At 72.4% G+C, this 56,103-nt stretch carries 50 protein-coding genes and 1 tRNA gene (1 of these 51 only partly in view); 19 read left to right on the forward strand and 32 right to left on the reverse strand.

What is annotated here, in order from left to right; all coding sequences use genetic code 11:
* On the reverse strand, positions 1–797 hold a 797-nt coding region (locus ACWCSV_RS21815), incomplete at its 3' end, for a phosphoenolpyruvate carboxylase (RefSeq protein ID WP_451144625.1).
* Positions 798–1,152: 355 nt separating this feature from the next.
* On the opposite strand from ACWCSV_RS21815, the gene ACWCSV_RS21820 reads away from it, so the two are divergent.
* Both ACWCSV_RS21820 and ACWCSV_RS21825 read left to right on the forward strand, forming a co-directional pair.
* Complete coding sequence (locus ACWCSV_RS21820; protein ID WP_451144627.1) at positions 1,153–2,157, forward strand: acyl-CoA desaturase; 1,005 nt, start codon at positions 1,153–1,155, stop codon at positions 2,155–2,157.
* On the forward strand, positions 2,154–2,840 hold the full coding sequence (locus ACWCSV_RS21825) for a TetR/AcrR family transcriptional regulator (RefSeq protein ID WP_266707947.1): 687 nt from the start codon (positions 2,154–2,156) through the stop codon (positions 2,838–2,840). Before ACWCSV_RS21820 ends, ACWCSV_RS21825 begins: the two co-directional genes overlap by 4 nt.
* A gap of 227 nt (positions 2,841–3,067) precedes the next feature.
* Here ACWCSV_RS21825 and ACWCSV_RS21830 read toward each other — a convergent pair whose 3' ends face one another.
* The 3 genes from ACWCSV_RS21830 to ACWCSV_RS21840 form a co-directional block, all read right to left on the reverse strand.
* Positions 3,068–3,835 carry a hypothetical protein gene (locus ACWCSV_RS21830; protein WP_451144630.1) on the reverse strand — a complete coding sequence of 256 codons (768 nt, stop codon included), beginning with the start codon at positions 3,833–3,835 and terminating at the stop codon, positions 3,068–3,070.
* A gap of 63 nt (positions 3,836–3,898) precedes the next feature.
* Positions 3,899–4,276 carry a VOC family protein gene (locus ACWCSV_RS21835; protein WP_451144632.1) on the reverse strand — a complete coding sequence of 126 codons (378 nt, stop codon included), beginning with the start codon at positions 4,274–4,276 and terminating at the stop codon, positions 3,899–3,901.
* A complete protein-coding gene (locus tag ACWCSV_RS21840) occupies positions 4,273–5,103 on the reverse strand; it encodes a trans-aconitate 2-methyltransferase (protein WP_451144634.1) in 831 nt (276 codons plus the stop codon). Before ACWCSV_RS21840 ends, ACWCSV_RS21835 begins: the two co-directional genes overlap by 4 nt.
* 87 nt (positions 5,104–5,190) lie before the next feature.
* On the opposite strand from ACWCSV_RS21840, the gene ACWCSV_RS21845 reads away from it, so the two are divergent.
* Positions 5,191–5,688, forward strand: a complete 498-nt coding sequence (locus ACWCSV_RS21845) for a MarR family winged helix-turn-helix transcriptional regulator (RefSeq protein ID WP_451144638.1) — start codon at positions 5,191–5,193, stop codon at positions 5,686–5,688.
* Here the strand turns inward: ACWCSV_RS21845 and ACWCSV_RS21850 are convergent.
* The 4 genes from ACWCSV_RS21850 to galT all read right to left on the reverse strand — a co-directional run bounded on the left by ACWCSV_RS21850 (position 5,647) and on the right by galT (position 10,141).
* Positions 5,647–6,417: a LuxR C-terminal-related transcriptional regulator gene (locus ACWCSV_RS21850; RefSeq protein ID WP_451144640.1), complete on the reverse strand. Its 771-nt coding sequence runs from the start codon at positions 6,415–6,417 to the stop codon at positions 5,647–5,649. The two genes, ACWCSV_RS21845 and ACWCSV_RS21850, sit on opposite strands and share 42 nt — an antisense overlap.
* Positions 6,418–6,909: 492 nt before the next feature.
* On the reverse strand, positions 6,910–8,121 hold the full coding sequence (gene galK, locus ACWCSV_RS21855; protein WP_451144642.1) for a galactokinase: 1,212 nt from the start codon (positions 8,119–8,121) through the stop codon (positions 6,910–6,912).
* Positions 8,118–9,101: a UDP-glucose 4-epimerase GalE gene (galE, locus tag ACWCSV_RS21860; protein ID WP_451144644.1), complete on the reverse strand. Its 984-nt coding sequence runs from the start codon at positions 9,099–9,101 to the stop codon at positions 8,118–8,120. The genes galK and galE overlap by 4 nt, the downstream gene beginning before the upstream one ends.
* Entirely contained in the window at positions 9,098–10,141 is a 1,044-nt protein-coding gene (gene galT, locus ACWCSV_RS21865; protein WP_451144646.1) for a galactose-1-phosphate uridylyltransferase, read from the reverse strand. Before galT ends, galE begins: the two co-directional genes overlap by 4 nt.
* A 245-nt stretch (positions 10,142–10,386) precedes the next feature.
* Between galT and ACWCSV_RS21870 the strand changes: the two genes are divergently transcribed.
* A complete protein-coding gene (locus tag ACWCSV_RS21870) occupies positions 10,387–12,057 on the forward strand; it encodes a sodium:solute symporter family protein (RefSeq protein WP_451144648.1) in 1,671 nt (556 codons plus the stop codon).
* 14 nt (positions 12,058–12,071) lie between these two features.
* Positions 12,072–12,368 carry a hypothetical protein gene (locus ACWCSV_RS21875; protein ID WP_390960190.1) on the forward strand — a complete coding sequence of 99 codons (297 nt, stop codon included), beginning with the start codon at positions 12,072–12,074 and terminating at the stop codon, positions 12,366–12,368.
* Positions 12,369–12,424: 56 nt separating this feature from the next.
* On the opposite strand, the gene ACWCSV_RS21880 is transcribed toward ACWCSV_RS21875, so the two are convergent.
* The 4 genes from ACWCSV_RS21880 to ACWCSV_RS21895 form a co-directional block, all read right to left on the reverse strand.
* On the reverse strand, positions 12,425–13,153 hold the full coding sequence (locus ACWCSV_RS21880; RefSeq protein ID WP_451144650.1) for a response regulator transcription factor: 729 nt from the start codon (positions 13,151–13,153) through the stop codon (positions 12,425–12,427).
* 300 nt (positions 13,154–13,453) lie between these two features.
* The gene (locus ACWCSV_RS21885; RefSeq protein WP_451144652.1) at positions 13,454–15,382 is read right to left on the reverse strand and encodes an outer membrane protein assembly factor BamB family protein; all 1,929 of its coding nucleotides are present in this window, start codon (positions 15,380–15,382) and stop codon (positions 13,454–13,456) included.
* A gap of 82 nt (positions 15,383–15,464) precedes the next feature.
* Positions 15,465–17,495 (reverse strand): outer membrane protein assembly factor BamB family protein, encoded by a 2,031-nt coding sequence (locus ACWCSV_RS21890; RefSeq protein WP_451144654.1) that lies wholly within the window; start codon positions 17,493–17,495, stop codon positions 15,465–15,467.
* A gap of 470 nt (positions 17,496–17,965) precedes the next feature.
* Complete coding sequence (locus tag ACWCSV_RS21895; protein WP_451144656.1) at positions 17,966–19,786, reverse strand: ABC-F family ATP-binding cassette domain-containing protein; 1,821 nt, start codon at positions 19,784–19,786, stop codon at positions 17,966–17,968.
* A 119-nt stretch (positions 19,787–19,905) separates the two neighbouring features.
* Here ACWCSV_RS21895 and ACWCSV_RS21900 point away from each other — a divergent pair, with 119 nt between their 5' ends.
* Positions 19,906–20,577 carry a lipoprotein gene (locus ACWCSV_RS21900; protein WP_451144658.1) on the forward strand — a complete coding sequence of 224 codons (672 nt, stop codon included), beginning with the start codon at positions 19,906–19,908 and terminating at the stop codon, positions 20,575–20,577.
* Between the two features lie 306 nt (positions 20,578–20,883).
* Here the strand turns inward: ACWCSV_RS21900 and ACWCSV_RS21905 are convergent, their stop codons facing one another.
* From ACWCSV_RS21905 to ACWCSV_RS21920, 4 genes are all read right to left on the reverse strand, one after another.
* Positions 20,884–21,807: a 4-(cytidine 5'-diphospho)-2-C-methyl-D-erythritol kinase gene (locus tag ACWCSV_RS21905; protein ID WP_451144660.1), complete on the reverse strand. Its 924-nt coding sequence runs from the start codon at positions 21,805–21,807 to the stop codon at positions 20,884–20,886.
* Positions 21,804–22,676, reverse strand: a complete 873-nt coding sequence (gene rsmA, locus ACWCSV_RS21910) for a 16S rRNA (adenine(1518)-N(6)/adenine(1519)-N(6))-dimethyltransferase RsmA (protein ID WP_451144662.1) — start codon at positions 22,674–22,676, stop codon at positions 21,804–21,806. The genes ACWCSV_RS21905 and rsmA overlap by 4 nt, the downstream gene beginning before the upstream one ends.
* A 56-nt stretch (positions 22,677–22,732) precedes the next feature.
* Entirely contained in the window at positions 22,733–23,599 is an 867-nt protein-coding gene (locus tag ACWCSV_RS21915; protein WP_451144664.1) for a TatD family hydrolase, read from the reverse strand.
* 87 nt (positions 23,600–23,686) lie between these two features.
* Positions 23,687–24,085, reverse strand: coding sequence for a hypothetical protein (locus ACWCSV_RS21920; RefSeq protein WP_451144666.1), 399 nt, complete (start codon positions 24,083–24,085; stop codon positions 23,687–23,689).
* 479 nt (positions 24,086–24,564) lie between these two features.
* Here ACWCSV_RS21920 and ACWCSV_RS21925 point away from each other — a divergent pair, with 479 nt between their 5' ends.
* From ACWCSV_RS21925 to ACWCSV_RS21945, 5 genes are read left to right on the forward strand one after another with little or no spacing between them, the layout of a single operon-like run.
* Positions 24,565–24,747 (forward strand): hypothetical protein, encoded by a 183-nt coding sequence (locus ACWCSV_RS21925; RefSeq protein ID WP_451144668.1) that lies wholly within the window; start codon positions 24,565–24,567, stop codon positions 24,745–24,747.
* Positions 24,748–24,757: 10 nt separating this feature from the next.
* A complete protein-coding gene (locus tag ACWCSV_RS21930) occupies positions 24,758–25,474 on the forward strand; it encodes a hypothetical protein (RefSeq protein ID WP_451144670.1) in 717 nt (238 codons plus the stop codon).
* Positions 25,471–26,553, forward strand: a complete 1,083-nt coding sequence (locus ACWCSV_RS21935; protein ID WP_451144672.1) for a DUF6895 family protein — start codon at positions 25,471–25,473, stop codon at positions 26,551–26,553. Before ACWCSV_RS21930 ends, ACWCSV_RS21935 begins: the two co-directional genes overlap by 4 nt.
* Positions 26,550–27,473: a DUF6895 family protein gene (locus ACWCSV_RS21940; RefSeq protein ID WP_451144674.1), complete on the forward strand. Its 924-nt coding sequence runs from the start codon at positions 26,550–26,552 to the stop codon at positions 27,471–27,473. The genes ACWCSV_RS21935 and ACWCSV_RS21940 overlap by 4 nt, the downstream gene beginning before the upstream one ends.
* Positions 27,470–28,588 (forward strand): serine hydrolase domain-containing protein, encoded by a 1,119-nt coding sequence (locus tag ACWCSV_RS21945; protein ID WP_451144676.1) that lies wholly within the window; start codon positions 27,470–27,472, stop codon positions 28,586–28,588. Before ACWCSV_RS21940 ends, ACWCSV_RS21945 begins: the two co-directional genes overlap by 4 nt.
* Positions 28,589–28,653: 65 nt before the next feature.
* On the opposite strand, the gene rsmI is transcribed toward ACWCSV_RS21945, so the two are convergent.
* On the reverse strand, positions 28,654–29,556 hold the full coding sequence (gene rsmI / locus ACWCSV_RS21950; RefSeq protein WP_451144678.1) for a 16S rRNA (cytidine(1402)-2'-O)-methyltransferase: 903 nt from the start codon (positions 29,554–29,556) through the stop codon (positions 28,654–28,656).
* Between the two features lie 62 nt (positions 29,557–29,618).
* On the opposite strand from rsmI, the gene ACWCSV_RS21955 reads away from it, so the two are divergent.
* The 4 genes from ACWCSV_RS21955 to ACWCSV_RS21970 all read left to right on the forward strand — a co-directional run bounded on the left by ACWCSV_RS21955 (position 29,619) and on the right by ACWCSV_RS21970 (position 34,785).
* A complete protein-coding gene (locus ACWCSV_RS21955) occupies positions 29,619–31,388 on the forward strand; it encodes a dolichyl-phosphate-mannose--protein mannosyltransferase (RefSeq protein WP_451144680.1) in 1,770 nt (589 codons plus the stop codon).
* Positions 31,389–31,594: 206 nt separating this feature from the next.
* The gene (locus ACWCSV_RS21960; RefSeq protein WP_451144682.1) at positions 31,595–33,232 is read left to right on the forward strand and encodes a penicillin-binding transpeptidase domain-containing protein; all 1,638 of its coding nucleotides are present in this window, start codon (positions 31,595–31,597) and stop codon (positions 33,230–33,232) included.
* Positions 33,233–33,373: 141 nt separating this feature from the next.
* A complete protein-coding gene (locus ACWCSV_RS21965; protein WP_451144684.1) occupies positions 33,374–33,937 on the forward strand; it encodes a YbaK/EbsC family protein in 564 nt (187 codons plus the stop codon).
* On the forward strand, positions 33,934–34,785 hold the full coding sequence (locus tag ACWCSV_RS21970; protein WP_451144686.1) for an EamA family transporter: 852 nt from the start codon (positions 33,934–33,936) through the stop codon (positions 34,783–34,785). The genes ACWCSV_RS21965 and ACWCSV_RS21970 overlap by 4 nt, the downstream gene beginning before the upstream one ends.
* 15 nt (positions 34,786–34,800) lie before the next feature.
* Here the strand turns inward: ACWCSV_RS21970 and ACWCSV_RS21975 are convergent, their stop codons facing one another.
* The 5 genes from ACWCSV_RS21975 to ACWCSV_RS21995 all read right to left on the reverse strand — a co-directional run bounded on the left by ACWCSV_RS21975 (position 34,801) and on the right by ACWCSV_RS21995 (position 39,688).
* Positions 34,801–35,595 carry an SDR family NAD(P)-dependent oxidoreductase gene (locus ACWCSV_RS21975; protein ID WP_451144688.1) on the reverse strand — a complete coding sequence of 265 codons (795 nt, stop codon included), beginning with the start codon at positions 35,593–35,595 and terminating at the stop codon, positions 34,801–34,803.
* 116 nt (positions 35,596–35,711) lie between these two features.
* The gene (locus ACWCSV_RS21980; protein WP_451144809.1) at positions 35,712–36,872 is read right to left on the reverse strand and encodes a serine hydrolase domain-containing protein; all 1,161 of its coding nucleotides are present in this window, start codon (positions 36,870–36,872) and stop codon (positions 35,712–35,714) included.
* A 66-nt stretch (positions 36,873–36,938) separates the two neighbouring features.
* Positions 36,939–37,733 (reverse strand): energy-coupling factor ABC transporter ATP-binding protein, encoded by a 795-nt coding sequence (locus ACWCSV_RS21985; RefSeq protein ID WP_451144690.1) that lies wholly within the window; start codon positions 37,731–37,733, stop codon positions 36,939–36,941.
* 93 nt (positions 37,734–37,826) lie between these two features.
* Positions 37,827–38,588: a cobalt ECF transporter T component CbiQ gene (gene cbiQ, locus ACWCSV_RS21990; RefSeq protein WP_451144692.1), complete on the reverse strand. Its 762-nt coding sequence runs from the start codon at positions 38,586–38,588 to the stop codon at positions 37,827–37,829.
* Between the two features lie 8 nt (positions 38,589–38,596).
* The gene (locus ACWCSV_RS21995; RefSeq protein ID WP_451144694.1) at positions 38,597–39,688 is read right to left on the reverse strand and encodes an energy-coupling factor ABC transporter permease; all 1,092 of its coding nucleotides are present in this window, start codon (positions 39,686–39,688) and stop codon (positions 38,597–38,599) included.
* Positions 39,689–39,898: 210 nt separating this feature from the next.
* Between ACWCSV_RS21995 and ACWCSV_RS22000 the strand changes: the two genes are divergently transcribed.
* Positions 39,899–40,252 carry an SsgA family sporulation/cell division regulator gene (locus ACWCSV_RS22000; protein WP_451144696.1) on the forward strand — a complete coding sequence of 118 codons (354 nt, stop codon included), beginning with the start codon at positions 39,899–39,901 and terminating at the stop codon, positions 40,250–40,252.
* 217 nt (positions 40,253–40,469) lie between these two features.
* Here the strand turns inward: ACWCSV_RS22000 and ACWCSV_RS22005 are convergent, their stop codons facing one another.
* Both ACWCSV_RS22005 and ACWCSV_RS22010 read right to left on the reverse strand, forming a co-directional pair.
* Positions 40,470–42,692 (reverse strand): MMPL family transporter, encoded by a 2,223-nt coding sequence (locus tag ACWCSV_RS22005; RefSeq protein ID WP_451144698.1) that lies wholly within the window; start codon positions 42,690–42,692, stop codon positions 40,470–40,472.
* Between the two features lie 189 nt (positions 42,693–42,881).
* A complete protein-coding gene (locus tag ACWCSV_RS22010) occupies positions 42,882–43,463 on the reverse strand; it encodes a TetR/AcrR family transcriptional regulator (RefSeq protein ID WP_451144700.1) in 582 nt (193 codons plus the stop codon).
* A gap of 233 nt (positions 43,464–43,696) precedes the next feature.
* On the opposite strand from ACWCSV_RS22010, the gene ACWCSV_RS22015 reads away from it, so the two are divergent.
* The gene (locus tag ACWCSV_RS22015) at positions 43,697–47,293 is read left to right on the forward strand and encodes a S41 family peptidase (RefSeq protein WP_451144702.1); all 3,597 of its coding nucleotides are present in this window, start codon (positions 43,697–43,699) and stop codon (positions 47,291–47,293) included.
* Between the two features lie 123 nt (positions 47,294–47,416).
* On the opposite strand, the gene ACWCSV_RS22020 is transcribed toward ACWCSV_RS22015, so the two are convergent.
* The 4 genes from ACWCSV_RS22020 to ACWCSV_RS22035 form a co-directional block, all read right to left on the reverse strand.
* Positions 47,417–47,605: a hypothetical protein gene (locus ACWCSV_RS22020; protein WP_451144704.1), complete on the reverse strand. Its 189-nt coding sequence runs from the start codon at positions 47,603–47,605 to the stop codon at positions 47,417–47,419.
* A gap of 146 nt (positions 47,606–47,751) precedes the next feature.
* Positions 47,752–48,636 (reverse strand): SDR family oxidoreductase, encoded by an 885-nt coding sequence (locus ACWCSV_RS22025; RefSeq protein WP_451144706.1) that lies wholly within the window; start codon positions 48,634–48,636, stop codon positions 47,752–47,754.
* On the reverse strand, positions 48,633–49,571 hold the full coding sequence (locus ACWCSV_RS22030; protein WP_451144708.1) for an alpha/beta fold hydrolase: 939 nt from the start codon (positions 49,569–49,571) through the stop codon (positions 48,633–48,635). Before ACWCSV_RS22030 ends, ACWCSV_RS22025 begins: the two co-directional genes overlap by 4 nt.
* Positions 49,568–51,211 carry a flavin-containing monooxygenase gene (locus ACWCSV_RS22035; RefSeq protein ID WP_451144710.1) on the reverse strand — a complete coding sequence of 548 codons (1,644 nt, stop codon included), beginning with the start codon at positions 51,209–51,211 and terminating at the stop codon, positions 49,568–49,570. Before ACWCSV_RS22035 ends, ACWCSV_RS22030 begins: the two co-directional genes overlap by 4 nt.
* 247 nt (positions 51,212–51,458) lie before the next feature.
* Between ACWCSV_RS22035 and ACWCSV_RS22040 the strand changes: the two genes are divergently transcribed.
* Positions 51,459–52,112 (forward strand): MerR family transcriptional regulator, encoded by a 654-nt coding sequence (locus ACWCSV_RS22040; protein ID WP_451144811.1) that lies wholly within the window; start codon positions 51,459–51,461, stop codon positions 52,110–52,112.
* Positions 52,113–52,204: 92 nt separating this feature from the next.
* On the opposite strand, the gene ACWCSV_RS22045 is transcribed toward ACWCSV_RS22040, so the two are convergent.
* Positions 52,205–53,020: an exodeoxyribonuclease III gene (locus ACWCSV_RS22045; RefSeq protein WP_451144712.1), complete on the reverse strand. Its 816-nt coding sequence runs from the start codon at positions 53,018–53,020 to the stop codon at positions 52,205–52,207.
* A 49-nt stretch (positions 53,021–53,069) separates the two neighbouring features.
* On the opposite strand from ACWCSV_RS22045, the gene ACWCSV_RS22050 reads away from it, so the two are divergent.
* A complete protein-coding gene (locus ACWCSV_RS22050) occupies positions 53,070–53,555 on the forward strand; it encodes a GNAT family N-acetyltransferase (protein WP_451144714.1) in 486 nt (161 codons plus the stop codon).
* A 21-nt stretch (positions 53,556–53,576) separates the two neighbouring features.
* Here the strand turns inward: ACWCSV_RS22050 and ACWCSV_RS22055 are convergent, their stop codons facing one another.
* The 3 genes from ACWCSV_RS22055 to sepX all read right to left on the reverse strand — a co-directional run.
* Positions 53,577–54,479, reverse strand: a complete 903-nt coding sequence (locus tag ACWCSV_RS22055) for an RNA polymerase sigma-70 factor (protein WP_451144813.1) — start codon at positions 54,477–54,479, stop codon at positions 53,577–53,579.
* A gap of 480 nt (positions 54,480–54,959) precedes the next feature.
* Positions 54,960–55,033, reverse strand: a tRNA-Ala gene (locus tag ACWCSV_RS22060).
* A 129-nt stretch (positions 55,034–55,162) separates the two neighbouring features.
* Positions 55,163–56,103, reverse strand: the 3' portion of a protein-coding gene (gene sepX, locus ACWCSV_RS22065; protein ID WP_451144716.1) for a divisome protein SepX/GlpR. Its footprint extends 295 nt past the window's final position; 941 of the gene's 1,236 nt are visible here — the last part of the coding sequence; the start codon falls outside the window, past its right edge; its stop codon occupies positions 55,163–55,165.

Genomic DNA, 56,103 nt, shown 5'->3' on the forward strand with positions numbered 1-56,103 from the left:
TCGTGCTGGAGGATCAGCACCTCCCAGGTGACGGCGGGCGTCACGTTGGGGTTGCCGTCGCGGTCGCCGCCGATCCAGGTACCGAAGGTCAGCGGGCGGGTGCCCTCGGGCAGCGGTACGCCGACGCGCTCCAGCTCGGCGGAGAGGTCCTCCAGGACGTCGCCGACCGCGCCGGCGTGCAGCTCGTCCAGGTAGTAGATGGCGTTGCGGGCCTCGTCGGCCGGCTCCGGGCGGACGACGCGCAGCTCGTCCGTCTGCCAGATGAGGTCGATGTTCTCCGCGAGCCGCAGGTCGACGCGGCGGCGGTCGGCCTCGATGACCGGGGTCTCCAGCAGAGCCGCGATGCGGCGGAGCTTGTTCAGCACCGAGCGGCGGGCGGCCTCGGTGGGGTGGGCCGTGAACACGGGCCGCACGTTGAGGTTCTTGACCGTCTCGCGCAGGTGCTCGGGGTCGGCGTCCTTGAGACGGTCGGCGGTGCGGGCGAGGAGCCCGCCCTCCGCGGCGCGCCGGTCGCGCATCTCGTGGGCACGGTGCACCTGCTCGGTGACGTTGGCCAGGTGGAAGTAGGTGGAGAAGGCGCGGACGAGCTGCGCCGCGGTCTCCAGGTCCGTGTCGCCGAGGAGTTCGGCCGCAGCTTCGCCGTCCGTACGGGTGAGGGCGCGAACGCGTTCGACGAGTTCGAGGAGTTCCGGGCCCTCCTGGCGTACCAGGGTCTCGCCCAGCAGGTCGCCGAGGCGGCGGATATCGGCCCGCAGTTCGGGGCTGCTGGCGGCAGGGGTCTGGTCGGCACTGCTCACAGTGTGCGGCTCCTTGCAGTGGTAGAGCACGAATCCGGGGCCAACGGCCGCAGCGTGCTGTTGCCGCCCCCGGGACGAGCGGGGTGCGGACCGCGCTGTCCGACCCCTCCAGGATATGTGGCACCGGCGTCGGCGCGTCCGGTGGCCTCACAGGGTGGGACGGGGCGGGGCATTCGACGGCGGGAGCCGTACAGGCTTTACCCGTACGGGGGCACGAGATACCACGAACGGCGTCCGGAACGTGGTCTGGTGGTGTGGGCCGCGTCACTAAGTTACTTACGATCCCGTAGGTTACGGTCCCGTAGCCAAGGCCGATTCCGATTTGTTCTGTTCTCCTCACCCCCCGGGGGATCACATGACCATCAGCCCCGACCTGACCGACCAGCCGGACCCACCGGCGGGGTCGGTTCCCGCTCCTCTCCCCTCCGCCACGCTGGGCGGCGACAGCAAGCGTTCGATCGAGCAGATCGCGCTGCTCCTCTTCATCGTGGTGCCGTTCGCGGCCCTGGTGGCGGCGGTGCCGCTGACCTGGGGCCACGGCGTCAGCTGGCTCGATCTGGGGCTGATGGTGGCGATGTACTACATCGGCTGCCACGGCGTCACGATCGGCTTCCACCGCTACTTCACGCACGGCTCCTTCAAGGCGAAGCGTCCACTGCGCATCGCGCTCGCCGTCGCCGGCTCCCTCGCGGTGGAGGGCCCGCTGGTGCGGTGGGTCGCCGACCACCGCAAGCACCACCGGTTCTCCGACGCGGAGGGCGACCCCCACTCGCCGTGGCGCTTCGGCGAGACGCTGCCGGCCCTGATGAAGGGGCTGTGGTGGGCGCACATCGGGTGGATGTTCAACGAGGAGCAGACCCCGCAGCAGAAGTACGCCCCCGACCTGGTCAAGGACCCGGCCATGAGGGCGGTCTCGCGCCACTTCCTGACCTTCACGATCATCTCGCTGGGCATTCCGCCGCTGGTCGGCGGGCTGGTGACGATGTCGTGGTGGGGTGCGGCGACGGCGTTCTTCTGGGGCTCGCTGGTACGGGTGGCGCTGCTGCACCACGTCACCTGGGCGATCAACTCGATCTGCCACGCGGTCGGCAAGCGCCCCTTCAAGTCCCGCGACAGGTCGGGGAACGTGTGGTGGCTGGCGGTGCTGTCCTGCGGTGAGTCCTGGCACAACCTGCACCACGCCGACCCGACGAGTGCCCGGCACGGGGTCATGCGCGGCCAGATCGACTCCAGCGCCCGGCTGATCCGCTGGTTCGAACAGCTCGGCTGGGCCTACGACGTCCGCTGGCCGGACGCCGACCGCATCGAGTCGCGACGCAAGGAGTCCCGGCGCGAGGCCGTGCCCGCCGACGCGGCATGATGGGCACCGTGGCGACCGACGGCAGCACGAGCAGCGAGAAGAGCAGCCCTCCCCCCGCGCGCCGGACCCGGCGGGTCCGGATGACCGGGAAGGAGCGGCGCGAACAGCTGCTGGACATCGGTCGCACCCTCTTCGCCGACAAGGGGTTCGAAGGGACCTCGGTGGAGGAGATCGCGGCGCGCGCCGGGGTCTCCAAGCCGGTGGTGTACGAGCACTTCGGCGGCAAGGAGGGCCTGTACGCCGTCGTGGTCGACCGGGAGATGCGCCAGCTGCTGGACATGGTGACGGGCGCCCTGACCGCGGGGCACCCGCGTGAGCTGCTGGAACAGGCGGCGTTCGCGCTCCTCGACTACATCGAGACGTACACGGACGGCTTCCGCATCCTGGTCCGGGACTCCCCGGTCGCCCAGTCGACGGGCACGTTCGCCTCGCTGATCAGCGACATCGCCACGCAGGTGGAGGACATCCTGGGCATGGAGTTCAAGGCCAGGGGCTTCGACCAGAAGCTGGCCCCGCTCTACGCGCAGGCCCTGGTCGGCATGGTGGCCCTCACCGGCCAGTGGTGGCTCGACGTCCGCAAGCCCCGCAAGGCTGAGGTGGCGGCGCACCTGGTGAACCTGGCCTGGCACGGCCTGGAGAACCTGGAGTCGAAGCCCCGGCTGATAGGGCACCGCAAGAGCTGACGGTCGCCGCGGTGCGCGCACGTACGCGAAGGGGTCCCGCCACTCGGGTGGCGGGACCCCTTCGCCGTACCGGAAGGCGTTGCGGAAGCACGTACGGGGCGGCCGGCCGTGACGTCCCCGGTCGGGCGGCTGGCTTCTCCTCCCTGGCGCGCTCGGCGGTGCCGGCGTCGCAGGAGGTGACCTCGACGATCATGAGGACCTGGTCGGGGACTGCGCCGAAGCCCCCGTCAGCCGTGGTGCAGCCAGACGCGCAGCGGGCCCGTCGCCGTGAAGCCGTGGCGCAGGGCGGTGTCGAGGTCCTCGCCGTGTTCGTAGCCGACCACGGGCAGCCCGGGGAAGAGCCGGTGCGCCGCGTCGAGAGCCCCGGGCCAGGCGGTGTCGGCGCCGCCGCCCCGGGCGAAGACGTTGGAGAGGCCGAGGACGCCCCCGCCGAGGACGCCCCCACCCGGGACGCCGTCACCGGCAGCGCCCCCGCTGCGGCTCGCCACCGCGCCGGCCGTGATCCGGCCGTCCGTAGTGCGGGCGGCGAGCAGGAAGGTGTGCGGGTCGTCGAGGAGGGCCGGCCGGAAGAGGTCCGCGTCGCCCTCGCCGTCGTCCCAGGCCCGCGCCCAGGCGCGTACCGCGTCCGGGTCCTCGGCGACCTGCCAGGGCATGCCGGTGAAGGCGGCGGGCGGGCCGGCCGGGCGGTGGATCCACGCGGCCTCGAACAGCACCCGGAATCCGGCCGCCGTGAGGTCGAGGTCGGCGAAGCTGTCCTTGACGGTGGCGCCGGGTGCGGCGAGGTCGATGCCCCCGGCGACTTCGTCCGGGTCGGCGCCGGGGGCCAGGGTCACCGCGTCGGGGTAGTAGAGCGGCGTACGGGCCGGTGCCGTCCAGGCCTGCGCCCCGAACCGGCCCGGCACCCCGTGGGTGCGGCTCATCACCGCGCACCACTCGGCGTTGTTCCGGGCGGACAGGTGGACCAGCCGGGCCTGAGAGTGCTGCGTCGTCGTCACGGGTGCGCAGCCTGCACCGGGACGGCGCGGTTCGTCCAGGGGTTTTACCGGTCGGGGCGCTGGTCACCCGGCGTCGGGCTCCAGGAACTCCAGCCGGTTGCCCACCGGGTCCTCGCTGTAGAAGCGGCGGTGGCCCGGGAGCGTGTCGTCCCAGCGGACGGGTGCGCCCTGGGCGGCCAGGCGGTCGGCGAGGGCGTCGATCCCGGTGACGCGGAGCCCCGGGTGCGCCTTGGCGGCGGGGCGGAAGTCCCGCTCCACGCCGAGGTGGATACGGACCGGGGCGGCGTCCGGGCCGGTCCGGAACCAGCAGCCGCCCCGCGCGGCGAGCGCCGGGGGCTTCGGCTCCTCGGTCATGGAGAGGACACCCCCGTAGAAGGCGCGCAGCAGGTCCTCGGAGCCGGGAGGGGCGGCGAGCTGTACGTGGTCCAGTGCGGTGATCACGCGTCCCCCCGCCCCCCGCTGTCCGTGACACCCGCGACCCGGGCGACGGCGAAGATACGGCGGAACGGGAAGACCGTGCCGTGCGGGCCCTGCGGGTAGGCGGTGCGCAGCAGGTCCCGGTACTCGGTGAGGAAGGCGTCGAGGGCCTCGGGGTCGTCGGCGAGGGCGGCGAGGACCGGGCGCAGGCCGGTGCCCTTGACCCAGTCGAGTACCGGGTCGTCGCCGTGCAGGACCTGGAGGTACGTGGTCTCCCAGACGTCGACCGCCACGCACCCGGCGGCGGAGAGGCGGGCGTAGTAGGCGGCGGGCTCCAGGACGGCGTCCTCGTGGCGGAGCAGTCCGCCGAGGCGGCCGCGCCAGCGGGAGGACTCGGCGAGCTCGCGCATCAGGACGTGGCTGGGGGCGCCGAAGTTGCTGGGCACCTGGAAGGCGAGGGTGCCGCCGGGGGCGAGGCCGTCCAGCCACGCGGGGAAGCGCTCGGCGTGACCGGGGACCCACTGGAGCAGGGCGTTGGAGGCGATCAGGCCGTACGGCTCCGCGGGGGTCCACTCCAGGACGTCCGCCTCGGCGAAGTCGAGCGTGGCGGTGGCGTGGGTACGGGCCTGCTCCAGCATCTGCGGGGAGTTGTCGTAGCCGGTGATCCTGGCCCCGGGCCACCGGCCGGCGAGGAGGACGGTGACGTTCCCCGGGCCGCATCCGAGGTCGGCGATGCGGGGGCGGGGGCCGCCGGGGAGGTCACCCACCCGGGCGAGGAGGTCGAGGAAGGGGCGCACCCGGTGCTCCGCGTGGCGGAGATACTGGCCGGGGTCCCAGACGGATTCGCTCATGTCCTCAGCATCACCCCGGACTATCTTGACGTCAAGACACTTGAAACCAAGAGACTTCACATCGAGGGACCCTCTACACTGATCGACATGGAGGACGAGGTCGACCGTCTGGTCGCAGCATGGCGCCGCGAGCGCCCCGACCTCGACGTGGAACCACTAGAGGTCCTCAGCCGGGTGTCGCGCCTCGCGCGCCACCTCGACCGGGCCCGCCGCATCGCCTTCGCCGAGCACAGCCTGGAGCCCTGGGAGTTCGACGTCCTCACGTCGCTGCGCCGGGCCGGCGCCCCGTACCAGCTCTCCCCCGGCCAGCTGCTGACGCAGACCCTGGTCACCTCGGGCACGATGACCAACCGCATCGACCGGCTGACCAAGAAGAACCTGGTGGAACGTCTCCCCGACCCCAACGACCGGCGCGGGGTGCTGGTCCGGCTGACCGCCGAGGGGCGCGACAAGGCCGACCAGTCACTGGCCGGCCTGCTCGACCAGGAACGCGCCATCCTCGGCGAACTCTCCGCCCGCCAGCGCGGCGAACTCGCCGACCTGCTACGCCAGTTGACTGCCCCGTTCGACAACGTCCCCGGGTAGCGGCACCACTTCGGACGTCAGATCGACCGGACCCACGCCCGCCCTGCGGGCCAGCGCCACGGCCGCCAGCGTCGAATGCACCCCGAGCTTCCCCAGGACGTTCTGCATGTGGGTACGGACGGTGTGCGGCGAGAGGTAGAGCCGCTCCGCCACCGCCTTGCGCCCCAGCCCCGCGACCATGCAGCGCAGCACCTCCCGTTCGCGCGGGGTGAGCGACTCCACCAGCAGCTCGCTCTCGGTGCGGTGCTTGCGCGCGGCCGTCAACTCCCGCAGTACGCCGGTGAGCAGGGCCGGAGGCAGATGGGTCTCGCCGCGCAGCACCCCGCGGATGACCGCCAACAGGCGTTGCAGGGAGCAGTCCTTGGCAACCCACCCGGAGGCACCCGCCTGGAGCGCCGCCGCCGCACGGCGCGGGTCGTCCCGCTCGGCGAGGACCACCGTGCGGACGCCCGGCCGGGCATCGCGGACACCCGCGACGAGGGAGATCCCGTCGACCGGCCCCCCCTGCTGCGGGACCCCGCCCGCCGCGGGCGTGCCGCCCAGTTCCGCGTCGACCAGCATGACGTCGTAGGCACGGCCCTCGGTGGCGGCGCGGTCGAGGCAGCGCAACGCGGCCGGGCCGCTGCCCGCGGCGGCCACGTCCACGTCCGGCTCGGCGGCGAGCGCCGCGGCGAGCGATTCGGCAAAAATACGATGGTCGTCGACCACGAGAACCCGGATACGGGCCACGTCTACCCCCCAGTGGGACGGTCCCGGTCCGCCGTCCTGAGGCCGGACCCGGGTGGGAACACGTCGGGGCGGTCGTGGCGCCCGAGCCCCGCGACAGGAGAACCGTCCACGCGGCCCCGCCGCGCGCACCGAGCCGCCACCGTCTGCGCCCGGGTGCCGCACCGCCCGTCTCGGCCCCTGAACGGCACCGGCCCCCACCGGTGCTGCCCATCAGCGTACGGGCGTACGGGTGCCCGGGAAGCCGATTCGCGGAAGTGACCGTCCCCGGCGTTCAAGGGGTGCTTCCTGCCCCTTTCCAGGACGGAAGTGGACGAACGAGACCGCATTCTGTGCCACCGGACCGGGGGTGTGCACAGCCACCGGACCGGGGGGTGTGCACAGCCCCGGTCCGGGGCGGCGCGGAGTCGCCGGACACGGCAGAGCGCCGGGGCACCGGCCGTGGGGACGGCCGGGCCCGGCGCTCGTACACGCGGGTCGGGTGCGGGGCGGTCGTCAGACCAGGCGGCGCGCGCCCGCCGAGGGGACGGCGGCGAAGACGCCCGGGGTGGCGTGGCCGGCCGCCGCGAAGGCGTCGAGCACCGACTTGGTGACCGCCTCGGCGTCGGACTCCTCGACCAGCACGATCGCCGAGCCGCCGAAGCCGCCGCCGGTCATGCGGGCGCCGAGCGCCCCGGCCGCGTTCGCGGTGGCCACGGCGAGGTCCAGCTCCTCACAGGAGACCCGCAGGTCGTCGCGGAGCGAGGCGTGGCCCTCGGTGAGAACCGGGCCCGCCGCGCGGACGTCGCCGGCGTCGAGCAGCGCGATGACCTGCTCCACCCGGGCGTTGTCGCTGACCACGTGGCGTACGTAGCGGACGACGGACTCGTCGGCGCCGGCCGCCTCCAGGCGGGCGAGGGCGTCCGGGAGGCCCTCGTACGACTGCTCCCGCAGCTTGCCCAGCCCGAGCAGGCGGGCACCCTCCTCGCAGCCGGCCCGGCGCTCGGCGTAGGCGCCGTCGCCCAGCGCGTGCTTGACGCGGGTATCGACGACCAGCAGCCGCAGCCCGTGCGCGGCCAGGTCGAAGGGCACCTGGCGCACGGCGAGGTCGCGGGTGTCCAGGTGGAGGGCGTGGCCGTCGGTGCAGCAGGCGGACGCCATCTGGTCCATGACACCGCAGGGCACGCCGACGAAGTCGTTCTCGGCGGCCTGGCCGAGGACGGCCAGCTCCGCGGCGGTCAGGCCGAGCCCGAAGAGGTCGTTCAGGGCCAGCGCGACGACCACTTCGAGGGCGGCGGACGAGGAGAGCCCGGCACCGGTCGGCACGGTGGAGGTGACCTGGATGTCCGCGCCGGTGATCTCGTGCCCGGCCCGGCGCAGCGCCCAGACGACACCCGCCGGGTACGCGGCCCAGCCGTGGCCCTCGTTGGGGGTCAGGCCGTCGACGGCGAGCTGCACGATGCCGCCGGGTACGTCGGTGGAGTGCAGCCGCAGCTGGCCGTCGGTGCGCCGGGCGACGGCGGCACGCGCGGTGTGCGGGAGGGCGAGCGGCATGACGAAGCCGTCGTTGAAGTCGGTGTACTCGCCTATGAGGTTGACGCGCCCGGGGGCGGCCCAGACCCCTTCGGGCTCGGTGCCGTACAGCGCGCGGAAGGAGGCGGTGAACTCGTCCTGGCCCAGCGGTCCGGTGGTCGCGACGGCCTCGGCGGCAGCGGTGTTCTCGGTCATGATGCGGGGGTCTCCTCTCGGCGGGCGAACGCCCAGGCGTCCGCGACGATACCGGCCAGGCCGGAGCGGCTCGGCGTCCAGCCCAGGCGCTCGCGGGCGGTGGCGGCGGAGGCGACGAGGACGGCCGGGTCGCCGGCGCGGCGCGGGGCGGCGGTCTCCGGGATCGGGTGGCCGGTGACCTCGCGGACGGTCTCGATGACCTGGCGGACCGAGAAGCCGTTGCCGTTGCCCAGGTTGCAGATGAGGTGCTCGCCGGAGGTGGCGGCGCCCAGCGCGAGGAGGTGGGCCTCGGCGAGGTCGGCGACGTGGATGTAGTCGCGGACGCAGGTGCCGTCGGGGGTGGGGTAGTCGTCGCCGTAGACGTTGATCGACTCGCGCTCGCCGAGGGCGACCTGGAGGACCAGCGGGATGAGGTGGGACTCGGGGTCGTGACGCTCCCCGGTGTTCCCGTACGCGCCGGCCACGTTGAAGTAGCGCAGCGATACGGCGGCCAGCCCGTGGGCGGCGGCCTCGCCGGTGATCATGTGGTCGACGGCGAGCTTGGTCGCGCCGTACGGGTTGGTGGGGGCGGTCGGGTCGGTCTCCGTGATGGGGCTGGAGACCGGCTCGCCGTAGGTGGCGGCGGTGGAGGAGAAGACGAGGGTGCGCACCCCGGCGTCGCGCATCGCGGCGAGCAGCGCGGTGGTGCCGCCGACGTTGTTGAGCCAGTACTTCTCCGGGTTCACGACGGACTCGCCGACCTGGGAGAACGCGGCGAAGTGCAGGACGGCGTCGTAGGAGGGGTCGAGCCACTTCGCGGCGTCCTGGATGCGGCCCTCGATGAACTCGGCGCCCTGCGGGACGCCCTCCCGGAAGCCCGTGGAGAGGTCGTCGAGCACGGTGACGGTGTGCCCGGCCTCCAGCAGGTGGGTGGCGACCACACTGCCCACGTAACCCGCGCCACCGGTCACCAGGTACTTCTTCGGGGTGCTGCTGCTCACTTGCTCGCTACCTCTCGCAGTCGCTCGGCCGCGGTCTCCGGCGGCACGTCGTTGATGAACGCTCCCATGCCGGACTCCGATCCGGCGAGGAACTTCAGCTTGCCGGGAGTGCGACGGATGGTGAACAGCTCCAGGTGGAGGGCGAGCTCCTCGCGCCCGGGGGCCCGGAACGGCGCCTGGTGCCAGGCGGCGATGTACGGGGTGGGGGGCGCGTCGGGGCCGAAGATCCGGTCGAAGCGCCGCAGGAGCTCCAGGTACATCTGCGGGAACTCCGCGCGGGCGGCGTCGTCCAGCTCGCGGAAGTCGGCGACGCGGGTGCGCGGATAGAGGTGGACCTCGTACGGCCAGTGCGCGGCGTACGGGACGAACGCCACCCAGTGCTCGCCGGTGAGGACGATCCGGTCGCCCTCGGCGATCTCGCGGGCGAGGACGTCCTCGAAGAGGTTCCGTCCGGTCTCCTCGCGGTGGGCGACGGCCGAACGCAACATCAGTTCGGTTCGAGGCGTCACGAAGGGGTAGCCGTAGATCTGGCCATGGGGGTGACCCAGCGTCACACCGATCTCGGCGCCCCGGTTCTCGAAGCAGAAGACCTGTTCGACCTGATCGAGCCCGGCGAGGGCGGCGGTGCGGTCGGTCCAGGCCTCCAGCACGAGGGCGGCCTGCTCATCGGCGAGATCGGCGAAGGAGGAGTTGTGGTCGGAGGTGAAGCAGACGACCTCGCAGCGGCCGGAGTCCCCGGCGAGCGAGGGGAAGCGGTTCTCGAAGACGACGGCTTCGTACGTGTCGTCGGGGATCTCGCTGAGCCGCCCGTCCCGTGAGGGGCAGAGCGGGCACTCGTCGGCCGGCGGGTGGTAGGTGCGGCCCTGGCGGTGGGAGGCGATGGCGACCGCGTCGCCCAGGACCGGGTCGCGCCGGATCTCGGACGAGGTGGCGACGGAGCCGAGCGGCCTGCGGTCGACCGCATCGCGTACGACGTCATCGGCGGAGTCGTAATAGATCAGTTCCCGACCGTCGGCGAGGGTCGTTGCCGTCTTCTTCACCAGGTTCCTCCAAACATAACTAAACATAATTAACCACAACCAAACAGGAGCGTCAATGACGTAACTCTTTGTAGACACGCCGTTTCTCTGTGTGCGATTAAGTGGAGACCTGGTTCCTTACATCGGGTCAATTCGCCCCTCTGCATCACGATCAAACAAAGAACACCAGTTGGTTTGTTCAGTTATTGAATGCATGGGCGTAAGTTTCATCAGGTTCAGTTCGCGCAACGAAGCGAGTACCCCCCATGAACTATCTGGCTGAAGGGCTCCGGCTCCCCACGAACGGCCTCGATTACACAATCCTGGCCATCTACTTCGTCGTGGTCCTCGGCATCGGCTTCGCGGCCCGCGCCAGTGTGAAGACCAGCCTCGACTTCTTCCTCTCCGGCCGCTCCCTGCCCGCCTGGGTCACCGGTCTGGCCTTCGTGGCCGCCAACCTCGGCGCCACGGAGATCCTCGGCATGGCGGCGACCGGCGCGCAGTACGGCGTCTCGGTCGTCCACTGGTACTGGATCGGCGCCATCCCCGCCATGGTCTTCCTCGGCCTGGTGATGATGCCGTTCTACTACCGCTCGAAGGTCCGGTCCGTCCCGGAGTTCCTGCTCCAGCGGTTCGACAAGTCGGCCCACCTGCTGAGCTCCGCCCTGTTCGCGTTCGCCGCCATCCTGATAGCCGGCGTCAACCTCTACGCGCTCTCGATCGTCGTGGAGGCGCTGCTGGGCTGGCCGCAGTGGGTCGCGATCACCGTCGCGGGCATCTTCGTCCTGCTGTACATCACCATCGGCGGACTCTCCTCGGCGATCTACAACGAGGTGCTCCAGTTCTTCGTCATCCTCGCCGCGCTCATACCGCTCACCATCCTGGGCCTCAAGCGCGTCGGCGGCTGGGACGGCCTGTCCGACTCCCTGACGAAGTCCCACGGGTCTTCGTTCATGTCCGCCTGGAGCGGTACGGGCATCGGTGACAGCAACGCCCTCGGTGCCAACTGGCTGACGATCATCCTCGGCCTCGGCTTCGTGCTCTCCTTCGGCTACTGGACGACCAACTTCGCCGAGGTGCAGCGCGCCCTGTCCGCGAAGAACCTCTCGGCCGCGCAGCGCACCCCGCTCATCGCCGCGTTCCCGAAGATCTTCATCGTCTTCCTGGTGATGATCCCGGGCATGGTCGCCGCCGTCGTCGTCCCGAACATCGGAACCGACCGCTCGGACCTGACGTACAACGACGCCATCCCGCTGCTGATGCGCGAACTGCTCCCGAACGGTGTCCTCGGCATCGCGGTGACCGGTCTGCTCGCCGCGTTCATGGCCGGTATGGCCGCCAACGTCTCCTCGTTCAACACGGTGTTCACCACGGACATCTACGCGCGCTACATCCGCAAGGACGCGCCGGACGCGCACTACCTGCGCTTCGGCCGCGGCGTCACCGCCGTCGGCGTGCTGGCCTCGATCGGCACGGCGTTCATCGCGTCGAGCTTCTCGAACATCATGAGCTACCTGCAGACGCTCTTCTCGTTCTTCAACGTCCCGATGTTCGTCGTCTTCATCATCGGCATGTTCTGGAAGCGCGCGTCGATGAAGTCCGGCGTCTGGGGCCTCGTCGCGGGCACCACCGCCGCGATGGTCAACTACTTCGTCTTCTACAAGCAGGGGATCATCGACATCCCGACCGACCAGGGCGCGAACTTCGTCTCCGCCATCGTCGGCTTCGTCGCCGGCGCGGTGGTCATGGTCGTCGTCACCCTGTTCACGGCCCCCAAGCCGGAAGCCGAACTGGCCGGTCTGGTCTACGGCACCGAGTCCCCGGACGCCCCCGAGGTGCCCGAGGAGTCCGACTCCGCGTGGTACCGCAAGCCGGCCCTGCTGGGCTGGGGCGCCATCGTGATCGCCGCCGCCTGTTACATCCCCTACTCGTTCTGATCGGAGGAACCACCATGTCCGAGCTGCACAAGGAAGTCTCCGACCTGGAGAGCAAGTCCGCCACGGCGGCACGCCTCTTCGACATCAGGCGGATCATCGGCGGTCTCTTCGTGGTCTACGGAGTCATCGTCACCATCGCGGGCATCAGCCCGTCCGACGCCGACCTCAAGAAGGCCCAGGGCGTCAACATCAACCTGTGGACCGGCCTCGCGATGCTCGTCCTCGGACTGCTGTTCCTGGTCTGGATGTGGCTGCGCCCGACGCAGGCTCCGGTCGAACCGATCGAGCCGGGCGGCCCCGCCGGTCACTGACCGGACGCACCGCACCTCCCCCCACGGCCACCACAGGGGCCGGACCCGCCCGCAGCTCAGGGTGTGTCCGGCCCCTGCGGCATGTCGTACCCGGGTTCGCGCGCCGCGCTCATCGCCGTGTGGACGGCCGCCCGGTCCAGCAGCCCCGTACGGGCCGCGAGCGCGGCGGCCTCCAGCCGGGAACCGACACCGAGCTTCATCAGGACCCGCTGGACGTGGGTGCGGGCGGTGCTCGGCGCGATCCGCATCCCGGCGGCGATCAGCCGGGTGCCCTCACCCTCGGCGACGCGCACCAGCACCTCGGCCTCACGGGGCGTCAGCAGCCGCAGCAGCCGCTGGCCCTCGTCGTCGGGTTTCTCCACCGGGTTCAGCAGCTCGGCGAAGGCGCCCCTGAGCAGGGCGGGCGCCACCGACGCCTCACCGGCCCTGGCCTTCATCATGGCCCGCTCCACGCCCTCGATGCGTTCGTCGTGCCGGACGTATCCGGCCGCCCCGGCCGCGAAGGCCGCCGCGATCCCCCGGGGGCTGGGCACCGGGCCCAGCACCACCACCGCCACCTGCGGGCGCTCCCTGCCGATCCGCGCGATCGGGTCGAAGGCGCCCGGCGCGGCGGGCGAGGCCGTCCCGAAGAGGCAGACCTCCGGGGCCCGGGCTATGACGAGATCGGCGGCGCCCGAGGTCGGCGCCGTGGCCGCGAGCACGCGGTGCCCCCGGAGCTTGAGTGCCGAGGCCAGCGCCTCGGCCAGCAGGCGGTGGTCGTCGACCACCATGAGCCGCACGCTCATCGCGCAGATACCCCCAGTACCGCCGTGAACCGCCGTGCGCATCTGTGCCACGACCGTCGGCCCCCCGGCCTAGACCCGGCAAGCTACACGCTTGTTCGACGCCGTGGCGCCCATACGTGGCAGAAGCCCCCCAGAAGGCCGATTTCTTCCGCTTCGGACGTCACAGAGTTGACGGAAAACGATCGGCCCCGCCGGTCTTCTTCCGACCGGCGGGGCCGTCCTGCGGGGTGCCCCGGGCACGGGGCGGGTGGTGTCCGGCCGGCCGGTGGCGGTCGGCCGGTGGCGGTCGGCCGGTGGCGGTCAGCCGGTGGTGAACGCCATGGCGAGGAGCCGGTCGTCGTCGTCCGCCCCGCTCGATTCGCTGAGCATGTCCGGCGACAGGAAGAGCCGGCCCTGCTCGTACAGGAACTCCCCCCGGTCGTAGCCGAAGTACGTCTCCGCGTCCCGGATCTTCTCGGTGCTGGGGTTCTCCATCAGCACCGTCTCCTTCAGGGTCGCGCCGTCGAGCGAGACGACCTGGCCGCCCTTGTCGTACGGGGGCACCTTGTACGCGATGACGTTGGTGCCGTCCATCCGGAGCGGGATCATGCTGTACCGCTCGCCCGCGTCGGCGCGGGCGCCGAGCAGCTTGCCGGTGGTGAGGTCGAACGCGACGATCTCGTTGGTGTCGCCGTACTCGGCGGTGCCCTCGTGGGACTCGGTGGGCACGTACAGCCGGTTGTTGCCGACCGTCATGCCGACGCACCGCTCCACCTCGGTGGAACCGCACTCCCCCGCGTACCGCTCGGCGTCGGCGGAGATCCGGACGATCAGCTTGCCGGTCCCGGAGTCGATGGAGAAGTAGTCCGAGATGCTGGAGCCGTCACCGGCCGTGTCGCCGATGTCGGCCGCGACGACCAGCGGCTTGGTGGAGACGACCGCCGCGTACTCGACGCCCGGCGGCATGTCGTACGAGGAGACCGGGGCGCCCGTCTTCGCGTCCAGCGTCTGGATGGAGAGCTTCGGGTCGTCGTACGAACCGCACTTGCGGACGGTGACGAGCGCCTCGCCACCGCCGTAGCCGGTGTCGTAGCAGTCGTCGGTGGAGATCTTCGGGGCCCAGAGCTGGGCCCCGGTGGTGATGTCGAAGGCGGCGCCGCCCTGGGTGCCCGCCGCGGCGACCGTCGTCCCGCTGACCGTCACCTCGCTGAACCGCACCGGCTCGTCGCCGTTGGAGGCGGCGGTGACCGACTTCGACCAGAGCATCTTGCCGGTGTTCAGGTCGAGCGCGCCGAGCTTGTTGCAGGAGGGGTACTTGTCCGCCGAGGTCGGCTTGCCCTCCTCGAAGACGATCGCGGTCTTGTAGTCCTCGGTCATGTGCCGGGAGGCGGCGCAGACCTGCCCGGCCGTCGGGACCGACCAGAGCTTGGTGCCCTTCTCCAGGTCGTATCCGGCGACCTCGTACACCCCGGTCTTCACGTACACCTTGTCCGTGACCCAGGAGCCGTAGACGGTCGTGACGTCGGAGACCTTCGGCTTCGGGATCTGGAAGGCGACGTGCGACTTGGTGGAGGCCGGCACCTTCTCGGTTCCTCCGGCGAGACCGCCGCCGTCCCCCTTGTCACCGGCGCCGCCGTCACCGCCGGTGGGCCCCGCGGTGGAGACCTTCGGGTCCCCGCCGTCGCCGGACGCCGAGTAGACGATCCCGGCGCCGATGATCAGCACCACGGCGAGCGCCGCCCCGACGATGATCTTCATCTGGGCGGAGAGCTTCTTCCCCCCGCCGGAGCCCTGGGGCGGCTGCGGCTGCGCGTACTGCGGCTGCGTCGGGTAGCCGTACCCCGGCTGCCCGGGACCTGGCTGGCCGAAGTAGCCGGGCTGGCCGGGCTGCGAGGAGGTCGGCGTCTGCGGGTAGCCGTACCCGGGCTGCGGCTGCGGCGGCCCCTGCGGATAGCCGTACCCGGGCTGCGGCTGCGGGTACCCGTACGCGGGCCCGGCCGGACCCGGCGGCGGCTGGGGGGCCTGCGGCGGCGGGGGCTGGTTCGGCTGGGGCGCCTGGGGCTGAGGAGCCTGAGGCTGGGTCTGCGGCGGCTGGGGGGCCTGGGGCTGAGGTGCTTGCGGCGGTGGGGGCTTTCCGTACGGGGACGGCGGCGGTGCGCCGAATCCGCCGGGCGGCGGGTCCTGCGGGGCGCCGAAGCCGCCCTTCGGCGGTTCGCCGGGCTGCTGCGGGGGCGGGGGCGGCTGGGTCATCTCGTACGTACCTCGGGGGAAGAGTGAGGGGAAGGGTGGTCTGAGCGGGGGAAACCGGGCGGGCGGCCCGGGGGCGGCGGTGTCACTTGCCGAACGCGATCATCGCCGTCTCACGGTCGTCGCCCCTGTTGTTGGCCTCGGTGAGCTGATCGGCGACGATGAGGGAACGTCCGTCCAGCCAGAGGAACTTGCCGTCGAAGATGCCTTCCTCGACGAGCGCCGTGGACGCCGGGTGCTGGAGCAGGATCCTGGGGGTTCCGCCGGTCGGAGCGACGGAGGCGATGGCGCCGCCGTTCTCGTAGGTGGCCTCCAGGTGGACGATCAGGTTGCCGCCGTCCATCCGCATCGGCTCCATGAGCCGGCCCTCCGGAGCGGCCGCCTTCCACTTGGTCCTGCCGGAGTCGAGGTCGAAGGCGACCACCGAGTTGGTGCGGTCCGTGGCGCTGGGGGCCTCGGTCGCCATGTAGAAGGTGTTCGCGTCCGCCACGACGCCCGTGCAGGTGTCCAGGGACTTGCCGAAGATCTCCAGCGTGCCGCCGCAGTTCGGGGCGAACTTGTCCGCCGCGTCACCCGACAGCGTGGAGCGGAGCGTGCCGTTGTCCTTGAGGGCGATGACGCCCCACGACTTCTTCTTCTCGTTGGTCAGCGCCACGACGAGCGGGTCGACCGAGTACACCCGGTCGACCTCCCAGCCGCGTTCGGGCTGGTACGTCCACCGGGCCTTGCCGGTGTCCGGGTCGAGCTGCTGGATCTGCTGCTGCGGGTTCTCCGGGTCGCCCGTGCTGCAGTTGAGGGCGGCGATGAGCTTCGGGCCGCCCGCGTAGGCGACGGGCTGGCATTTGCCGGACGGCTTGCCGAACAGCTCCTTGCCGTCGCTGACCCGGAACGCGTCGGTGCCGCCGGAGCGGCCGACCGTCACGGTGTCACCGCTGATCGCCAGGCTGATCTCGGTCAGCATGTCCCAGATGCCGCTCTGCTTGATCGTCTTCTTCCAGCCGGCCTTGCCCGCGGCGAGGTCGATCTGCTGGATCTCGGCGCAGTCGGCCCGGTCACCGGTGCCGTCCATCAGGCCCAGCACGACCTTGCCGTCCGCGGTGGCGTTGACGGGCGCGGCGCAGATGTCGGTGGAGAAGTTCACCGACCACTTCTCCTCGCCGCTGTCCAGCGAGTAACCGGAGATGCCCCGGTAGGCGGCCTTGACCAGGGTGTCACCGACGATCCAGGGGCCGTGGACCCTGGCGCCGCCGGCGTGCGGCAGCTTCAGGTCGTTGTCCTTCATCCAGAGGATCTTCGCCTCGCCCTTCTGGCGGCCGGCGTTGAGGTTGTCGTCCGTGTCGCGGCCCTCGTCGTTCCCGTCCGCCGAGCCCGAGCCCGAGGCACTGGGCCCGGCGCCGCCCTTCCCGTCCGAACTCTTCTGGGCGGCCGGCTTCCCGCCGTCTTCGTCCCCGCTCACGGCGAAGCCCACGCCGACCGCGGCCACGACCACCACCGCGACGGCCGCGGCGACGATCACCCCGGTCCGGCCGCGGAAGAACCCGCGCCCGGAGGAGGGGCCGGGGGCGACGGGCGGGGGCCCGGGCGGCGCCGGGTGACCCGGGTGCCCCTGCTGCCCGTACGGACCGGGCTGCGGTGCGCCGTACGGTCCCGGCTGCTGACCGTACGGACCGGGACCGGCCTGCGGCTGACCGTACGGACCGGGGGGCTGCTGACCGTACGGACCCGGCGCCTGCTGACCGTACGGACCCGGCGCCTGCTGACCGTACGGACCGGGCTGCGGCGGACCGTACGGACCCGGCTGCGGCTGCTCGCCGTACGGGCCCGGCTGCGGCGCGCCGTACGGGCCGGGGGCCTGCGGGTAGCCGTACCCGGGTGCGCCGGGGCCGGGGGGCTGCTGACCGTACGGGCCGGGGGCCTGCGGGTAGCCGTAGGCCGGGGCGCCGGGGGCCGGGGGCTGTGCGGGGGGCGTCGGCGGGGCCGCCGGGGGCGGGGGCGGCGTACCGGGGGGCTGGGTCCCGGGCTGCTGGGCGGCGGGCTGCCGAGGAGCCCCGTGCGGGGGCTCCTGCGGAGTCCCCGAGCCCCCCTGCGGCGGTTGCTGGCTGGGCGGCTGGGTCATCAGCACGTCCCCCTTCGTGCGGTTCCGGTGCCCGTTCCGGCCTCCCCCGCTATCCCTCGGGGACGGACGACGTCGTGCGACGTACGTCCTGAACTCCCCCGGAATGGAGCGGAACGGGCATGGCTACCGCGGCGTCGCGACAGTCTGGCGGGGCTTCTTTGTACCACCCGCACCAGCACGCACACCGGATCGGTCCGCCCCCTGTTCCCAAGGGAGAACCGGTCCGTGATGCCGCCGTTACGCGCCTGCGGAATGGCGCCCCGCCAGCCCCGCCAACTCTCCTCCGGGCAGGACGAGTTCCCACGCACCCGATCCGGGACGACCGGAATTCCCCGCTTTGCGCGGTTGGTTGCCCCGTACAGAGCGGAACGGGCCCGAGCGGACCGGCCGGTGTGCGGCCGGGTCCACCCGGGCCCGTTCAGGTGCGCACGGATCCGTGCGGGCCCCGTACGGATCCGTGCGGGCAGTGCTTACGCGTCCTCGGCCAGCTCCAGCCAGCGCATCTCCAACTCGTCGCGCTCGGTGACCAGTTCACGCAGCTCGGCGTCGAGCTTGGCGACCTTCCCGAAGTCCGTGGCGTTCTCCGCGATCTGGGCGTGCAGCTTGGTCTCGCGGTCGGAGAGCTTGCCGAGCTGCCGCTCGACCTTCTGCAACTCCTTCTTCGCCGCCCGCGATTCCTGCGCCGAGACGGCGTTGGACGCCGGTGCGGACTCCTTGACCCCGGCGCTGGGGGCGGCGGACGGGGTGGCCGTCTCCTCCATCCGCCGGCGGCGCTCGATGTACTCGTCGATGCCGCGCGGCAGCATCCGCAGGGCCCGGTCGCCGAGGAGCGCCATCACCTTGTCGGTGGTGCGCTCGATGAAGAACCGGTCGTGGGAGATCACGATCATCGAGCCGGGCCAGCCGTCGAGGAGGTCCTCCAGCTGCGTGAGGGTCTCGATGTCGAGGTCGTTGGTGGGCTCGTCGAGGAAGAGGACGTTCGGCTCGTCCATCAGCAGACGCAGGATCTGGAGCCGGCGCCGCTCGCCACCGGAGAGGTCGCCGACCGGCGTCCACTGCTTCTCCTTGGTGAAGCCGAACTGCTCGCACAGCTGCCCCGCCGTCATCTCGCGGCCCTTGCCGAGGTCCACCCGGTCGCGGATCTGCTGCACGGCCTCCAGCACCCGGAGGGTGGGCTTGAGCTCGTGCACCTCCTGGGAGAGGTAGGCGAGCCGGACGGTCTTGCCGACGATGATCTTCCCGCCGGCCGGCTGGACGTCGCCCTGGCTGCGGCACGCCTCGGCGAGCGAGCGCAGCAGCGAGGTCTTGCCCGCGCCGTTCACGCCGACGAGACCGACGCGGTCGCCGGGACCGAGCTGCCAGGTGAGGTGCTCCAGCAGCGTCTTGGGGCCGGCCTGGACGGTCACGTCCTCCAGGTCGAAGACGGTCTTGCCGAGGCGCGCGTTGGCGAACTTCATCAGCTCGCTGGTGTCGCGCGGCGGCGGCACGTCGGCGATCAGCTCGTTGGCGGCCTCGATGCGATAGCGCGGCTTGGAGGTACGGGCGGGGGCACCGCGCCGCAGCCAGGCCAGCTCCTTGCGCATGAGGTTCTGCCGCTTGGACTCCTCGGTCGCGGCGATCCGCTCACGCTCGGCGCGGGCGAAGACGTAGTCGCTGTAGCCGCCCTCGTACTCGTGGACGGTGCCGCGCTGGACGTCCCACATGCGGGTGCAGACCTGGTCGAGGAACCACCGGTCGTGGGTCACGCAGACGAGCGCGGAACGGCGGGCCCGCAGGTGTCCGGCGAGCCAGGAGATGCCCTCGACGTCGAGGTGGTTGGTGGGCTCGTCGAGGACGATCAGGTCCTGGTCCGCGATGAGCAGTTTGGCGAGCGCGATACGGCGGCGCTCACCACCGGAGAGCGGGGCGATGACGGTGTCCAGGCCGTGCTCGAAGCCCGGCAGCGCGAGACCGCCGAAGAGCCCGGTCAGCACGTCGCGGATCTTGGCGCTGCCCGCCCACTCGTGGTCGGCGAGGTCACCGATCACCTCGTGCCGGATCGTCGCCTTCGGGTCGAGGGAGTCGTGCTGGGTGAGGACGCCGAGACGCAGACCGCCGAGGTGGGTGACGCGTCCGCCGTCCGCCTCCTCCAGCTTGGCGAGCATCCGGATGAGGGTCGTCTTGCCGTCGCCGTTGCGGCCGACGACACCGATCCGGTCTCCCTCCGAGACTCCGAGAGACACACCGTCGAGCAGCGCACGGGTGCCGTACACCTTGCTGACCTGCTCGACATTGACCAGATTGACGGCCATTTCACTCCTGCCCAGGGGATGGATCGACTTCCCAGGGTAGTCGCCGCGCGGATGCGGTAGCGTGCGGCGATCTTCCGGGGCGGCCCCCCGGGCAGGAGCGTCACAGGGGTGGGGACTTCATGGCGGGCATATCGGTACGGCTCGGGCTGCCGGCGGCGGCCACGGTGACCGCGGCGTTCTGCGCCCTGGCGGGCTGCGGCACCGGGGACGACGGCAGGGCCACCGCCGCCGCCTCGTCGGCCGCGGCGCCCGCGTCCCCCTCGGCGACGGGGTCGGATACGGCGGTGGAGCCCGCCGCCAAGGGCGGCAGCATCGGCGCCGCCGGCTCCGCCTGCGAGCTCCCGGTCACCTTCGACCTGGCGGCGCGGTGGAAGCCCGACGCCGTGGACGTCGATCCCGCCTCCGAGTTCGGCGCCCTGGCGCGGCAGGGCCCGCTGACCCTCGTCTGCGAGATCGACGCGAAGCCGGCCGGGAACATCGGCTACCTGCGGGTCTGGCGGGGCGAGAAGACCTCCGCCTCCCCCCGGGAGCTGCTGGAAGCCTTCGTGGCGGCCGAGGCGGGCGCCACCGACGCCTCGTACACGGACATCGAGGCCGGCACGGTCGCCGGAGCCGAGGCCACGTACACCCTGGCCGGCGAGTTCCAGGACGAACCGAACAGGGAAACCGCCTTCCTCGTGCCCACCGCGAAGGGCCCGGTCCTCGTCCACCTCGCCGGCATGGACACCGAGGAGCACGACCGGATGCTCCCCGCGTACGAGCTGGCGAAATCGAGCCTGCGGGCCGGCTGAGCCTGTCGTACGGCCCTCGGCCTTGTCCGAGTGGTCTGGTTCTCACCGCGGTCGGACTCTTCGTGCTCCCCGGCACCGACCGAGTCATCGAGCTGCACGGCAGGCAGGGCGGCCGGCCGGAACCCGGGGACCGTGCCCCCGATGGTCCTCGAAGCGCTGGGAACCGTCCACTTCGTGGTGGGTGTCGTCCGCGCGACTCTCGGCATCCTCATGCTCTTCGGCTGACGCCGACCGCAGGAAGGAAGCACCATCCGGAACCGCACCTCCCCGGCGGGCGAGCATGCGGACTCCGCAGTGGCCGGCCCCTCAGACCACCGTCGCCCCAGGCGCCGGGGACTCCGCGACCCGCGCCGTGCGGCAGGTGCCGGAGGCGGTGAGGGCGGCGGCGACCCGGTGGGCGGTCTCCTCGTCGGCGACCAGGAAAGCGGTGGTCGGGCCGGAGCCGGAGACCAGGGCGGCGAGGGCCCCGGCGTCGGTGCCGGCGGCCAGGGTCGCGGCGAGCGAGGGGCGCAGCGAGAGGGCGGCGGCCTGGAGGTCGTTGCTCAGGGTCTTCGCCAGGGCGACCGGGTCGCCGGAGGCGAGGGCGTCGAGCAGGGCCGGGGCGGCGGCGGGCTCGGGGACGTCCGTACCGGCGGTGAGCCGGTCGAACTCGCCGAACACGACCGGGGTGGAGAGTCCGCCGTCGGCGACGGCGAAGACCCAGTGGAAGGTGCCGCCGGTACCGACCGGGGTGAGCAGCTCGCCACGGCCGGTGCCGAGGGCGGCTCCGCCGATCAGGCTGAACGGGACGTCGCTGCCGAGCTCGGCGCAGATCTCCAGGAGCTCTTCGCGGGAGGCGCCGGTGGACCAGAGCGCGTCGCAGGCGAGGAGGGCGGCGGCGCCGTCGGCGCTGCCTCCGGCCATGCCCCCGGCGACGGGGATGTCCTTGGCGATGTGCAGGTGGACGGCGGGCTCGATGCCGTACCGCTTCGCGAGGGCGAGGGCGGCGCGGGCGGCGAGGTTGCTGCGGTCCAGTGGCACCTGGGCGGCGTCCGGGCCGGAGCAGGTGATCGTCAGGTCGTCGGCCGGGGTCGCGGTGACCTCGTCGTAGAGGCCGACGGCGAGGAAGACGTTGGCGAGGTCGTGGAAGCCGTCGGGGCGGGCCGCGCCCACGGCGAGCTGGACGTTGACCTTGGCCGGTACGCGAACGGTGACGGCAGCGCTTCCGGTCGAGGCGGCACTTTCGGTCATGCGGGCAGCTCCGGCTTGTTCTCGGCGATGGCGGCGAACTCCTCGACCGTGAGCGACTCGCCCCGGGCCTGCGGGGAGACCCCGGCGGCGACGAGCGCGGCCTCGGCGGCGGGTGCGGAGCCTGCCCACCCGGACAGGGCGGCGCGCAGCGTCTTGCGGCGCTGGGCGAAGGCGGCGTCGACGACGGCGAAGACCTCGGTGCGGCTCGCGGACGTCTTGACCGGGTCGGTGCGCCGGACCAGCGAGACGAGCCCGGAGTCGACGTTGGGGGCGGGCCAGAAGACGGTGCGGCCGATGGCTCCGGCGCGCTTCACGTCGGCGTACCAGTTGGCCTTCACGGAGGGGACGCCGTAGACCTTGTTGCCGGGGCGGGCGGCGAGCCGGTCGGCGACCTCGGACTGCACCATGACAAGAGTCCGCTCGATGCTCGGGAAGCGCTCCAGCATGGTGAGCAGCACGGGCACGGCGACGTTGTACGGGAGGTTGGCGACGAGCGCCGTGGGCGCGGGGCCCGGCAGCTCGGTGACCAGCATCGCGTCGGAGTGGACGAGGGCGAACCGGTCGGCGCGGCCGGGCATCCGGGCCTCGACGGTGGCGGGCAGGGCGGCGGCGAGGACGTCGTCGATCTCCACGGCCACGACCCGGTCGGCCGCCTCCAGCAGCGCCAGGGTCAGCGAGCCGAGCCCCGGCCCGACCTCGACGACGACGTCGTCGGGCCGCACCTCGGCGGTGCGCACGATCCTGCGGACCGTGTTGGCGTCGATGACGAAGTTCTGGCCGCGCTGCTTGGTCGGGCGTACGCCCAGCGCCGCCGCCAGTTCGCGGATGTCTGCGGGGCCCAGGAGGGCGTCGGACTCTGTGCTGCTCACCCACTAAGCCTACGGGCGAATGCGTACGCGGTTGCGTACGCAGCCCGCGCGCACACTCAGTAGTCGAAGGCCCGCGCGGTGTTGGCGTCGACGGTCGCGGCGAGGGTGTCCTCGTCCACGCCCTTGACCTCGGCCATCGCCCGGAGGGTGACGGGGATGAGGTAGGGGGCGTTGGGGCGGCCCCGGTAGGGCGCCGGGGTGAGGAAGGGGGCGTCGGTCTCGACGAGCACCAGCTCGTCCGGGGCGACGGCGAGGGCGTCACGCAGCGGCTGGGCGTTCTTGAAGGTGACGTTGCCGGCGAAGGACATGAAGTAGCCGGCCCGCGCGCAGATCCGTGCCATCTCGGCGTCGCCGGAGTAGCAGTGGAAGACCGTACGGTCCGGGGCGCCCACCTCGGCGAGGACCCGCAGCACGTCGGCGTGGGCCTCGCGGTCGTGGATGACGAGCGCCTTGCCGTGCCGCTTGGCGATCTCGATGTGCGCCCGGAAGGACTCCTCCTGGGCGGCGCGCCCCTCGGGTTCGGTACGGAAGTAGTCGAGGCCGGTCTCGCCGACGCCGCGCACGTGGGCGAGGGCGGCGAGCGCGTCGATCTCCGCGAGCGCCTCGTCCAGCGCGGCCTTGCCGCCCGGGGCGCGGACCCCTTCGCGGGTGCGGCCCTCGGGGTCGCCGTGGACGATGCGCGGCGCCTCGTTGGGGTGGAGGGCGACCGAGGCGTGCACCTGCGGGTGGGCGGCGGCCGTCTCGGCGGCCCAGCGCGACCCGGCGAGGTCGCAGCCGACCTGGACGACGGTGGTGACGTTGACCGCGGCGGCCCGGGCGAGGGCCTCCTCCACGGTGCCGTCCTGCATGTCCAGGTGGGTGTGCGAATCGGCGACCGGAACCCCCAGGGGTTCGGGCAGCGGCGGCGCTTCGGTACGGCTCATGCCCTGATCGTACGAGGAGGTCGGGACGGGAGGGCGCCCGCCCGGGGTCCGGGGACACGGGCGGGCGCGCCTGGTCAGCGGCCCCGGTCAGCGGCGCTGGAAGGGGTGGAACAGGTCCGACAGGTGCCAGTGGCGGGCGGCTCCGGCTCCCGCCGGTACGGCCACGGCGGCCACCCGCTCGTCGTCGTCGCGTCCCGCGGCGGTGGTGCCGGTCGGATCGCGCCGCGGGTTGCCCTGCAGCAGCTGCTGCACGAGGGAGACCCGTCCCGAACCCATGATGCGGACCACGTGGCCGCCGCAGTTCGTGCAGGTCGGGGTCGACAGAGGGGAGGGGACCCGCTCCCCGTCGGCCTTGTAGACCACGAAGGCATTGCCGTCGCGGTCGACGTGGTGCTCTATTTCGTAGGCCTGTTCCCAACCGTGTCCACATCGCATGCAGGCGAAGGCATAGGCCTCATGGACCGTGGTCACCGCGATCTCACTCATACTTGCTCCTCTTGTCCGCAGGACAAGCCGCTCCCGAGTGTTTCCACCTCCCAGTGCACACCCGCCGAATGTGAAACGCACCGGCTCAGGAGCAGTGTTGATGCGTTCTTGGACTCCTTGGTGAGCCCTTGGCTCGCGCATGGTGCGAGGGCGCCCCGCACGAAACCAGCCGTTGGCGGCGCGCGGGCGTGCACCGCCTGTTCACACCTTCGGGGGGCGCATTTCCCGGCGTCCACACCTCCGCGCGCTGGGCGTCCGGACAGGGCCGACGAGCGCACAATCCCCGCAGCCAAAGGGCTACACAGGGGCGCACTGGGGGCGCATTCACGAGGTGCGGAATGAATTGAGCATTCAATTGAATTCCGCACCTCAACAAAACAGCACGTCCGGTTTGCGCGGTTCGCTTATCTGGTTTTCACTCAATCCGTACGCAAGTACACGCAACCCCGGCTTTTCCACAGAACAGAACGGGAACGCTCATGCACACGGAAATCACCCCCACCACCACGACCGACCTCGACACCGACCTGGAGGCCGCGCTCAACCCGGGCGAGGTCGAGGGCCTGTACCGCGACTCGCGCGAGTGCGCGTACCTGGCGCTTCTCGGGGGTGGCTCGCTGCTCCTCCTCTCGCCGCCCACCCCGCGGCCGAAGAAGGGCTGACTCTCAGCCCATGAACCAGTCAAGCGCTTCGTCCCGGCTCTCGGACGCGGTGCACGACCTGGCGAACGAGGTGGTCCTCGCTCTTAGGAGCGGGGGCCACCTCGCCACGGTGTGCGGCGCGGCCGGAATCCACGAGGACGACAGAACGGGCATCGCCGCGGTACGGGTCATCGGAGCCGACCTGCTGCTGCCCAGCGTGCTGTACGGACAGAACCCGCACCCCGGCGACGTGGCGGTCTTCCACCGCGCGGTGGAGGAGTTCCCGCCGCGACCGGACGCCTCGCCCTCCGCCGCCTGGGGCCACTGGGCGATGCTCTCCACCCTGCACCGGGTGGCCCCCTCCATCACCGTCGGACGACCGCCCGGCGCCACGGCCGTCCTGGACGAGCCCGGTGTCGCCGGCCTGAGCGACGCGCCCTGGCAGGCGTTCTCGCACCAGCTCTCCCTCCTCACGCCGCTCGCCGTCCCGGCGGCGGCGTCTTCCGTCGCGGACGTCGCCCGCGGCCGGGTGACCGACCTCGCGCGCGGCTTCGTCCGCGCGGTGCGCCGCCGCGACTGGCTCCAGGCCTCGGGCACCGGCCGCTGGCTGGCCGCCCTGGGCGGGGAGCCGCCGACGCTCGGTCTCGACCGGGGACTCGACTTCGTCGAGCTCATGGGCGGCCAGGACCCCCGGGTGGCCCTGAACGTCCGCGCCGCCCGGCTGATGACCGAGGAGCGCGGCAGGTGACGGCGGACCAGGCGACGGCGGACCGGGCGACGGCGGCGCGCCCCGGGGGCGGGGGCGCGGCGGAGCACCGGGCCGCCGTCGCCGCGCTCACCGTCCTCGTACGCGAGGTGCGCGACCGCGCTCTGGTCTGGACCGAGGACCACCTGGCCGGCTTCGTCCTCCCCGAGGACGTGCTGGAGCCGCACACCAAGGTCGACCACACCCTCAAGCCGCTCGGCGAACTCGCCCAGCTGTGCAGCACCGCCCACCGGGTCACCGCCCCCGACGATCCGGCCCACACCACCGCCGACCGGCTGGTGGCGTTCGCCTGGGAGCAGACCCGCTCCGGGGATCTGCTGCTGGAACTCCTGCGGTCCGAGCCCTTCGCCGCGTACCCGTTCGAGATCTACGCGGCCTTCGCCGGGCACGGGCTCCGCCACGAGGGCTTCGAGCGGCTCGCCCGCCGGGTCGCGGCCACCCGGGGCTGGGCGGTCACCGAGCAGCACGCCAACCGGCAGCTGGGGCTGATCAACTCCGAGCGCCGGGTGGGCATCGCCCCGCACGCGGACGCCGAGCAGGTGCTGCGCCGCACCTGGCTGGGCGGGCTGTCCGAGCCCTGGATGCTGGAGCGTTCCTCCGGCTACTCCCTGACCCACGCGGCGTACCACGTCACCGACTGGGGAGTCGCCCCCGAGCGGATGCCGGAGGACCTGGACGTCTATCTGCGGACCTGGCTGCCCGCCTGGACGGACGGCTGTCTGGAGAGCCACCAGTGGGACCTCACCGCCGAACTGCTGGCGGTCGGCGCGGGCCTGCCGGGAGCACCGCCGGTGGAGCTGTTCGCCGAGGCCTGGCCCGCGCTCGCCCGGGTGCAGCACCCGAGCGGCTGCCTCCCGGAGACCGGCCCGCCCGTCGCGCCCCGAAGCGCGGCGGACGAGGAGCCGTACCCGTTCCTGGCCTGCTACCACTCCACGCTGGTGACGGTCTTCGCCGCCTCGCTCACCGCGGCCAGGCTGGAAGACCCCACCGCGCCCGCCTTGTCCGCCCCGTCCGCCTTGTCCGCCCCGTCCGCCTCGCCCGAAAGGAAGCACTGCGCATGAGCGGTATCCAGCAGATCCACGAGGTGGGAGCGAAGGCTCTCCAGTGGCTGCACGCCCACCGGGAGGGGTTCCGGCTGGAGGACGACCCCTCCCCCGAGGCCGGGATGCTGGACCGGTTCAAGCCCCTCGGTGAGCTGGCGCTCATCAGCAAGGTGATCTTCCGGGAGGGCGTCGCCGGGTCCCAGCAGGCCTCCCTCGCCCGTTCCCTCCTCGACTTCGCCTGGCACGAGCTGCTGGACTCCGGACACCGGCTGCTGGACGGGCAGCGCCGCGAGCCGCTCTGCCCGGCGCCGATGGAGGTGTACGTACCGTTCAAGGAGCTGGGCTACCGCCACCCGGACCTGGAAGCGGCCGTGCGCCTGAACCGCCGCCTCACCAGCTGGGGCCGGCTGGAGGTGAACCCGGTGCGGCGTCTCGGCATCGCCACGGTCGAGCGCCGGTTCGGGCTGACCGCGAGCGTCCCGGAGGACGAGGCGTTCCAACGCACCTGGCTCGCCGCCCGGCCCGAGCCGTGGACCGTCGAGGGGCACATCGCCTACGACATCACCCACACCGTCTTCCACCTCACCGACTGGGGCCTGTCACCCGACGGACTGCCGCCGGAGATCGCCGACTACCTCGCGCTCTGGCTGCCCGTCTGGCTGGACGACTGGACCGACCTGAAGCGCTGGGACCTCCTCGGCGAGCTGCTGGTGATCGACGCCTGTCTGCCCGAGCCGACGCTCGACCCGGCGGCCTGGGACGCCTTCGCCGCCGCGCAGGAACCGGACGGGGCCATGCCGGTGCTGGAGGGAATGCCCGAGGGCGACCCGGAGTGGGTCTTCGACCTCGTCTACCACCCGACGCTGGTGGCCGCGTTCGCCTCGGCGCTGGCGGTCTCCCGTTCCCTGTCGGACCTCACCTCGGCGGCCTCCGCGTGAGTACGGTCCCCACCCTCGCCCGTACCGCGTCCGACGGCCCCGGCGGCCCGGACCCCGGCGCCGACGCGCGGCTCCTCGCCGGGGCGGCCGAGGCGATCGGCCCGGCACCCGACCTGGTGCTCGCGCTCAGCCGCCACGGGCACCGCACCCTGCACGTCACCGGCACCGCGCCGGAACCGCGGGACCGGCCGCGCGACCGGCTCCGGTACGAGCTCGGCTCGGCGTCCAAGACCTTCACCGGGCTGCTGCTCGCCCGGCTCGTCGCCGCGGGGCGCCTCTCGTACGACGCCCCGGCCGCGGAACTCCTGGCGCCCGGCCACCCGGTGCATCCGTCCCTACGGGCGATCACCCTGCGCCATCTGGTCACCCACACCTCAGGGCTGCCCGGACTGCCCGCCGGCTTCTACCCGCAGGCGGTACCGCGCTGGACCACCGCCCCGTACGCAGGTTACGGCGCCGACCGGGTCGTCCGCGCCTTCCTGCGGACCCGCCCGCGCCACGCGCCGGGGACCCGCTGGCACTACTCGAACTTCGCCGTCGCGGTCCTGGCCCAGACCCTCGCCGCCGCGACCGGCACCCCCTGGGAGGTCCTCGTCCACCAGGAGGTGCTCGCCCCGCTGCACCTGGACGCCACCGCGCTCGGCCCGGGGCGCCCGGGTGCCGACGCGACGGGCCACGGGCGCGGCGGGGCGCCGGTGCCGGTGCTCGACATCGGCGGGTTCGCCGGGGCGGGGGCCGTCCGGTCCACCCCGCACGACCTGCTCACCTTCCTGGAAGCACACCTCGCGGCGAGCGGCGCGTACGCCGGGACCGAGGCGGCCGGGGTCACCCCGTTCGTACCGCCGCCGGACGCGCCGCTCGCCGCCGCGCTGGCGGGGATGCGGCGGCCGGTACTGCGCCGGGGCCTCCGGCACACCCACACCCACACGCTGACGTGGTTCCAGCACGCGTCCCCGCACGGTCCGGTGAACTTCCACGCCGGGGCGACCCCCGGGCAGCAGGCGTTCCTCGGCTACTGCCCGGACTCCGGGACCGCGCTGGCCGCCGTCTGCACCCGGCGGGTGTCGTTCGGGGACCCGTTCGTGGCGACGGTCCACGGGGTGCTGACGGAGTAGGCCGTGTCGTCGAAGTGGCGTCGTCCGGCAGGCGGGACTATCGCAACACGCTGTGGTCAGGGGGCTCAGACGGTGGGCGTGCCCGGCGTGCGGGCGGCGTTCTTCGCGGCGACCACCGCGTCGAACACCTCGCGCTTGGGCAGCCCGGCGTCCGCGGCGACGGCGGCGATGGCCTCCTTGCGGCGCTCCCCCGCCTCCTCGCGGACCTGGACCCGGCGCACCAGCTCCGCCGCGTCCAGCTCCTCGGCGCCGGTGTCGCCCGCGCCCTCCACGACGACGGTGATCTCACCGCGTACGCCCTCGGCCGCCCACACCGCCAGCTCGCCGAGCGGGCCGCGCTTCACTTCCTCGTACGTCTTCGTCAGCTCGCGGCAGACGGCGGCCCGGCGGTCCGCGCCGAAGACCTCGGCCATCGCGGCGAGGGTGTCGTCCAGGCGGTGCGGGGCCTCGAAGAAGACCATGGTGCGGCGCTCGTCGCCGACCTCGCGGAGGCGGCCGAGGCGCTCGCCCGCCTTGCGGGGCAGGAAGCCCTCGAAGCAGAACCGGTCCACCGGCAGACCGGAGAGCGCCAGCGCGGTGAGGACCGCCGAGGGACCGGGCACGGCGGTGACCTTGATGTCCTTCTCGACGGCGGCGGCGACCAGGCGGTAGCCGGGGTCGGAGACGGACGGCATCCCCGCGTCGGTGACCAGCAGCACCCGTGCGCCGCCGGTCAGCGCCTCGACCAGCTCCGGGGTGCGGGCGGATTCGTTCCCCTCGAAGTAGGAGACGACCCGCCCCGTGGTGTGGATGCCGAGCGCCTGGGTCAGGCGGCGCAGCCGGCGGGTGTCCTCGGCCGCTACGACGTCGGCCGTCTCCAGCTCGGCGGCGAGACGCGGCGGGGCGTCCGCCACGTCGCCGATGGGGGTCCCCGCGAGAACCAGCGTTCCGGTCGTCGGCTTTCCAGGCGTTCCAGGCGTTTCAGTCACAGGAACCATCCTCCCAGCCCCGGCGGCCCCCCTCGCACAGATGCTTTCCCTACGATGGCGCGGTGACGAGTACTGCGCCCGACGCCCGGCAGGGCCACGACGCCGGGGACGAACTCCCCGGCGAGCAGCCTTCTCCCTGGGAGCGGCGGCTGCACCGCTTCGGCCACGTGCCCCGGAAGGACATCGGGCTGCGTGAACGCCTCATCCCTCCCTACAACCGGCCGAGCCCCCGCACCTGGGGGGTCCTCGGGGTGCCACCGTCCCTCGCGGACCGGCTGGAAAGGTGGTCGGGGTGGGGCGGCCCGCTCCTGGTGACCCTGGTCGCCGGGGTGCTGCGCTTCTGGCGGCTGGGGCAGCCCGACGCGGTGATATTCGACGAGACGTACTACGCCAAGGACGCCTGGGCCCTGATCAACCAGGGGTACGAAGGCGCCTGGCCCAAGGACGTCGACAAGCTCATCCTGAGCGACCCGTCCCAGGTGAAGGTCCCCGTCGACCCCGGGTACGTGGTGCACCCGCCGGTCGGGAAGTGGGTCATCGGGCTCGGCGAGCAGGTGTTCGGCCTCACGCCGTTCGGCTGGCGGTTCATGGTGGCCCTGCTCGGCACCCTGTCCGTGCTGCTGCTGTGCCGGATCGGGCGCCGGATGTTCCGCTCGACGTTCCTGGGGTGCCTGGCGGGCCTGCTGCTCGCGGTGGACGGGCTGCACTTCGTGATGAGCCGCACCGCACTGCTCGACCTGGTGCTGATGTTCTTCGTGGTCGCGGCCTTCGGCTGCCTGGTGAACGACCGCGACTGGGCCCGCCGCAAGCTCGCCGAAGCCCTCCCGGTGGACGAGGAGGGGGTGCTCCGCCCGGACGCCCGGATCGCGGAGACCCTGCGCCTCGGCCTGCGGCCCTGGCGGCTCGCGGCCGGGCTGATGCTGGGCCTCGCCTTCGGCACCAAGTGGAACGGCCTCTACATCCTGGCCGCGTTCGCCGTCATGTCGGTCCTCTGGGACGTGGGCGCCCGCCGCACCGCCGGCGCGTTCCGCCCGTACGCGGCGGTCCTCCGCCGGGACCTGCTGCCCGCCTTCGTCTCCACGGTCCCGGTCGCGCTGGCCACGTACCTCGTCTCCTGGACGGGCTGGCTGATCACGGACAAGGGGTACGACCGCCACTGGGCGGACACCGAGGAGGGCCGCAGCGGCGGCTGGACCTGGCTCCCCGACTGGCTGCGCAGCCTCTGGCACTACGAACGCCAGGTCTACGACTTCCACGTGGGCCTGACCTCCGGCCACACGTACCAGTCGAACCCCTGGAGCTGGATCGTCCTCGGCCGCCCCGTCTCGTACTTCTACGAGGAGCCCGGCTGCCCCGACTCGGCGACCGGCAAGTGCGCCCGCGAGGTCCTCGCGCTCGGCACCCCGCTGCTCTGGTGGGCGGCCTGCTTCGCCCTGGTGTACGTGGTCTGGCGGTGGCTCTTCCGCCGCGACTGGCGGGCGGGCGCCATCGCCTGCGGGGTCGCGGCGGGGTGGGTGCCGTGGTTCTTCTACCAGGAACGCACGATCTTCTTCTTCTACGCGGTCGTCTTCGTGCCCTTCCTCTGTCTCGCCGTCACGATGATGATCGGCGCGATGATCGGCCCAGCCGCCGGCACCGGCACCCGCGCGGAGCTGGGCCTCCCCACCTCCGACCCCACCGGCGAACGCCGCCGCGCGATCGGCGCGGTGGCGGCGGGGCTGCTGGTGCTGCTGATCGTCTGGAACTTCATCTACTTCTGGCCGCTCTACACGGGGACACCGATCCCGGAGCCGGACTGGCGGAACCGGATGTGGCTGGATTCCTGGGTGTGATGCGGCTGACGCACCCGAGGGCGTTACCACACCCGGTCACTCACGCGGGCCAGGGGGGGCGGGAAAGCGCTCCCCGCCCCCAGCCGAAACCATCGTTCCGGTCTGGTAACAACCTTCGCCGCATCCACGCATGTCCCGTACAGTCATCCTCGCAGACAGGTTCTTGAACATGTTCAAGAAGGATTCTCGGGGGAGGGGCCGCAACCATGCGAGGCGGAGCCAAAGTCGCCATAGTCGGCGGAGTGTTCGTGCTGGTGGCCGGGGGGCTGAGTTACGGGGCGTACTCCGTGCTGTTCGACGGCGGAGGCGGTGACGGCCTGGGCACCAAGGCCGCCGTGGTGAAGACCGGGCCGCCGGACACGAAGGAGATCGCCGAGGCGTCGAAGGCGTTCTTCGCGGCCTGGTCCTCCGGGAAGGGCGCCGCCGCCTCGCAGTTGACGAACAACCCGGTCGAGGCGGAGCCCGTACTGACCGGGTACTCCACCGAGGCGCACATCGAGCACGTGGTGATCACCCCGGGTCCGGCGGTCGGCGCGAAGGTCCCGTACACGGTGAAGGGGACCGTCTCGTTCGAGGGGCAGAGCAAGCCGCTCTCGTACTCCTCCGAGTTGACCGTGGTGCGCGGGCTGACCACCGGAAAGGCGCTCGTCGACTGGCAGCCCACCGTCGTGCACCCGAAGTTGACGGCGGGAGCGACGCTCGTCACCGGGGAGTCGTCCGCGCCGGAGATCGAGGCGGTGGACCGCAACGGCAAGGTGCTGACCGCGGAGGAGTACCCGTCGCTCGGGCCGGTCATCGCCTCCCTGCGCGACCGGTACGGCGCACAGTCGGGCGGCACCGCCGGTATCGAGACGTCGATCGAGAGCGGGGACGAGAACACTCCCGCCATCTCCCTGCTGACGCTCACCAAGGGCAAGGCGGGCGAGGTGAAGACGACCATCGACGCGAACGTGCAGGCAGCGGCGGAGAAGGCCGTGCAGCAGTTCGACGAATCCTCCGTGGTGGCGGTCCAGCCGTCGACGGGCGCGATACGGGCCATCGCCAACAACCGGGCCGACGGCTACAACGCGGCCATGCAGGGCACGCTCGCCCCCGGCTCCACGATGAAGATCATCACGGCGGCGATGATCATCCAGAACGGCCTGGGAACGATCGACTCCCCCGTGGAGTGCCCGTCGACCGTCCCGTGGGAGGGAGTCACCTTCCACAACCTCGACGAGTTCTCCATCCCGAACGGCACGTTGAAGAACGCCTTCGCCCGGTCGTGCAACACCGCCTTCATCAAGCCGGTCAAGCCGCTGACCGAGAGGAAGGTGGCCGGCACGGCACTCGGCCAGGAGGCCCGCGACTACTTCGGTCTGGGCCAGGAATGGCACACCGGCATCGCGTCCTTCGACGGAAGCGTCCCCGAGTCGGCCGGAGCCGAGACCGCTGCCTCCTACATCGGCCAGGGCAAGGTCACCATGAGCCCCCTGGACATGGCGTCGGTCACCGCAACCGCGAAGAACGGTTCCTTCAAGCAGCCCTACCTCGTCGCCCGCGACCTGGACGACCGGCCGTTCGCCACCGCCCAGCCGCTTCCCGGCACCGTGGGACAGCAGTTGCGGGACATGATGCGCTTCACCGCGACCGACCCCAGCGGCACCGGCACCGAGGCCATGGCCTCGGTCGGGGGTGACAAGGGCGCGAAGACCGGGTCGGCGGAGGTCGACGGGCAGGGCAAGTCCAACAGCTGGTTCACCGGATTCAGCGACGACCTGGCGGCGGCCGGGGTGGTCCAGTCCGGCGGTCACGGCGGCACCGCGGCCGGCCCGGTCGTCGCGGCGGTACTGCGCGCGGGGTGAACCCCGAGGGATATCGCTCCTCCTCCGACGACTGGTGCGCCGGGCCCGGCCAGGGCCCGGCGCACCACCATGTCCTGATCCGGACGCCCCGCACCAATACGGTTCTGCACGACGCCCGTTCGCGCGAGTAGCCTGCCGATCATGAGCACTTCCACCACCGGCCCCGACGCCGAGCCCCAGCCGACCACCGCATCCGACGCGCAGGCCGCGCAGTCCGCCGCCGCCGCGCACGCCGAGGCACACCCCCGATTCGCCGCCGCGCTCGCCGAGTCGGGGCTCCAGGTCGAGGTACGCCGCTTCCCCGACGCCACCCGTACCGCCGCCGAGGCCGCCGCCGCGATCGGCTGCGAACTGGCCGAGATCACCAAGTCCCTGGTGTTCGTGGCCGACGGCGTCCCGGTGGTCGTCCTGATGGACGGCGCCTCCCGGGTGGACGTGGAGCGGGTGCGCGAGGTGCTGGGCGCGGCGAAGGTGAAGCGCGCGGGCGCCGACGTGGTCCGCGAGGCCACCGGGTACGCGATCGGGGGCGTACCGCCCTTCGGGCACGTGACGAAGACCCGGGTGCTGGCCGATCAGGGCCTGCTGGAGCACGGAGTCGTGTGGGCGGCGGCCGGGACCCCGCACACGGTGTTCCCGCTCGACCCGAAGAGCCTGATCGCCCACGCGGGGGGCACGGTGGTGGACGTGCGCGAGCGGGCCGCGTGACCCCTCTGGTCGTCTGCGCGGTGCTGCTGGCGGCGTTCACCCACGCCGGGTGGAACGCGCTGGCCCACGCGCTCAAGGACCAGCTGCTCTCCTTCACGCTGATCTCCGGCGGCGGTCTGCTGATCGGCGCGGCCGCCGCGCCCTTCCTGCCGTTCCCGGACGCGGGGGCGTGGCCGTACCTGGGCGTCTCGGCGGTGCTGCATCTCGCGTACATGCTGCTGCTGATGCGGTCGTTCACGCTGGGCGACTTCGGCCAGATGTATCCGATCGCCCGGGGTACGGCCCCGCTCGTGGTGACGGTCCTCGCGGCGGTGTTCGTCGGCGAGCGGCCCGGTGCCTGGGCCACGGCGGGCGTGGCGGTGGCCTCGGCCGGGCTGGTCGGGCTCGCCCTGTGGGGCATCCGGGGATCCGGCAGCCGTCCGGACTGGCCGGCCCTGCTGGCGGCGCTCGGGACGGGCCTCGCCATCGCCGGGTACACCACGGTGGACGGCGTCGGGGTGCGCGCCTCGGGCAGTTCGCTGGGGTACGTCGCCTGGCTGATGATCGCGCAGGGGGTGGCCGTACCGGCGTACGCCCTGTACGTCCGGCGCGGTGAACTGGGCTCCCAGCTGGCCCCGTTGGCGGTACGCGGTCTGCTCGGGGCGGCCCTCTCGGTCCTCGCCTACGGGCTGGTGCTGTGGGCGCAGACCCGCGCGGCGCTCGCCCCGGTCGCGGCGCTGCGCGAGTCCTCGATCCTCGTGGGGGCGGCGCTGGGCGCCCTGCTCTTCAAGGAGCGGTTCGGCGCCCCCAGAATCGCGGCGGCCGGGCTGATGGTGGTCGGTATCGGGCTGATGCTGCACGCGGGTTGAGAGCCGGGCGCCCGCTCACTCCCCCGCCATCGCCCGCCTGAAGCCCGTGTGGACGGCGAGCAGTCCGCCGTCGACCCTGAGCGTGGTGCCGGTGATCCAGGACGCGTCGCGGGAGGCGAGGAAGGCGACGGCGGCGGCGATGTCGTCCGGTTCGCCGACGCGGCCGAGCGGGTAGAGGGCGGCGGCCCGGTCGAGTTCGGCCTCGCGGCCCGTCCAGGCATCGGTGCGCAGGGTGCCGGGGGCGATGAGGTTGACGCGCACCCCGCGTGGTCCCGCATGGCCGGCGAGGGTGCGGGTCAGACTGGCCAGACCCGCCTTCGCGGCGCTGTACGCGTGGCCGCCGAAGTCCTGTTCACCGTTGACCGAGCCGATGTTGACGATCGCGCCCCGGCCGGAGGCGGCGAGGTGCGGAAGGGCGGCGCGGGAGCAGCGGAAGGCGCCGCCGAGGCAGATGTCGAGATCGCGCTGCCAGATCTCGTCGCTCTCGTCCTCGAAGAGTTCGGCGTCCGGGCCCGCCGCGTAGGCGTTGTTCACCAGGACGTCGAGGCGGCCGAAGGCGGCGACCGCGTACGCCACCGCCGCCTCCACGGCCGCCCGGTCGCCGACGTCGCAGGCCAGGGAGTCGGCGGCCCGTCCCTCGTCCCGTATCCGCGCGGCGGTGGCGGCGGCCCGGTCGGGGTCCAGGTCGGTGACGAGGACCGAAGCGCCCTCGGCGGCGAGCCGGCGGGCGGTGGCTGCGCCGACCCCCTGCCCCGCTCCGGTGATGAGGACGCCGTGGCCGTCGAAACGCGGGAGAGCATGGGGTGTCATGGGGGCGACCGTACTGCGGTGGGGCGGGTGTGGTCACGGGTGCTGCACGGAACCGCGCCCACCTGAGATGGAGTTGGACGAGACTCGGGCCGTGCGCACGCGGGGGCCGACCCGCCTCAGAGCGCCGAGCGCACCGCCCGGACCAGGGCCTGGGCGCGCGGGTCGGCGGTGACTCCCTTCTGGAGGCCGTTGGTGACGTAGCCGAGGGCGATACGGGACTCGGGGTCGGCGAAGCCGAGGGAGCCGCCGCGTCCGGGGTGGCCGAAGGAGCCGGGGCCGAGCAGCGGGGCGGCGGGGCCGTGGAGCATGTACCCCAGTCCGAAACGGGTGTTGACGACGAGGACCCGGTCGGCTCCGGAGGATTCCTCGGTGCGGGCGAGGGTGAGGGTGGCGGGGGCGAAGAGGCGGTGGCCGTCGACCTCGCCGATCATCGCGGCGTAGCAGCGGGCGAGGGCGCGGGCGGTGGCGATGCCGTTGGAGGCGGGGAGTTCGGCGGTCCGGTAGGCGGGGTCGTTCTCGTCCGGGTCCGGGTCGATCGCGCCGAAGGCCCGGCGGGTGAGCGAGTGCGGGTCGGCGTACGCCTCGGTGACGGCGCGCTTGGGCCGCATGCGCAGGGCGCCGGGGTCGCCGGTCGCGGGCGGTTCGACGGGGCCGATGCGACCGATGCGGTGGGCTTCGTCGGCGGGGAGCCCGAACCAGAAGTCGAGGCCGAGCGGGCGGCCGATCTCCTCGGCGATCCAGCGGCCGATGGTGCGGCCGGTGGCCCGGCGGACGAGTTCGCCGATGAGCCAGCTGTAGGTCTGGGCGTGGTAGCCGTGGTCGGTGCCGGGTTCCCACTGGGGCCGCTGGGCGGCGACGGCGGCCGCCCCGGTGTGGCCGTCGGCGGCCTCGGCGGGGGTGAGCGGGCGGTCCAGGGCGGGGACTCCGGCGCGGTGGGCGAGGAGGTCGCGTACGAGAACGCGCTCCTTGCCGTTCGCCTTGAACTCGGGCCAGTACGTGCCGACCGGGGCGTCCAGGTCGACCTGCCCGCGCTGGTGGAGCATCAGGGGGACGGCGGCGGCGATGCCCTTGCCCGCCGAGCGGACGATCTGGACGGTGTCGACCGCCCAGGGTTCGGTGCCGTCCACGTCCCTCGTACCGGCCCAGAGGTCCACGACCTTGCGCCCGTCGCGGTAGACGGCGACGGCCGCGCCCCGCTCACCGCGCTGTTCGAAGTTCCGTACGAAGGCGTCCCGGACCGCTTCGAATCCGGGCGCCACCGTGCCCCGTACGTCCACGCCTGCTTCCGCGCTCCCGCTCATCCCCCCATCCTGCATTGCCGCGCAGGTCGAGTGGGGGGCGGGTCAGGCCCCGACGGTCACGGAGCCGGGATCGAAGCCGAAGGGCAGCTCCAGCCGGTGGGCGCGCATGAGTTCCTCGTCGAGGAGGAGGTCCTGCGTACGGTCGTCGGCGGCGATGACGCCGTCGCTGAGGATGACCGCGCGGGGGCAGAGCTCCAGGGCGTACGGAAGGTCGTGGGTGACCATCAGGACGGTGACGTCCAGGGAGCGGAGGATGTCGGCGAGTTCGCGGCGGGAGGCCGGGTCCAGGTTGGAGGAGGGCTCGTCGAGGACGAGGATCTCCGGCTCCATGGCGAGGACGGTGGCGACGGCGACCCGGCGGCGCTGGCCGAAGGAGAGGTGGTGCGGCGGGCGGTCGGCGTACTCGGCCATGCCGACCCGGCCGAGGGCGGTGGTGACCCGGGCCTCCAGTTCGGCTCCGCGCAGCCCGGAGGCGGCGGGGCCGAAGGCGACGTCCTCGCGGACGGTGGGCATGAACAGCTGGTCGTCGGGGTCCTGGAAGACGATGCCGACACGGCGGCGGATCTCCGCGAGGTTCCGCTTCCCGACCGGGAGTCCGGCGACGCGGACGGTTCCGGCACCCGCGTCGAGGATGCCGTTGAGGTGGAGGACGAGAGTGGTCTTCCCGGCGCCGTTGGGGCCGAGCAGCGCGACGCGTTCGCCCCGGGCGACGGTCAGGTCCACGCCGAAGAGCGCCTGGTGCCCGTCGGGGTAGGCGTAGGCGAGGCCGCTGACCTCGAGGGACGGCGGCACGGGGGCGGAGGCGGGAGCCGGGCCTGGGGCGATCGGGCTGTTCATGTGTTCATCCCAGCAGATGTACGGAAGGGGAGGTACGGGGAGTCCGCCGGAGCGTTCTGCGGGCCGTGGGGCGCCGGCCGGCCGAAGGGCTTCTCACAGGGCCCAGCCGAGGAGGCAGACGGCGAGGGCGGGCAGCGGGAGCGCCGCCGCGTACGCCCACTGGGCTCGGGAGGCCGTCACCTGGTCGATGACCGGCATGGTGCCCGCGTACCCCCGGCTGACCATCGCCAGGTGGACCCGCTCGCCGCGTTCGTAGGAGCGGATGAAGAGGGCGCCGGCCGACTTGGCGAGGACGCCCCACTGGCGTACGCCGCGCGCCTCGAAGCCCCGGGAGCGGCGGGCGACGGACATCCGGCGCATCTCGTCGGTGATGACGTCCCCGTACCGGATCATGAACGACGCGATCTGGACGAGGAGCGGCGGCAGCCTGAGCTGCTGGAGGCCGAGCAGCAGGGCGCGGAGTTCGGTGGTGGAGGCGAGGATCACCGAGGCGGCGACGCCGAGGGTGCCCTTGGCAAGGACGTTCCAGGCGCCCCAGAGCCCGGCCACGCTGAGATGGAGGCCGAGGAACTCGGTCCGCTCCCCCGGTACGACGAACGGCATGAGCAGAGCGAACGCCACGAACGGGACCTCGACGACCAGCCGCTTCAGCAGGTACCCGGCCGGAATCCGGGCCACCGCCGCGACGGCGGCGAGCAGCACCGCGTAGAGGACGAAGGCCCAGACCGCCTCGCGCGGGGTGGAGACCACGACGAGGACGAAGCAGAAGACGGCGGCGAGCTTGCAGTGCGGGGGCAGCCGGTGGACGGGCGAGTGCCCGTGCCGGAAGAGCCGGTGTGCGTGGCCGGAACCCATCGGGCGGCTCAGACCTTCTCGGCGAGCGGTGCGGCGGCCGGTCCGGCCGTGAGGTCTCCGCCGTCGTTGCGCCGGCGGCGGATCGCCCAGAACACCGTGCCGCCCACGACGACGGTGACGCCGACGCCGATGACCCCGGCGAGGCCGCCGGAGAGGCGGGCGTCGTCCACGTTCTTCACGCCGTAGTCGGCGAGCGGGGAGTCGGCGGAGGCGTGCTCCTCGGTGTTCCGGTCGATGCCCTTGTCGGCGGCGACCTTCTCCAGTCCGTCGGGGCTGGAGGAGGCGTAGTACGAGACGAATCCGGCCAGCACGAGGGCGGTGAGCAGCCCGGCGGCCAGCAGACCGCGGGTGGAGCGGGACGCGACGGCGACGGCGGGCTTCGGGGCCGCCTTCACGGGTGCGGCGGGGACGGCGTCGATCAGCTGCCCGTCCACGCGGAGCTTGAGCGGATTGGCGAAGCCCTTGGCGCCGTGCACCAGGTCGGGGCGGACCGCGATGACGGCACCGACGGTCGCGGCGGTGATGACGGCCTCGCCGATGCCGATGAGGACGTGGACGCCGACCATCGCGGTGAAGACCTTGCCGATGGAGATGTCGGTGGTGCCGCCGATCCAGTAGATCAGCGTGAAGACGACGGCGGCGGCGGGTACGGAGACGAGCGCGGCGACGAAGGAGGCGACGGTGACGGTGCTCCGGCGGCGCGGGAGGGCCCGCATCAGCACCCGGAAGACCACGTACGCGACGACGGTGGTGGTCACGCCCATGTCCAGGACGTTGACGCCGAGGGCGGTGAGGCCGCCGTCCGCGAAGAGGATGCCCTGCATCAGCAGCACCACGGTGACGCAGAGGACCCCGGTGTAGGGCCCGACGAGTATCGCGGCCAGCGCCCCGCCGAGCAGATGCCCGCTGGTACCGGCGGCGACCGGGAAGTTCAGCATCTGCACGGCGAAGATGAAGGCCGCCATCAGCCCGGCGAGCGGCGCGGTGCGCTCGTCCAGTTCACGGCGGGCGCCGCGCAGGCTGACCGCGACGGCGCCCGCTGCGGCGACTCCGGCGGCCACGGAGACAGGTGCGTTGATGAAACCGTCGGGTACATGCATGGAAGGGCTCCGCTTCTGCGGGGTCGGCGGGGACAGCGATGCGGCGTGCGGGCACGGGTCTACGACCCGGCACGGACCGGAACCCGCCAATCATAGGGCGTTCTTGCGAACCATGCGCAAGAGCGCATGTCCTACATTTACGCGCCGCGCACGCGCCGTGAAATATGGGACATTAGATTGCAAAGCGTTAATAACAGGAGGAGTCGGCCGATGTCCCCCGTGATCGAAGAACACACCCGGGCCCGCCTCATCACCGACGGCCCGCTCACGCGCCCGGTCCCGGTCGACCTGCGCTACGACGCCGACGGCGACCCCGGCACCGTCCACCTCGTCTTCGACGGCGGCGCCGACTGGGCGCTCCGCCGCGACCTGCTGGAGGACGGCATGAACATGCCGGTCGAGAGCGGCGAGGTGCGCCTCTGGCCCGCCGGGCGGGCGCAGTTGATGCTGGAACTGCACTCGACCGGCGGAGTCGAGGTCTTCCAGATCGAGAACGCGGCGCTTCAGCGCTTCCTGGGCCGCACGCACGCCGAGACCGCCCCGCCCGCCGCCGCCGGGCGCTGAGCCCCGCCGCGTCCCGTACGCCGACGTACCGACGTACCCACGTGCCTGCGTGCCCACGTACGAAGAAAGCCCCCGTGCCGCTCGCACGGGGGCTTTCTTTCGCACCGGCACCCGTCCCCACAGATGTCGGCGCACCCGGTGCCGCGCCCCGCTCAGGCGTGGCACCGGAGTCCGGTGGAGCCGGCCGGACCGGGCGGCCCGGCCGGCTCGGGGGCCGTCAGACCCGGCTGAACTCGCGTCCGCCGCCGGCCTGGCCGCTGTCGCCCGTGTCGGCCGCGACGTGCTTGGCCAGCCCCTCGCCCTCGACGTCGACGTTCGGCAGGGCACGGTCCAGCCAGCGCGGGAGCCACCAGGCGCGCTTGCCCAGCAGGGCGAGCACGGCGGGGACGATCGCCATACGGACCACGAAGGCGTCGAAGAAGACGGCGATGGCGAGGCCGAAGCCGATCATCTTGATCATCGCCTCGGTGGAGCCGATGAAGCCGCCGAAGACCGCGATCATGATGATGGCCGCCGCCGTGACCACGCGGGCCCCGTGCTTGAAGCCGGTCTCGATCGCCTTGTGCGGGGTCTCCCCGTGGACGTACGCCTCCCGCATACGGGTGACGAGGAAGACCTCGTAGTCCATGGCCAGGCCGAAGACCACACCGACCATGAAGATCGGCATCATCGACATGATCGGGCCGGTCTGCTCCACGCCCAGCACGGAGGCGAGCCAGCCCCACTGGAAGACGGCGACGACCGCGCCGAGCGCCGCGACGACCGAGAGCAGGAAGCCGAGGGCCGCCTTCAGCGGGACGAGGATCGAGCGGAAGACCACCATCAGCAGCAGGAAGGCCAGGCCGACGACGAGCCCCAGGTAGGGCAGGAGCGCGTCGTTCATCTTCTGCGAGAAGTCGACGTTCATCGCGGTGGCGCCGGTGACCAGCACCTCGGCTCCGGTGTCGCTCCTGATCTGCTGACCGGCGTCGCGGATCTGGTGCACCAGTTCCTCGGTACCGGCCGAGCTGGGCCGGTCCTTCGGGACGACGGTGATCGTCGCGGTGTCGCCGGCCTTGTTGAAGACGGCCGGGGTGACCGCCTTGACGTGCCCGAGCGACTCGATCTCGTCGGAGACCTGCTGGACGGCGACCTTGCCGTCCGAGCTGTGCTGGGTGTCGACGACGATCATCAGCGGCCCGTTGAACCCGGGGCCGAACCCGTCCGACAGCATGTCGTACGCCTGGCGCTGGGTGGTGCTCCTGGGCTGGGAGCCGTCGTCCGGCAGGCCCATCTCCAGCGAGGCGGCCGGCAGGGCGATGGCGCCGAGGCCGAGGACGCCGATGACCAGTACCCAGACCGGGCGGCGCAGCACGAACCGGGCCCAGCGGGTGCCCGCGTTCGGCTTCGCGTCGGGGCGTTCCGCCGCGGCGGCGGCCTTGCGCGCCTTGCGGCCCATGATCCGCCGGCCCGCGAAGCCCATCATCGCGGGGACCAGGGTGAGGGCGATGAGGACCGCGATGACGACCGTGCCGGCTGCGGCGAAGCCCATCTTCGAGAGCATCGGGATGTTGACGACGGCGAGGCCCACGAGGGCGATGACGACGGTCAGGCCGGCGAAGACGACGGCGGAGCCGGCCGTGCCGACCGCCCGTCCGGCGGCTTCCTCGGGTTTCCGGCCCTCGGCGAGTTCCGCGCGGTACCGGGAGACGATGAAGAGCGCGTAGTCGATGCCGACCGCGAGGCCGATCATCATCGCCAGGGTGGAGGTGGTGGTGCCGAGGTCCAGCACGTTGGCGAGAGCCGTGATCGAGGTGACGCCGATGCCGACGCCGATGAGCGCGGTCAGCAGCGGGAGTCCGGCGGCGACCAGCGAACCGAAGGTGATGACGAGCACCACCGCGGCGATGACGACACCGATGACCTCGGTGGCGCCGGTCTCCGGCATCGCCTGGAGCGCGTCACCGCCGATGGCCACGGTCATCCCGCTCGCCTCGGCGTGCTTGCCCGCCTTTTCCAGGGCGTTCTTCGTGCCGTCGGTCAGGTTGGCCGACGCCTCGTCGTAGGAGACCGAGATGTACGCGGTCGAGCCGTCCTTGCTGACGGCGTTCGCCGTGAACGGGTCGGTCACCGAGGCGACCTGCCCGGAGCCGGACTTCAGCTCGCCGACGATCTTCTCGACCTCGGCCTTGTGCGCCGGGTCGGTCACCTTCTGCCCGTCCGGGACGTCGAAGACGACCCGGGCGGTGGCGCCCTCGGCGTTGGAGGCGGGGAAGCGCTGTTCCAGCAGGTCGAAGGCCTTCTGTGCCTCGGTGCCCGGGATCGAGAAGGAGCTGGAGGTGGCGGGCGTCGCGGTGGCGGCACCGAAGATGCCGAGCCCCAGCAGGACAACCCAGATCAGGGCGACATAGCCCCGCTTGCGGAACGCGAGGCGCCCGACTTTGTAAAGGAATGTGGCCACGGAGGGAGGCTCCCGGTCAGGTCGTGTGCGGGAAATCGGCGTGAGGAACCAGCCCGACGACGAGAGCGGCGTGTCAGGTGGAGCGGGTGGGGAGGACCGCCGGGGGAAGGCGGCCGGGGACGCCGGACTCCTGGGTGGGGTCCGGCGGGTCGGAGTCGGACGACACCTCGGTGGGTGGGGTCCGACGGGTCAGGGTTGGACGACGCCCAGGGCCGGGAGGACCACGGAGTCGACGTATTCGAGGAGGAACGCCTGGTCCACGGTCTCGCCGTCGACCAGGTGACGGGCGCCGAGAGCGCCCATCAGCATGTGCGGTACGTATTTGAGCGCCGGGTTGTCCGGGTTCAGTTCGCCCCGTTCGACACCCCTGCGCAGCAGCAGGGCGAGACCGGCCAGTTCCGGCTCGACCAGCAGTTCCCGCAGGGCCTGGTGCAGATCGGGATTGTCGTGGACGGCATGGCTCAGGCCCCGCATCAGCGCGGAATCCTGTTCCATGCGGCAGTCGTCGGTACGGGTCACGACGGCGTGGAAGTCCCCGCGCACCGAACCCGTGTCGATGTCGGCGACGCCCACCGGCTTGTTGTGCCGCAGGGCTGTCGCCACCAGCTCGGGCTTGCTCCCCCACTGGCGGTAGAGGGTGGCCTTGCTGGAGTGGGTGCGGGCCGCGACGGCGTCCATGGTCAGGGCGTCGTAGCCGACCTCGCGGAGCAGGTCGAGGACGGACGCGAACAGCTCGCTCTCGCGCTCAGGCGTGAGCCTGGTGCGTGCCATGGGCACCGCCCTCCTTCCGCACTCCGTGCGCGACCGCTCCGTACGCGGCTTCCGTACGTCACTCCGGTACGTCCCGGTTCGTCCACAGGAACGAAACCGTTTCGTACACCTTTCGACCATCCGAGCGTACGTCCACCCCGGAGCGAAACGGGACCGTCTCGCTTGTGGGGAGTGCCACACGTTTTCTGCGTCACAAGTTGCCCCGGACCCCGCGCACCGAAAGCATGGGTGGGGTGAGTGACGACGTCGCGTATCTCCGTTTCCCGCACCTCCACCAGGACTTGCTCTGCTTCGCGGCCGAGGACGACCTCTGGGTCGCCCCCCTCGCCGCCGCCGGGCACCGGCCGGGCCGCGCGTGGCGGCTGACCGCCGACCGCACCCGGGTCAGTCACCCGCGCTTCTCCCCCGACGGGAGCCACATCGCCTACACGACCTGGCGCACCCTCGATCCCGAGATCCACCTCGCGCCGGTCGGCGGCGGACCGGCCCGCCGCCTCACCTACTGGGGCTCGACCGACGCCCGGGTCTGCGGCTGGACCCCCGACACCGGCGAGGGCGCGCAGATCCTGGCCGTCTCCTCGCACCGGCAGCCGTTCTCGTACTTCTCCTGGGCCTACAGCGTGCCCACCGACGGCTCCCCCGGCGGGCGCCTGCCCTGGGGCCCGGTCTCCGACATCGCCGTCGCCGACATCGACGGCGAGCGCCGCACCCTGCTGCTCACCGGGACGCCGCCGCACGAGCCGGCCGCGTGGAAGCGGTACCGCGGAGGCGCCATGGGGCGCCTCTGGCTGCACGGGCAGCGGCTGCTGCCGGACATCGGGGGCCACCTCGACGCCCCGATGTTCGTCGGCCGCCGGATCGCGTTCCTCTCCGACCACGAGGGCGTCGGCAACCTCTACTCCTGTCTGATGGACGGCACCGACCTGCGCCGCCACACCGACCACGACGCCTTCTACGCCCGCCACGCCTCCAGCGACGGCACCCGGGTCGTCTACCAGTGCGCCGGGGAACTCTGGCTGGCCGGGGACCTGGAGGACCCGGCCGCCACGCCCCGGAAGCTGGAAGTCCGGCTCGGCGGCCCGCGCACCGGGCGCCGTACGTACCAGGTGCCGGCCGCCAGCCACGTCCGCTCGCTCTCGGTGGACGAGACGGGCCGGGCCAGCGCGGTCAACGTGCGCGGCTCGCTGTACTGGCTCACCCACCGCGACGGCCCCGCGCGCACCATCACCGACACCCCGGGGGTACGGGTCCGGCTGCCGGAGATGCTCGGCAGCGGCGACAGCGTCGCGTACGTCACCGACGCGGACGGCGACGACGCGGTGGAGATCGCCGCCCTGCCCCGCGCCACCGGCGACCGCCCCACCCGCAGGCTCGCCTCCGGGCAGCTGGGCCGGGTGCTGGAGATGGCCTCCGACCCGGAGGGCGAACGCCTCGCCATCGCCTCGGACGACGGGCGGCTGCTGCTCCTGGACACGGAGGACCCGGCGGAGGCGGATGCCACGGCGGCGGCGGGCGCCTCGGGAACGGGCGCTTCGGGACCTGGCACCCAGGCGGACGGCACCCCGGCCGGTACGGAGCCGCCGGGGTCGGGGCCGGGCGGGTCCACCCGGGCGGACGTGTTCCGGGCGCGGGCGGAGGGGGTGGTCGAGGGCGCCGAGCGGGCCGAGGCGGTCGAGGCGACGGCGGTGGCCGCACTCGCCGAAACCTCGGGGCCGGAGGAGTCGGAGAAGCCGGCCAAGGGGCCGCAGGCCGCAGGTGAGTCCGAACCGGAGGCCACCGGTGAGGCGCCCCCGCCGCCCCCCGCCCAGGTCACCGAGCTCATCCGCTCGGTCAACGGCCCCGTACGCGACCTGGCGTTCTCGCCGGACGGTGCCTGGCTCACCTGGTCGCACCCGGGCATCGGCCGTTCACTGCGGCAGATCAAGCTGGCCCGGATCTCCGGGCCGGGCGCGCCGGTGATCGTCGACGTCACCAACGGCCGTTTCGAGGACGAGAATCCGGTCTTCACGGAGGACGGCCGGTACCTCGCGTTCCTCTCCTGGCGCGGCTTCGACCCGGTGTACGACGTGCACACCGGCGACCTCTCGTTCCCGCTGGGCTGCCGCCCGTACCTGGTGCCGCTCTCCTCCGCCACGCCGTCGCCGTTCGCGCTCTCGCCGGACGGCCGCCCGGCGGCGGGCGGGCTGGACCCGCTGGACCTGCCGGACACCACCACGAGCGAGAGCACGGCACCGGTCTCCGTCGAGTTCGAGGGGCTGGAGAACCGGGTGGCGCCGTTCCCGGTCGCCGCGTCGAAGTACTCCGCTCTGCGCCCGGTCAGCGGGGGCGGGCTGGTCTGGCTGCGGTGGCCGATCTCGGGGGCGCTCGGCGAGACCTTCGCCAACCCGGCGGACATGTCGGGCCGCCCGACGCTGGAGCACTTCAACATCGCCAAGGCCCGCAAGACCGAACTCGTCGACCACCTCGACTGGTTCGCGGTCAGCGGCGACGCGACCCGGCTGGTCGTCATGGACGACGGGGAGTTGCGGGCCGTCCCGTCCAACGAGTCCGGCGACAGCGACTCCACCACCTATCTTGACCTGCGCCGCATCCTGCACGAGGTGGACCCGGCGGCCGAGTGGCGGCAGGCGTACGACGAGGCGGGACGCATCATCCGCTCGTACTTCTGGGAGCCGGACATGTGCGGGATCGACTGGTCGGGGGTGCTCGACCAGTACCGCCCGCTCCTCGAACGCGTCTCCTCCCCCGACGAGTTCGCCGATCTGCTCCGCGAAGTACTGGGCGAGCTGGGCACCTCGCACGCGTACGTCTCCCCCGCCCGCCGCAACGAGGGGCCCCCGCACTACCAGCGGGCGATCGGCCTCCTCGGTGCCAACTTCGTCTGCCGGGACGGGGCCTGGACCATCCGGCGGGTCCTGCCCGGCGACTCCTCCGACTCCAAGGCCCGCTCCCCGCTCGCCGGTACGGGCATCCGGGAGGGCGCGGTCCTCACCCACGTCGACGGCCGCCCGGTCGACCCGGTCACCGGCCCCTACCCGCTGCTGACGGCGGCGGGCGGCACGACGGTCGAGCTGACCTTCCTCCCGCCGGGCGGGCAGGGCCGCCCGCGCCGCGTCGCGATCGTGCCACTGGTGGACGAACGCCCGCTGCGCTACCAGGACTGGGTGGCCAAACGCCGCGAGGTCGTACGGGAGTTGAGCGGCGGGAAGTGCGGCTATCTGCACATCCCGGACCTCGGCGGCTCCGGCTGGGCGCAGTTCAACCGCGACCTCCGCATGGAGGTGTCCCGGCCCGCGCTCATCGTGGACGTACGCGGCAACGCGGGCGGCCACATCAGCGAGCTGGTGGTGGAGAAGCTGACCCGCAAGATCCTCGGCTGGGACCTGACCCGCAACGCGCAGGCGGTCTCGTACGCGTCCAACGCGCCGCGCGGTCCTGTGGTGGCACTCGCGGACGAGGCCACCTCCTCCGACGGCGACATGATCACCGCTGCGTTCCGGCTGCTGAAGCTGGGGCCGGTGGTCGGCCAGCGCACCTGGGGCGGGGTGGTCGGCATGACCGGGCGCCACCGGCTGGGCGACGGCACGGTGATCACGGTGCCGATGAACGCCGCCTGGTTCGACACGTACGGCTGGTCGGTCGAGAACCATGGGGTCGAGCCGGACATCGAGGCACTGCGCACCCCGCTCGACTGGGCGGAGGGCCGCCACGCGGTGCTGGACGACGCGGTGCGGCTCGCGCTGGAGCTGCTGGAGGAGCAGCCCGCGGCGACCCCGCCGACGTACGACGCGGTACCGGACCTGCGCAGGCCGCCGCTGCCGCCGAGGTAGGGGGGCGATGCCCCAGGACAGGGGGCAAGGCCTCCGAGCGCACGGAAGAGGCGCATCCTGTCGTCCGGATGCGCCTCTTCCGTGCGTACCTGCCGGCGCGGGGCCGGTCACAGCCTCGGGCCGTCAACGGTCAAAGCGCTCGCGGGCCTTGTCGGCCGCGTCGTCGGCGCGGTCCTGGAGGCCCGACTTCTCGTCGCGGTCGCCGGCATCCTTGGCGCGGTCGCGCGCGGCGTCCTTGCCCTGGCCGGACTTCTGCTTGACCTGGTCGGCGAGTTCCTGCGCCTTGTCCTTGAACTGGTCTGCGATACCCATGCTGTTCACTCCTGTGGGGTGCGCGGGGTCTGGGGAGGCCGCCCTGTGAAGGGCGGCCTCGCTCAGCCTCGCACGGTCGGACATACCGCGCATTTTGATCTTTCACGCTGCGTGCCGACCGGCCTGCCGCCCCGTGTTCCGACCGGTCAACGGCGGGGAGTGCGCGCCTCCGTGTCCGCCGCTCCACCGGCTCCCACCAGCCCCTTGGGGATGGCGTCGAGCCGTGAGGCGAACCGTTTCATCTCGCGCGCCCCGACCGTGCCGATGAGCGTGGGCAGGTAGCCGCGCACCGACTGCATGCCGCGCAGCCACCACTGGGCGTAGACGTGCGAGGAGCGCCGCTCGATACCGGTCACGATCCGGTCGACCGCCGGGCCCAGCGGGTAGGTCCGGTTCGCGGGCCAGGGCAGCCGCCCCCGCAGCTCCCGCATGACCTCGTCCTGGTCGGCGCCGCGCACCATGTCGGTGTCGGTCCAGGAGAGGTAGCCGACACCCACCCTTACGCCCCGGTAGCCGACCTCGGCCCGCAGGCTGTGGGCGAACGCCTCGACGCCCGACTTCGAGGCGCAGTACGCGCTCATCATCGGCGCCGGGGTGATCGCGGCGAGCGACGCTATCTGGAGGAAGTAGCCGCGGCTCTCCATCAGCACGGGCAGGAACGCCCGGCCGGTCACCGCGCTGCCGATCAGGTTGACCTCGATGACCCGGCGCCAGGCCACCGGGTCGGAGTCGACGAACGGCCCCCCGGTGGCGACCCCGGCGTTGGCGACGACCACGTCCACCTTGCCGAAGCGGGCCTTCACCTCCTGGGCCACCTGCTCCATCGCCTCGTGGTCGGTGACGTCCGCGTACCAGTGGGCGCTCTCCCCGTACAGCCGCTCCGAGACCTGCTTCAGCTCCTCCGGCTCCAGGCCGACCAGGGCCAGCGTGGCGCCGCGCGCCGACAGCTTGCGGGCGAGCAGTTCGCCCACGCCGCGGGCGGCGCCGGTGACGACGACGACCTGTCCTTCGAGGCTCCGTCCGGCGCTCATACGACGTCCTCCTTCTCGTTCGTGGCGGTCCCGGTCAGGTGACCGGCGACAAGTTCGCGGATCTTCGCGGTGACGGCTTCCGGTGCTTCGAGCGGCGTCATGTGCCCCATGCCGGGCAGTTCGGTGAGGTCGAGGAACTCCGGCAGGGCCGCCGCGAGCGCGCGGGCGTGCGCGGGCGGGGTCATCCGGTCCTCCAGGCCCACCAGCACGGCGGTCGGCACCCGCAACTCCGCCACGTCCAGGTCGAGATCGAGCTCCGAGAGCACGCGCCCCCAGGACGCACGGGCCTGCCGGGGGCAGGCGTGCACGATGCGCGCGCAGATGTCGACCCGCTCGGGCGACGAACCGGGGCCCATCGTGGCGTACTTGAGCAGGCCCCGGGTGACGGGCGTGACCGGTCCCAGCGGAAGGGCCGCCAGCAGGAGGGCCCGGGTCCCGCCGGTCCGCACGGCCTTCGGCCCGACGAACACCCGCGCCTCGTCCGCCAGTCGCCCGCTGCCGGTGCTGCACAGCAGGACGGCGGCGGCGTGCTCCCGGAACCGGGGGCGGCGGGCGGCGGCCATCAAGGTCATCCCGCCCATGGAGTGTCCCGCGAGCACCGCCTTGCGGCCGGGCGCGAGGGTGGCGGCGAGCACCGCCTCCAGGTCGTCGGCGAGGGCGTCCGTACTGTGGCCGCCGGGGCCGACGTCGGGGCTGCCGCCGTGCCCGCGCTGGTCGTAGGCGATGACCCGGTGGTCGGTGGCGAGCTCGGCGATCTGGGCGGCCCAGAACCGGGTGCTGCACGTCCAGCCGTGCGAGAGGACGACGGCGGGCGCCTCCTCGGGGCCGTGCACCTCGACGTGGATGCGGGAGCCGTCGGCGGAGACGGCGAAGAGCGTCCGCGCGGGTACGGGCACGGGGTTCCCGGAACGCTGCCGCGCGTGTCCTGTACTCATCGGGCCGCCTCCTCTGTCACGGGCCGGTCCGGTCCGGCGGGCTTCGTGTTCGGTGCTGTCTGCTGCGTCTGCTGTGCTGCCTCGGGTGCCTTCGGCCCCTGGGAGGGCTTCCCGGACCCGCCGGCCCTCTGGGCGACCACCGTAGGCGGCCGTACGGTCGCGGGGGCGCGGATCACGTCGTACTCCGCCAGATCGACTGACCTGGTGGCGCGGCGGAAGTCCGCCGTGGTACCGGGCCAGACGGTGGTGTTGCGGCCGTTCTCGTCCAGGTACCAGCTGGTGCAGCCGCCCGTGTTCCACACGGTGCGCTCCATCCGCCGCTGGACGCGGTCGTTCCACCCGTCGACCGCGGCGGGGCGCGCGGCGAGCGCGGTACCGGTGCCGAGCACCTTCAGCTGCCGCAGATAGTCGGCCATGTAGTTCAGCTGCGACTCGATCATGAGGATCATCGAGGAGTTACCGAGCCCGGTGTTCGGGCCGATGATGGTCATCCAGTTGGGGAACCCCGCGGCGGTGGCGCCGCGCAGCGAGCGCATGCCGGTCTTCCAGCTCTCGGCGAGGGTGATGCCCTCGGCGCCGACGACCCGTTCGGCGATCGGCATGTCGGTGACGTGGAAGCCGGTGCCGAAGATGATGGCGTCGACCTCGGTCTCCGTGCCGTCCGAGGCGACGAGCGTCGACCCCCGCACCTCGGCGAGGCCGGAGGCCACCACGTCGACGTTGGGGCGGGCGAGCGCCGGGTAGTAGGTGCTGGAGAGCAGGATGCGCTTGCACCCGATGCGGTACGACGGAGTGAGCTTGGCGCGCAGCACGGGGTCCTTGATGGCCCGCGCCATGCCCGCCTTCGCCAGGGACTCGATCAGGCCGAGCCCGTCCGGGTACTTCGTGAAGGCGCTGACCTGCAACTCCCTTATCCCCCAGAGCAGTCCGCGCCGCGCGGTGCCGGTGGCGGGGACCGTGCGGTGCAGCCACCGCTCGGCCTTCCCGATGGCACGGTCGACGCGCGGCATCACCCAGGGCGGTGTCCGCTGGAAGAGCGTCAGCCGTCCCACTTTCGGCTGGATGGCGGGGACTATCTGGATGGCGGAGGCGCCGGTGCCGATCATCGCGACGCGCTTGCCGGCCAGGTCGTAGTCGTGGTTCCAGCGGGCGGAGTGGAAGACCTCGCCCGGGAAGCCGCCGAGCCCGGGGACGTCCGGCATCTTCGGGTCGGAGAGCGGCCCGGTCGCGGAGACGACGACGTCCGCGACGATCGTCGTGCCGTTGGCGCACTCGATCACCCAGTTGAGCGCCTCGGTGTCCCAACGCATCACCTCGACCTCGTGGTTGAGCCTGAGGTGCGGCCGGATCCCGAAGGTGTCGGCCACCCGCTCCAGGTACGCGCGTATGTGCTCCTGGCCGGAGAAGGTGCGCGGCCACTCGGAGTTGGGAGCGAAGGAGAAGGAGTAGAGGTGCGAGGGCACGTCGCAGGCGCACCCGGGGTACGTGTTGTCGCGCCAGGTGCCTCCCACGGACCCGGCCCGCTCCAGGACGACGAAATCGGTGATGCCTTCGCGGCGCAGCCGGACCGCGGCCCCGAGGCCCCCGAATCCGGATCCGATCACCGCCACCCGTACGTGCTCGTGCTCGTGCTGGGCCATGCTGCCGCCTCCCGCGGTACGTCACACGACACTGCCAGCAATCACTGGCACCTTTCGGAGAGTAGAGCAGGCGCGTACCGATGGGTAGAGGGCAGAGCAAGGAAGTTACCGGCGGTACAACTTGGCGCCGGGGCGCGCGCCCGCGCCCTCGCCGCCGTCATGGGGCGCCGACAGCCCTGCTCACCATCCGGTGCGAAGTCGTAAGGTTCGCTCTGTGGCCGAAGGACATGAGCAACGCGAATACCGCATGGAGGAACTGGCCGAGGAGGCCGGCATCACCGTGCGGACCCTGCGCTTCTACCGCGAGCGCGGTCTCATCCCACCGCCCCGCCGCGAGGGGCGCATCACCTGGTACGACAGCCACCACCTGGCACGACTGCGCACCATCACCGGCCTGTTGGAGCGTGGCCACACCCTCAACGGCATCGCCGACCTCGCCGCCACCTTCGAGAGCGGCCGCGACGTCGCCGAGGTACTGGGCCTGGGCGAGCCCACCGAGGAGACCCCGGTCCGGCTCACCCCGGAGCAACTCGCCGACTACTTCGAGGGCGAGGTCACCCCGGAGAACCTCGCCACCGCCCTCGATCTCGGCTATCTCGCCACCGACGGCGACGAGATCGTCCACATCAGCCGTCGCCTGTTGGAGGTATCGGCCGAACTGGTGCGCGAGGGCGTTCCGTTGGCCACCGTGCTCTCCACCGGCCGCCGCATCCGCGAGCACGCCGAGGCCCTGGCCGAGATCTTCGTACGCGTCATCCAGGTGCACGCGGCGGACAGCCCCATCGACAAACTCCGCCCGCTGGCCCGCGCGGTCGTGGACGCGGAGCTCTCGATGGCCCTGGACCGGCGGCTGCGCGAGGCGGACGAGGACGAGGGGGCACACCACGAGCATGACCGTTGAATCAGCCTTCTCCATGAAGGAGTTGAACGCCGGCTCCTCGGACGCGGCTCGTCCTGGGCCGTCGTGGCACTCGGCTCGGGCCCCTCGGCGGCTCAGTGTTCGTACGCCACCGTCACCGGCGCGTGGTCGCTCCACCGCTCCGGGTGGGTCGCCGCGCGCTCGACCCAGGCCTTGACGGCGCGGGCCGCGAGGCCGGGCGTCGCCACCTGGTAGTCGATCCGCCAGCCCGCGTCGTTGTCGAAGGCGCGGCCCCGGTAGGACCACCAGGAGTACGGCCCCTCCTGGTCCGGGTGGAGGGCGCGCACCACGTCCACGTACGCGGCCTCCTCGAAGACCCGGGTCAGCCACTCCCGCTCCTCCGGGAGGAAGCCGGAGTTCTTCCGGTTCGACTTCCAGTTCTTGAGGTCGGCCTCCTGGTGGGCGATGTTCCAGTCGCCGCAGACGACGACCTCACGCCCCTCGGCGGCGGCCCGCTCCTTGAGCCCGGCCAGGTAGGGGAGGAAGGCCGCCATGAAGCGCTCCTTCTCGTCCTGGCGCTCGGTGCCCACCTCGCCGGAGGGCAGGTACAGGCTCGCGACGGTGACGCCCGGGAGGTCGATCTCGGCGTACCGGCCGCTCAGGTCGAACTCCTCGGCGCCCTCGATCCCGAACCCGCCGAAGCCGATCTGCACGCGCTCCGGCGCACGCCGCGAGTAGAGGGAGACGCCCGCACGCCCCTTGGCGGCGGCCGGTGCGTGCACCACGTGCCAGCCCTCGGGCTGCCGCACCTCCTCGGGGAGCTGGGCCGCCTCCGCGCGTACTTCCTGGAGGCACACGACATCGGCTCCGGTCTCCGCGAGCCAGGGGACGAAGCCCTTCTTCGCGGCGGCGCGGAGCCCATTCACGTTGACGCTGGTGACGGTAAGCACCCAGAAACAGTACCCAACCGCAGGCCCGTACATATGTACGCTTACCTCCGTGAATATCCAGCGCCGGTCGTACGACCACCCTGACGCCGTCAAGCTCAACGACGAGGTCCAGCTCGAATACATCGAGCGCTACCAGGACGGCGGCGACCAGACCTACCTCGATCCCACCATGTTCGAGCCCCCCAACGGCCTGTACCTCCTCGCCTACGACGAGCGGGAGCGCCCGGTGGCGACCGGCGGCTGGCGCGCCATGGAGCAGGACGAGGAGGGCTACTCGGACGGCGACGCCGAGGTCAAGCGGATGTTCGTCGTCCGCGAGGGACGTGGCCAAGGTCTCGCCCGCCGCATACTCGGCCTGCTGGAGGAGGACGCCCGCGCCGCCGGCCGCACGCGCATGGTCCTGGAGACCGGCGACAAGCAGCCCGAGGCCATCGCCCTGTACACGTCGAGCGGGTACACGGTCTGCGAGAAGTTCGGCCACTACCGGACGTACGAGAACAGCATCTGCATGGCCAAGCCGCTCCAGGAGTCCTGACCACCACACCCGCCCCGCGCTTCAGCCGCGGGGCCGGAACGGCCGGTCCGGCAGGGGCACCCGCTCCAGCTTGTCGGGGTTGCGGACGACCCGGATGCCCACGATGCCGTCCGGGCTCGTCTCCAGTACGAGCACGTCGTCGGTGACCCCCGCCACGGTGACCAGCAGACCGGGCTCGCCGTTCACGTCGACCGGGTGGTACCCCGTGTCGGGCAGCGGCGCGGACATCACGCCGAGGAGCCAGCGGGCCACCTTGTCCGCGCCGTGGATCGGCCGCAGCGCCGCGTGGACCTTGCCCCCGCCGTCCGACCAGACGGTCACGTCGGGGGCCAGCATCTCCAGCACCCGGTTCAGGTCGCCGCCGACGCACGCCGCCAGGAACTCGTCGGTGACCCGGCGGCGCACCTCGGGCGCCGCCTCGTAACGCGGCCGGCGCGCCCGTACGTGCGAGCGCGCCCTGCTCCCGGCCTGCCGCACCGCCGGTTCCGTACGGTCGACCATCGCGGCGATCTCCGCGTACGGATAGCCGAAGACCTCCTTGAGGACGAAGACCGCCCGCTCCAGCGGCGACAGCGACTCCAGCACCACCAGCATCGCCAGCGAGATCGCCTCCGCCTGCTCCACCGCGTCACTCACGTCGGGCGCGGTGACCAGCGGCTCGGGCAGCCACGGCCCGACGTACGCCTCCCGCCGCGCGGTCGCCGAGGTCAGCCGGTTGAGCGAGAGGTTGGTGATCGTACGGGCCAGATAGGCGCCGGGGCTGTCGATCCGGGCGTGATCGACCTTGCTCCAGGCCAGCCAGGTGTCCTGGAGCAGGTCCTCGGCGTCCGCCGCGCTGCCCAGCATCCGGTAGGCGATGCCGAACAGGGCCGCGTGGTGCTCCTGGAAGCGTGCGAGCGCCTCTTGGGAGTCGGCACCGTTCATGACGCGGACCACCTCGCCCGGGAAGGGCGGGGCGCGCTGCGCGCGGGGGCGGTCGGTACGCGGGGCATGGCGTGCCTCCTGGGTCGGGTCGGTCTCCACATGAGTGACAGAACAGCCCCCCGCGATGTGACAGGCGCGCCCGGCGCACCGGAGCGGCGAGCACCGAGGCTCGCTCAGGTCGATGCCGGTCGCCTTCGTCCCCCGGGCCGCGAGCAGGACGGTATCGCGGCCGACGGCGCGGCCGGGGTCCGGTACCGGCCCGGACGCATCGCTCAACAGCACTGCGAACGCTTCGGGTTCGGCGGCGGGACCATGTCCTTCGTGGCGGACTCGTACGTGTGGACGCCGCCTTCGTAGGCAACCAGACGCACTGGCAGGGGGGTCTCGGCACGAACCCCCGAAACGCCGAGATCCCGCCCGGTCTTCCGACCGGACGGGATCTCGTGACGTTCACGAGAGCTACTCGCGAACTGTCGTCTGTGGACCTGTGGGGATTTGAACCCCAGACCCCCTCGATGCGAACGAGGTGCGCTACCAGACTGCGCCACAGGCCCTTGCGACGAGTGAAACTCTAGCACCCTCCGGGGGGTGCTAGGAAATCCGTTCCTCGCTGGTCAGAGGTGCCGGGCTTCCGGGACATCCGCCCCGGACGATCCCCGGACCCAACTCCCTTGCCCCGGCCGTCATTCGTTGGCGGCACGGGGTCGGTCCTCCTCGTCGTCGTACTGGTCGAAGAGAGGCGTACGGCCCCGGTCGCGGGTGCGACGGGCGTCGGGACGGCGGTGCGGGGTCTGGTCCACGTCGGGGACGGCCGGGTCCGGCAGGGCGGGCTCGGCGGTGCTGGAGCGGGCTGCGCTCCAGGTCTCCGGGTCGTTGACCTCGACGCCACCTGAGGCGCGCGGGGCGACCGGGGCGGTGACGTAGGTCGGCAGCGGCACGGGGACCGGCTCCCAGCTGTCGCCCTGGACCCGGCCGCGTTCGCGCTGCTGGTCCACCCACTCCGCGTGGTCCGTCTGCTCGACGAGCGCCCGGCGGCCGGCCTCCTGCGGAGAGACGGTCGGTACGGGAACCGGGTCGGCCGGGTGGTGCGCTTCGGGTTCCTCGTCGGGCTCGACCGCGGGCGCCGCCGGCTGCTGGTGGCGGCGCGGGCGGTTCTCGCGCAGGCGCTGCGCCGCGTCCTCGGCCCGGCGGCGGTCCATGGTGAAGGCGAACCGCCTCCGCTCCTGGGCGCGCAGGTGCACGATGTAGGCGCTGAGCATCACGGCCGGTGCGGCGGGCGCCCAGAGGAAGGCGAGGCCGCCGACCGCCGCGACGATCGCGCCGGCGGTGAAGACGAGGAAGAGGACGCTGGTGGTGCGCCTGCGCCGGGCCAGCACCTGGGAGCGCTGGGCGCGGCGGACGCGCTCGGCGTCCTCGGCACCGCCCCGGGCGCGCTGCGCAAAGGGCGCCGCACGCTGCTCCGGGGGCCGCCCGGCGGACGGGCGTTGGGCTGCCGGACGGTTCCGGGGGTCGCTCCGCTCGTGGCCCGAGTGCGCCGGGTGCGCCGGGTGGCCCGAGTGCGCCGGGTGCTCCACCGCCGGACGTCCGGACGCGCGCTCGGGGGCGTGCGCCGGATCGAGGATCC

The sequence above is a fragment of the Streptomyces sp. NPDC001770 genome (genome assembly GCF_053596135.1).

Excerpts from the sequence above, each read along its gene's own strand:
- galK (WP_451144642.1), bottom strand. The coding sequence starts at position 8,121 with ATGACCGAGAACACCGCTGCCGCCGAGGCCGTCGCGACCACCGGACCG.
- ACWCSV_RS21900 (WP_451144658.1), top strand. The coding sequence starts at position 19,906 with ATGGCGGGCATATCGGTACGGCTCGGGCTGCCGGCGGCGGCCACGGTG.
- ACWCSV_RS22055 (WP_451144813.1), bottom strand. The coding sequence starts at position 54,479 with ATGAACGGTGCCGACTCCCAAGAGGCGCTCGCACGCTTCCAGGAGCAC.
- ACWCSV_RS22040 (WP_451144811.1), top strand. The coding sequence starts at position 51,459 with ATGGAGGAACTGGCCGAGGAGGCCGGCATCACCGTGCGGACCCTGCGC.
- ACWCSV_RS21825 (WP_266707947.1), top strand. The coding sequence starts at position 2,154 with ATGATGGGCACCGTGGCGACCGACGGCAGCACGAGCAGCGAGAAGAGC.
- ACWCSV_RS21925 (WP_451144668.1), top strand. The coding sequence starts at position 24,565 with ATGCACACGGAAATCACCCCCACCACCACGACCGACCTCGACACCGAC.
- ACWCSV_RS21845 (WP_451144638.1), top strand. The coding sequence starts at position 5,191 with ATGGAGGACGAGGTCGACCGTCTGGTCGCAGCATGGCGCCGCGAGCGC.
- ACWCSV_RS21930 (WP_451144670.1), top strand. The coding sequence starts at position 24,758 with ATGAACCAGTCAAGCGCTTCGTCCCGGCTCTCGGACGCGGTGCACGAC.
- ACWCSV_RS21975 (WP_451144688.1), bottom strand. The coding sequence starts at position 35,595 with ATGACACCCCATGCTCTCCCGCGTTTCGACGGCCACGGCGTCCTCATC.
- ACWCSV_RS21890 (WP_451144654.1), bottom strand. The coding sequence starts at position 17,495 with ATGACCCAGCCGCCCAGCCAGCAACCGCCGCAGGGGGGCTCGGGGACT.
- ACWCSV_RS21880 (WP_451144650.1), bottom strand. The coding sequence starts at position 13,153 with ATGAGCGTGCGGCTCATGGTGGTCGACGACCACCGCCTGCTGGCCGAG.
- ACWCSV_RS22030 (WP_451144708.1), bottom strand. The coding sequence starts at position 49,571 with ATGAGTACAGGACACGCGCGGCAGCGTTCCGGGAACCCCGTGCCCGTA.
- ACWCSV_RS21840 (WP_451144634.1), bottom strand. The coding sequence starts at position 5,103 with ATGAGCGAATCCGTCTGGGACCCCGGCCAGTATCTCCGCCACGCGGAG.
- cbiQ (WP_451144692.1), bottom strand. The coding sequence starts at position 38,588 with ATGGGTTCCGGCCACGCACACCGGCTCTTCCGGCACGGGCACTCGCCC.
- ACWCSV_RS21870 (WP_451144648.1), top strand. The coding sequence starts at position 10,387 with ATGAACTATCTGGCTGAAGGGCTCCGGCTCCCCACGAACGGCCTCGAT.
- ACWCSV_RS22010 (WP_451144700.1), bottom strand. The coding sequence starts at position 43,463 with ATGGCACGCACCAGGCTCACGCCTGAGCGCGAGAGCGAGCTGTTCGCG.
- ACWCSV_RS21965 (WP_451144684.1), top strand. The coding sequence starts at position 33,374 with ATGAGCACTTCCACCACCGGCCCCGACGCCGAGCCCCAGCCGACCACC.
- ACWCSV_RS21985 (WP_451144690.1), bottom strand. The coding sequence starts at position 37,733 with ATGAACAGCCCGATCGCCCCAGGCCCGGCTCCCGCCTCCGCCCCCGTG.
- ACWCSV_RS21940 (WP_451144674.1), top strand. The coding sequence starts at position 26,550 with ATGAGCGGTATCCAGCAGATCCACGAGGTGGGAGCGAAGGCTCTCCAG.
- ACWCSV_RS21905 (WP_451144660.1), bottom strand. The coding sequence starts at position 21,807 with ATGACCGAAAGTGCCGCCTCGACCGGAAGCGCTGCCGTCACCGTTCGC.
- ACWCSV_RS22020 (WP_451144704.1), bottom strand. The coding sequence starts at position 47,605 with ATGGGTATCGCAGACCAGTTCAAGGACAAGGCGCAGGAACTCGCCGAC.
- ACWCSV_RS21960 (WP_451144682.1), top strand. The coding sequence starts at position 31,595 with ATGCGAGGCGGAGCCAAAGTCGCCATAGTCGGCGGAGTGTTCGTGCTG.
- ACWCSV_RS22025 (WP_451144706.1), bottom strand. The coding sequence starts at position 48,636 with ATGAGCGCCGGACGGAGCCTCGAAGGACAGGTCGTCGTCGTCACCGGC.
- ACWCSV_RS22000 (WP_451144696.1), top strand. The coding sequence starts at position 39,899 with ATGTCCCCCGTGATCGAAGAACACACCCGGGCCCGCCTCATCACCGAC.
- ACWCSV_RS21915 (WP_451144664.1), bottom strand. The coding sequence starts at position 23,599 with ATGAGCCGTACCGAAGCGCCGCCGCTGCCCGAACCCCTGGGGGTTCCG.
- ACWCSV_RS21895 (WP_451144656.1), bottom strand. The coding sequence starts at position 19,786 with ATGGCCGTCAATCTGGTCAATGTCGAGCAGGTCAGCAAGGTGTACGGC.
- ACWCSV_RS21885 (WP_451144652.1), bottom strand. The coding sequence starts at position 15,382 with ATGACCCAGCCGCCCCCGCCCCCGCAGCAGCCCGGCGAACCGCCGAAG.
- ACWCSV_RS21920 (WP_451144666.1), bottom strand. The coding sequence starts at position 24,085 with ATGAGTGAGATCGCGGTGACCACGGTCCATGAGGCCTATGCCTTCGCC.
- ACWCSV_RS22035 (WP_451144710.1), bottom strand. The coding sequence starts at position 51,211 with ATGGCCCAGCACGAGCACGAGCACGTACGGGTGGCGGTGATCGGATCC.
- ACWCSV_RS21995 (WP_451144694.1), bottom strand. The coding sequence starts at position 39,688 with ATGCATGTACCCGACGGTTTCATCAACGCACCTGTCTCCGTGGCCGCC.
- ACWCSV_RS21875 (WP_390960190.1), top strand. The coding sequence starts at position 12,072 with ATGTCCGAGCTGCACAAGGAAGTCTCCGACCTGGAGAGCAAGTCCGCC.
- ACWCSV_RS21820 (WP_451144627.1), top strand. The coding sequence starts at position 1,153 with ATGACCATCAGCCCCGACCTGACCGACCAGCCGGACCCACCGGCGGGG.